This window comes from Nocardia sp. NPDC047654, assembly GCF_043205035.1.
Classification (GTDB): domain Bacteria; phylum Actinomycetota; class Actinomycetes; order Mycobacteriales; family Mycobacteriaceae; genus Nocardia.
This window is the reverse complement of the sequence record NZ_JBIDDF010000024.1, coordinates 1-57,671: the sequence shown is the minus strand read 5'-3', so window position 1 is coordinate 57,671 and position 57,671 is coordinate 1. Positions and strand designations below refer to the sequence as shown.

The 57,671-nt window shown below is 70.3% G+C and carries 50 protein-coding genes, 1 pseudogene and 1 riboswitch (1 of these 52 running past the window's edge); of the genes and pseudogenes, 23 read left to right on the top strand and 28 right to left on the bottom strand.

The genetic code is table 11. The features are described 5' to 3' along the window. From ileS to ACGF7Y_RS34135, 22 genes are all read right to left on the bottom strand, one after another. On the bottom strand, positions 1 to 1,880 hold the 5' portion of the coding sequence (ileS, locus tag ACGF7Y_RS34240) for an isoleucine--tRNA ligase (RefSeq protein ID WP_393241400.1). It extends 1,255 nt beyond the left edge of the window; only the first 1,880 of its 3,135 coding nucleotides appear in the window; the start codon lies at positions 1,878 to 1,880; its stop codon lies off the left edge, out of view. A gap of 273 nt (positions 1,881 to 2,153) precedes the next feature. Beyond that, entirely contained in the window at positions 2,154 to 2,354 is a 201-nt protein-coding gene (locus ACGF7Y_RS34235; protein WP_393241397.1) for a hypothetical protein, read from the bottom strand. Positions 2,355 to 2,431: 77 nt separating this feature from the next. Next, the gene (locus ACGF7Y_RS34230) at positions 2,432 to 3,289 is read right to left on the bottom strand and encodes a DivIVA domain-containing protein (RefSeq protein ID WP_063053722.1); all 858 of its coding nucleotides are present in this window, start codon (positions 3,287 to 3,289) and stop codon (positions 2,432 to 2,434) included. Positions 3,290 to 3,358: 69 nt separating this feature from the next. After that, positions 3,359 to 3,661, bottom strand: a complete 303-nt coding sequence (locus ACGF7Y_RS34225; protein WP_039797136.1) for a YggT family protein — start codon at positions 3,659 to 3,661, stop codon at positions 3,359 to 3,361. 90 nt (positions 3,662 to 3,751) lie between these two features. Then, positions 3,752 to 4,534 carry a cell division protein SepF gene (locus tag ACGF7Y_RS34220; RefSeq protein WP_040865945.1) on the bottom strand — a complete coding sequence of 261 codons (783 nt, stop codon included), beginning with the start codon at positions 4,532 to 4,534 and terminating at the stop codon, positions 3,752 to 3,754. 105 nt (positions 4,535 to 4,639) lie between these two features. Further along, positions 4,640 to 5,401: a YggS family pyridoxal phosphate-dependent enzyme gene (locus ACGF7Y_RS34215; RefSeq protein WP_393241393.1), complete on the bottom strand. Its 762-nt coding sequence runs from the start codon at positions 5,399 to 5,401 to the stop codon at positions 4,640 to 4,642. A gap of 52 nt (positions 5,402 to 5,453) precedes the next feature. Continuing rightward, on the bottom strand, positions 5,454 to 6,182 hold the full coding sequence (gene pgeF, locus ACGF7Y_RS34210) for a peptidoglycan editing factor PgeF (RefSeq protein ID WP_393241390.1): 729 nt from the start codon (positions 6,180 to 6,182) through the stop codon (positions 5,454 to 5,456). Between the two features lie 270 nt (positions 6,183 to 6,452). Further along, on the bottom strand, positions 6,453 to 7,697 hold the full coding sequence (ftsZ, locus tag ACGF7Y_RS34205) for a cell division protein FtsZ (protein WP_062977380.1): 1,245 nt from the start codon (positions 7,695 to 7,697) through the stop codon (positions 6,453 to 6,455). A 352-nt stretch (positions 7,698 to 8,049) separates the two neighbouring features. Beyond that, positions 8,050 to 8,772, bottom strand: a complete 723-nt coding sequence (locus ACGF7Y_RS34200; protein ID WP_393241387.1) for a cell division protein FtsQ/DivIB — start codon at positions 8,770 to 8,772, stop codon at positions 8,050 to 8,052. A gap of 6 nt (positions 8,773 to 8,778) precedes the next feature. After that, positions 8,779 to 10,302: a UDP-N-acetylmuramate--L-alanine ligase gene (gene murC / locus ACGF7Y_RS34195; protein WP_393241384.1), complete on the bottom strand. Its 1,524-nt coding sequence runs from the start codon at positions 10,300 to 10,302 to the stop codon at positions 8,779 to 8,781. Then, positions 10,299 to 11,405 (bottom strand): undecaprenyldiphospho-muramoylpentapeptide beta-N-acetylglucosaminyltransferase, encoded by a 1,107-nt coding sequence (murG, locus tag ACGF7Y_RS34190; protein ID WP_357041448.1) that lies wholly within the window; start codon positions 11,403 to 11,405, stop codon positions 10,299 to 10,301. Before murG ends, murC begins: the two co-directional genes overlap by 4 nt. Beyond that, positions 11,402 to 12,808, bottom strand: a complete 1,407-nt coding sequence (gene ftsW / locus ACGF7Y_RS34185) for a putative lipid II flippase FtsW (protein WP_393241436.1) — start codon at positions 12,806 to 12,808, stop codon at positions 11,402 to 11,404. The genes murG and ftsW overlap by 4 nt, the downstream gene beginning before the upstream one ends. A gap of 237 nt (positions 12,809 to 13,045) precedes the next feature. Continuing rightward, entirely contained in the window at positions 13,046 to 14,503 is a 1,458-nt protein-coding gene (murD, locus tag ACGF7Y_RS34180) for a UDP-N-acetylmuramoyl-L-alanine--D-glutamate ligase (RefSeq protein ID WP_393241433.1), read from the bottom strand. 47 nt (positions 14,504 to 14,550) lie between these two features. Next, positions 14,551 to 15,627: a phospho-N-acetylmuramoyl-pentapeptide-transferase gene (gene mraY, locus ACGF7Y_RS34175; protein ID WP_062977371.1), complete on the bottom strand. Its 1,077-nt coding sequence runs from the start codon at positions 15,625 to 15,627 to the stop codon at positions 14,551 to 14,553. Then, the gene (gene murF, locus ACGF7Y_RS34170; protein ID WP_393241380.1) at positions 15,624 to 17,162 is read right to left on the bottom strand and encodes a UDP-N-acetylmuramoyl-tripeptide--D-alanyl-D-alanine ligase; all 1,539 of its coding nucleotides are present in this window, start codon (positions 17,160 to 17,162) and stop codon (positions 15,624 to 15,626) included. The genes mraY and murF overlap by 4 nt, the downstream gene beginning before the upstream one ends. After that, positions 17,159 to 18,742: a UDP-N-acetylmuramoyl-L-alanyl-D-glutamate--2,6-diaminopimelate ligase gene (locus ACGF7Y_RS34165; RefSeq protein WP_393241378.1), complete on the bottom strand. Its 1,584-nt coding sequence runs from the start codon at positions 18,740 to 18,742 to the stop codon at positions 17,159 to 17,161. The genes murF and ACGF7Y_RS34165 overlap by 4 nt, the downstream gene beginning before the upstream one ends. 304 nt (positions 18,743 to 19,046) lie before the next feature. After that, a complete protein-coding gene (locus tag ACGF7Y_RS34160) occupies positions 19,047 to 20,945 on the bottom strand; it encodes a peptidoglycan D,D-transpeptidase FtsI family protein (protein ID WP_393241375.1) in 1,899 nt (632 codons plus the stop codon). Next, positions 20,942 to 21,733 (bottom strand): hypothetical protein, encoded by a 792-nt coding sequence (locus ACGF7Y_RS34155; protein ID WP_168434103.1) that lies wholly within the window; start codon positions 21,731 to 21,733, stop codon positions 20,942 to 20,944. Before ACGF7Y_RS34155 ends, ACGF7Y_RS34160 begins: the two co-directional genes overlap by 4 nt. A 127-nt stretch (positions 21,734 to 21,860) precedes the next feature. After that, positions 21,861 to 22,835, bottom strand: a complete 975-nt coding sequence (rsmH, locus tag ACGF7Y_RS34150) for a 16S rRNA (cytosine(1402)-N(4))-methyltransferase RsmH (protein WP_393241372.1) — start codon at positions 22,833 to 22,835, stop codon at positions 21,861 to 21,863. Positions 22,836 to 23,021: 186 nt separating this feature from the next. Then, positions 23,022 to 23,453: a division/cell wall cluster transcriptional repressor MraZ gene (gene mraZ / locus ACGF7Y_RS34145; protein WP_039797118.1), complete on the bottom strand. Its 432-nt coding sequence runs from the start codon at positions 23,451 to 23,453 to the stop codon at positions 23,022 to 23,024. Between the two features lie 402 nt (positions 23,454 to 23,855). Then, positions 23,856 to 24,266, bottom strand: coding sequence for a DUF3040 domain-containing protein (locus tag ACGF7Y_RS34140; RefSeq protein ID WP_393241431.1), 411 nt, complete (start codon positions 24,264 to 24,266; stop codon positions 23,856 to 23,858). Positions 24,267 to 24,487: 221 nt separating this feature from the next. Beyond that, on the bottom strand, positions 24,488 to 24,928 hold the full coding sequence (locus ACGF7Y_RS34135) for an SAV_6107 family HEPN domain-containing protein (RefSeq protein WP_039797092.1): 441 nt from the start codon (positions 24,926 to 24,928) through the stop codon (positions 24,488 to 24,490). 170 nt (positions 24,929 to 25,098) lie between these two features. On the opposite strand from ACGF7Y_RS34135, the gene ACGF7Y_RS34130 reads away from it, so the two are divergent. From ACGF7Y_RS34130 to ACGF7Y_RS34110, 5 genes are all read left to right on the top strand, one after another. Then, positions 25,099 to 25,710, top strand: coding sequence for an N-acetyltransferase (locus tag ACGF7Y_RS34130; protein ID WP_062977533.1), 612 nt, complete (start codon positions 25,099 to 25,101; stop codon positions 25,708 to 25,710). Positions 25,711 to 25,717: 7 nt separating this feature from the next. Beyond that, entirely contained in the window at positions 25,718 to 27,283 is a 1,566-nt protein-coding gene (locus ACGF7Y_RS34125; protein ID WP_393241367.1) for a phytoene desaturase family protein, read from the top strand. Further along, positions 27,280 to 28,149: a carotenoid biosynthesis protein gene (locus ACGF7Y_RS34120; RefSeq protein ID WP_393241364.1), complete on the top strand. Its 870-nt coding sequence runs from the start codon at positions 27,280 to 27,282 to the stop codon at positions 28,147 to 28,149. Before ACGF7Y_RS34125 ends, ACGF7Y_RS34120 begins: the two co-directional genes overlap by 4 nt. Before the next feature lie 80 nt (positions 28,150 to 28,229). Further along, complete coding sequence (locus ACGF7Y_RS34115) at positions 28,230 to 29,012, top strand: LppM family (lipo)protein (RefSeq protein ID WP_393241361.1); 783 nt, start codon at positions 28,230 to 28,232, stop codon at positions 29,010 to 29,012. A 35-nt stretch (positions 29,013 to 29,047) separates the two neighbouring features. Beyond that, the gene (locus tag ACGF7Y_RS34110; protein ID WP_393241358.1) at positions 29,048 to 30,238 is read left to right on the top strand and encodes a glycosyltransferase; all 1,191 of its coding nucleotides are present in this window, start codon (positions 29,048 to 29,050) and stop codon (positions 30,236 to 30,238) included. Positions 30,239 to 30,241: 3 nt separating this feature from the next. Here ACGF7Y_RS34110 and ACGF7Y_RS34105 read toward each other — a convergent pair whose 3' ends face one another. Next, positions 30,242 to 30,949, bottom strand: a complete 708-nt coding sequence (locus ACGF7Y_RS34105; RefSeq protein WP_393241356.1) for a hypothetical protein — start codon at positions 30,947 to 30,949, stop codon at positions 30,242 to 30,244. 385 nt (positions 30,950 to 31,334) lie between these two features. Next, positions 31,335 to 31,428, top strand: a riboswitch (SAM riboswitch). A gap of 27 nt (positions 31,429 to 31,455) precedes the next feature. Here ACGF7Y_RS34105 and ACGF7Y_RS34100 point away from each other — a divergent pair. The 12 genes from ACGF7Y_RS34100 (at position 31,456) to ACGF7Y_RS34045 (ending at position 44,474) form a co-directional block, all read left to right on the top strand. Then, positions 31,456 to 32,463 carry an amino acid ABC transporter permease gene (locus ACGF7Y_RS34100; protein ID WP_393241354.1) on the top strand — a complete coding sequence of 336 codons (1,008 nt, stop codon included), beginning with the start codon at positions 31,456 to 31,458 and terminating at the stop codon, positions 32,461 to 32,463. Beyond that, positions 32,460 to 33,227, top strand: a complete 768-nt coding sequence (locus tag ACGF7Y_RS34095; RefSeq protein ID WP_393241352.1) for an amino acid ABC transporter ATP-binding protein — start codon at positions 32,460 to 32,462, stop codon at positions 33,225 to 33,227. Before ACGF7Y_RS34100 ends, ACGF7Y_RS34095 begins: the two co-directional genes overlap by 4 nt. Further along, positions 33,227 to 34,201, top strand: coding sequence for an ABC transporter substrate-binding protein (locus ACGF7Y_RS34090; protein ID WP_393241349.1), 975 nt, complete (start codon positions 33,227 to 33,229; stop codon positions 34,199 to 34,201). The genes ACGF7Y_RS34095 and ACGF7Y_RS34090 overlap by 1 nt, the downstream gene beginning before the upstream one ends. Positions 34,202 to 34,315: 114 nt before the next feature. Continuing rightward, the gene (locus ACGF7Y_RS34085; protein WP_393241347.1) at positions 34,316 to 35,935 is read left to right on the top strand and encodes an ABC transporter substrate-binding protein; all 1,620 of its coding nucleotides are present in this window, start codon (positions 34,316 to 34,318) and stop codon (positions 35,933 to 35,935) included. Positions 35,936 to 35,937: 2 nt separating this feature from the next. Beyond that, the gene (locus ACGF7Y_RS34080) at positions 35,938 to 36,942 is read left to right on the top strand and encodes an ABC transporter permease (RefSeq protein WP_393241344.1); all 1,005 of its coding nucleotides are present in this window, start codon (positions 35,938 to 35,940) and stop codon (positions 36,940 to 36,942) included. A gap of 71 nt (positions 36,943 to 37,013) precedes the next feature. Then, complete coding sequence (locus ACGF7Y_RS34075) at positions 37,014 to 37,886, top strand: ABC transporter permease (protein WP_393241341.1); 873 nt, start codon at positions 37,014 to 37,016, stop codon at positions 37,884 to 37,886. Continuing rightward, complete coding sequence (locus ACGF7Y_RS34070; RefSeq protein ID WP_393241338.1) at positions 37,883 to 39,505, top strand: dipeptide ABC transporter ATP-binding protein; 1,623 nt, start codon at positions 37,883 to 37,885, stop codon at positions 39,503 to 39,505. The genes ACGF7Y_RS34075 and ACGF7Y_RS34070 overlap by 4 nt, the downstream gene beginning before the upstream one ends. Beyond that, positions 39,505 to 40,014 carry a hypothetical protein gene (locus tag ACGF7Y_RS34065; RefSeq protein ID WP_393241335.1) on the top strand — a complete coding sequence of 170 codons (510 nt, stop codon included), beginning with the start codon at positions 39,505 to 39,507 and terminating at the stop codon, positions 40,012 to 40,014. Before ACGF7Y_RS34070 ends, ACGF7Y_RS34065 begins: the two co-directional genes overlap by 1 nt. Beyond that, the gene (locus ACGF7Y_RS34060) at positions 40,014 to 41,147 is read left to right on the top strand and encodes an LLM class flavin-dependent oxidoreductase (protein WP_393241333.1); all 1,134 of its coding nucleotides are present in this window, start codon (positions 40,014 to 40,016) and stop codon (positions 41,145 to 41,147) included. Before ACGF7Y_RS34065 ends, ACGF7Y_RS34060 begins: the two co-directional genes overlap by 1 nt. After that, positions 41,144 to 42,514: an NtaA/DmoA family FMN-dependent monooxygenase gene (locus tag ACGF7Y_RS34055; RefSeq protein WP_393241330.1), complete on the top strand. Its 1,371-nt coding sequence runs from the start codon at positions 41,144 to 41,146 to the stop codon at positions 42,512 to 42,514. Before ACGF7Y_RS34060 ends, ACGF7Y_RS34055 begins: the two co-directional genes overlap by 4 nt. After that, positions 42,511 to 43,317 (top strand): DUF1684 domain-containing protein, encoded by an 807-nt coding sequence (locus tag ACGF7Y_RS34050; RefSeq protein ID WP_393241327.1) that lies wholly within the window; start codon positions 42,511 to 42,513, stop codon positions 43,315 to 43,317. Before ACGF7Y_RS34055 ends, ACGF7Y_RS34050 begins: the two co-directional genes overlap by 4 nt. Next, entirely contained in the window at positions 43,314 to 44,474 is a 1,161-nt protein-coding gene (locus ACGF7Y_RS34045) for an LLM class flavin-dependent oxidoreductase (protein ID WP_393241324.1), read from the top strand. The genes ACGF7Y_RS34050 and ACGF7Y_RS34045 overlap by 4 nt, the downstream gene beginning before the upstream one ends. A 164-nt stretch (positions 44,475 to 44,638) precedes the next feature. Here ACGF7Y_RS34045 and ACGF7Y_RS34040 read toward each other — a convergent pair whose 3' ends face one another. Further along, entirely contained in the window at positions 44,639 to 45,640 is a 1,002-nt protein-coding gene (locus tag ACGF7Y_RS34040; protein WP_393241321.1) for a methylenetetrahydrofolate reductase, read from the bottom strand. A 184-nt stretch (positions 45,641 to 45,824) separates the two neighbouring features. On the opposite strand from ACGF7Y_RS34040, the gene ACGF7Y_RS34035 reads away from it, so the two are divergent. The 4 genes from ACGF7Y_RS34035 (at position 45,825) to ACGF7Y_RS34020 (ending at position 51,381) form a co-directional block, all read left to right on the top strand. Then, on the top strand, positions 45,825 to 46,958 hold the full coding sequence (locus ACGF7Y_RS34035; RefSeq protein WP_393241319.1) for a polyprenyl synthetase family protein: 1,134 nt from the start codon (positions 45,825 to 45,827) through the stop codon (positions 46,956 to 46,958). A gap of 38 nt (positions 46,959 to 46,996) precedes the next feature. After that, the gene (crtI, locus tag ACGF7Y_RS34030; RefSeq protein ID WP_393241316.1) at positions 46,997 to 48,580 is read left to right on the top strand and encodes a phytoene desaturase family protein; all 1,584 of its coding nucleotides are present in this window, start codon (positions 46,997 to 46,999) and stop codon (positions 48,578 to 48,580) included. A gap of 63 nt (positions 48,581 to 48,643) precedes the next feature. Beyond that, complete coding sequence (locus ACGF7Y_RS34025) at positions 48,644 to 50,362, top strand: alpha-(1->6)-mannopyranosyltransferase A (RefSeq protein ID WP_393241313.1); 1,719 nt, start codon at positions 48,644 to 48,646, stop codon at positions 50,360 to 50,362. Beyond that, entirely contained in the window at positions 50,359 to 51,381 is a 1,023-nt protein-coding gene (locus tag ACGF7Y_RS34020; RefSeq protein ID WP_393241310.1) for a phytoene/squalene synthase family protein, read from the top strand. The genes ACGF7Y_RS34025 and ACGF7Y_RS34020 overlap by 4 nt, the downstream gene beginning before the upstream one ends. Positions 51,382 to 51,932: 551 nt before the next feature. On the opposite strand, the gene ACGF7Y_RS34015 is transcribed toward ACGF7Y_RS34020, so the two are convergent. Further along, entirely contained in the window at positions 51,933 to 52,301 is a 369-nt protein-coding gene (locus tag ACGF7Y_RS34015) for an Rv2175c family DNA-binding protein (RefSeq protein WP_063054019.1), read from the bottom strand. Positions 52,302 to 52,431: 130 nt separating this feature from the next. Here ACGF7Y_RS34015 and pknB point away from each other — a divergent pair, with 130 nt between their 5' ends. After that, entirely contained in the window at positions 52,432 to 54,393 is a 1,962-nt protein-coding gene (gene pknB / locus ACGF7Y_RS34010; RefSeq protein WP_393241428.1) for a Stk1 family PASTA domain-containing Ser/Thr kinase, read from the top strand. Between the two features lie 45 nt (positions 54,394 to 54,438). On the opposite strand, the gene ACGF7Y_RS34005 is transcribed toward pknB, so the two are convergent. Next, on the bottom strand, positions 54,439 to 55,824 hold the full coding sequence (locus ACGF7Y_RS34005; RefSeq protein ID WP_040865895.1) for a class II 3-deoxy-7-phosphoheptulonate synthase: 1,386 nt from the start codon (positions 55,822 to 55,824) through the stop codon (positions 54,439 to 54,441). 155 nt (positions 55,825 to 55,979) lie between these two features. Beyond that, the gene (locus tag ACGF7Y_RS34000; protein WP_393241307.1) at positions 55,980 to 56,234 is read right to left on the bottom strand and encodes an HNH endonuclease; all 255 of its coding nucleotides are present in this window, start codon (positions 56,232 to 56,234) and stop codon (positions 55,980 to 55,982) included. A gap of 335 nt (positions 56,235 to 56,569) precedes the next feature. On the opposite strand from ACGF7Y_RS34000, the gene ACGF7Y_RS33995 reads away from it, so the two are divergent. After that, entirely contained in the window at positions 56,570 to 57,070 is a 501-nt protein-coding gene (locus tag ACGF7Y_RS33995; protein ID WP_393241304.1) for a polyadenylate-specific 3'-exoribonuclease AS, read from the top strand. Between the two features lie 69 nt (positions 57,071 to 57,139). Here the strand turns inward: ACGF7Y_RS33995 and ACGF7Y_RS33990 are convergent. Continuing rightward, positions 57,140 to 57,671, bottom strand: a pseudogene (locus ACGF7Y_RS33990) (cytochrome b); the annotation flags it as partial.

Here is a 57,671-nt window from a genome sequence, read left to right as displayed (position 1 = left end):
CCCTTGGACTTGCTCATCTTCAGGCCGTCGTCACCGAGCACGATGCCGTGCGCGGCAACGGTCTTGAACGCCGGGGAATCGAACAGAGCCGTCGCCAGCACGTGCAACGTGTAGAACCAGCCGCGGGTCTGCCCGTTGTACTCGACGATGAAATCGCCCGGGAAGTGGCTGTCGAACCACTCCTTGTTCTCGAACGGGTAGTGCACTTGGGCATACGGCATCGAGCCGGACTCGAACCAGCAGTCCAGCACCTCCGGCACCCGGCGCATGGTCGACTCGCCGGTCGGGTCGTCGGGATTCGGCCGGGTGAGTTCGTCGATCATCGGGCGGTGCAGATCGGCCGGGCGCACGCCGAAGTCACGCTCCAGCTCGTCCAGCGATCCGTACACGTCGACGCGCGGGTAGGCCGGATCGTCGGACACCCACACCGGGATCGGGCTGCCCCAGTAGCGGTTGCGGCTGATGTTCCAGTCGCGCGCGCCTTCCAGCCACTTGCCGAACTGGCCGTCGCGGATGTGCTCGGGCACCCAGGTGATCTGCTTGTTGAGCTCGACCATCCGTTCGCGGAACTTGGTGACCGCGACGAACCAGGACGGCACGGCCATGTAGATCAGCGGCTGCCCGGAGCGCCAGCTGTGCGGGTAGGAGTGCTCGATCGTCTCGTGCCGCAACAGCTTTCCCGCGGACTTGAGGTCCTTGATGATCACCGGGTTGGCGTCGAACACCATGAGGCCCTCGTACGGCGGGACCATCGAGGTGAACTTGCCGCCCGCGTCCAGCGGCTGCACCAGCTCGATGCCGTGCGCGGTGGCGACGTCCATGTCCTCCTCACCGAAGGCGGGCGCCAGATGCACGATGCCGGTGCCGGAGTCGGTGGTCACGTAGTCGGCGGTGAGCACCCGGTGGGCGTTGGGGTGGCCGACGAAGAAGTCGAACGGCGGCGCGTAGGAAAGCTCGGCCAGCGCGGCGCCGTCGTACTCGGCGAGCACCTCCGGGTTCTCGCCGAACTCCCGCGCGTAGTGCGAAACCCGTTCGGCCGCGAGCACATAGCGTTTGCCGTCGGCGCCGCGCAGGTGCACGTAGCGGACATCGGGGTGCACCGCGATCGCCAGGTTGGACGGCAGCGTCCACGGCGTCGTGGTCCAGATCAGCGCGTTGGCGCCGTCGAGTTCGTGCAGCGGATGCTCCGCGGGCACGCGCAACGCCATGTCGACGGTGACCGCCGGGTCCTGGCGCATTTTGTAGGCGTCGTCGAGGCGGGTTTCCTGATTCGACAGCGGCGTCTGCTCGTACCAGCTGTAGGGCAGCACCCGGAAGCCCTGATAGATCAAACCTTTGTCGTACAGCGACTTGAACGCCCACATCACCGACTCCATGAAGTCGGTGTCCAACGTCTTGTAGTCGTTGTCGAAGTCGACCCAGCGGGCCTGGCGGGTCACGTAGTCGCGCCATTCACCGGTGTAGCGCAGTACCGACGTTTTGCAGGCCGCGTTGAATTCCGCGAGCCCCATCGCATCGATCTGTGATTTGTCCGTGATACCGAGCTGCTTTTCGGCTTCGATTTCGGCGGGCAGTCCGTGGCAGTCCCATCCGAATCGCCGATCGACCCGCTTGCCGCGCATGGTCTGGAAACGCGGGACGAGGTCTTTGACGTATCCGGTAAGCAAATGTCCGTAATGCGGCAGACCGTTGGCAAAGGGGGGGCCGTCGTAGAAGACGAATTCGGCTGCGCCGGAACGGTTTTCAATGCTCGCGCGGAAGGTTTCGGCGGCCGCCCACGCGTCGAGCACGCGGCGCTCCATCTCGGGGAACGACGCCCCGTTGCCGACGCCGAGGTCGACGCGCGGGTACGCGCTGTTGCTGGAAGTGTGGTCCGCCATGGCGGATACGTCTCCTCGTGCCGTGTGTCATGGGCACGGGGACGATGACGGCGCCCGGTGCGCCGAAACCGCGGTACCACCCCGCTTGTCCGGCGTGACGAACTCCGGACCTCTCATTCGCGAGCTGTGACGGGCTCACCCGTTCGGTTCTACTGAGCGCCCGGCCCGCGGGCCGCGCCACCGTTCTTCCGAAGGCTCCCCGGTGATAGCCGGATCGACGCCGTATTCATGTTTGATTCTAGCCGCAGCGGTCAACTCATATCGGAGAGCAGGTCAGCGTTTGGCATGTCGGCCAGGAGGCGGTGGGGAATCACCTTCCGGACTCCGCATGGACAAAGCGCTCACCAGCAGGAGCATCGCACCGATGACGCACACCACGATGCAACCCCACGCCCAGATCACCGATCCGGTGGTGAGCGCGGCCACGAGCAGGGCGAAGCCGATCGCGGCAAGGACGAGTGTCAAGACGAGCATGGTGACCCCCAAGGCATGCCGGGCGGCTCGACAGTTCCTCTAACGGTATGCGAACTGCTGTGCTCGTGCGCGGCGTGCTACTTGCCGCCCTTGGCGAAGGACGCCGGCGCGAGGTTGTTCGCTGTGTTGGCGTCCGCGAACGCTTCGCCGCCATCGACCGGAACCGCCGAGCCACGGTTCTCCAGCTCCTCGAGCTGCGACTCCAGGTACGACTTCAACCGCACCCGGTACTCCCGCTCGAAGGTCTTGAGCTGCTCGATCCGGCTCTCCAGCACGCTGCGCTGCTGGGTGATGGTCGCCATGATCTCGGTGTGCTTGCGCTCCGCGTCCGCCTGCAATGCGTCGGCCTTCTCCTTGGCCTGGCGCAGCTGGCTGTCCGAGCGGGTCTGCGCGTCCGACAGCATCGCGTCCGACTTCTGGCGGGCGTCGGCGATCATCGCCTCCGACCGCGTCCTGGCGTCTCCGACCAATCGCTCGGAATTCGCCCGGGCATTCGACAGCAAGCTCTCCGCCTCGGCCTTGGCATCGCTGGTCAGCCGATCCGCCATCTCCTGGGCGAGGCTGAGCACCTTGGCGGCCTGCAGGTTCGCGTCCGCGCCCGGAGCGTCCTTGGCCACCGGCGCGGCGGGCATCGGAGCGGGCGGCGCGGCGGGAACCGGAGGCTTGATCGGTTCCGGCGGGGGCGGCGGGGCCTGCGGAATCGGCGCTTTCACGGTGTTCGCGACGGCCGGGCCGCGGTTCTTCTTCGCGTCGGCCAGTTCCGCGTCCAGTTCGGCGACCCGCTGGCGCAGATCCGCGTTCTCCTCGATCAGGCGCGAGAGCTCCTGCTCAACGAGATCCAGGAACGCGTCGACTTCATCCTCGTTGTAGCCGCGCTTCCCGATCGGCGGTTTGCTGAACGCGACGTTGTGCACATCGGCTGGGGTCAGCGGCATGGAAGGATCCCTTCACGCGTCTTTTGGAGATCTAGCAGATCTAGCAAGCTGTCTTCTCGGCCCATTCTGTCACACCGGAGCTACCGGTTGCCCGAGCCTGCCCACGATCGACATCAGGATGAAGACGATGAAAAGCAGGACCATAATCGACAGATCCAGGCGAATTCCGCCCAGCGACACCGGGGGTATCAACCGCCTCAGCAGTTTCACCGGCGGGTCGGTGATCGTGAAGATCACCTCGAGGACGACGACCACGACACCGGTAGGACGCCAGTCTCGGGCAAAGCTACGGATGAACTCGACGATCACCCGGCTGATCAGCAACAGCCAGAAGATGAACAGTACGAAGTACAGCACCGCGAACAAGGCCACGGAGTTCACTCTGCCGTAAAAATCGCTTCGCGCAAAATGACCGCGCCGCACAACGGGCGGCCGGTCCGCTTCACCCCCCAGATCACAACCTTATTTCTGGTTGTAGAAGCCGGTTTCCGCGATGCGCCTGCGTTCTTCCGCTGATACGTCGACATCGGCCGGTGAGAGCAGGAACACTTTCGTCGCCACCTTGTCGAACGACCCGCGCAGCGCGAAGGCCAGACCCGCGGCGAAGTCGACCAGCCGCTTGGCGTCGGCATTGCTCAGATCGACCAGATCCATGATCACCGGATTGCCCTCACGGAAGCGCTCGCCGATGATCCGTGCCTCGCTGTAGTCGCGCGGGCGCAGCGTGGTGATCTTGGACAAGGGGCCTCCGTCCTCGAAGATCCCGGGCCGCCGCACGGGGGCGGGCTCGGGACGCACGCGCTCCTCCAGCCTGCGCTCCTCGGCGTCGGGATCGACGGCGAGCGCGCCACGGGTGGTGCCACGCAGCGGTGGCGCGCTCCCACCCGCCCGGAAGCGGCCGGACGGTGCGGCATCGATCCGGGTGGGACGCCTGGGCGCGTCGTAGCGGTCGTCACCGTAGGGCTCGTCGGCGTAGTCGTCGCGCCGCGACACCGAGTAACCCGCCTTGTAGGGCGACTTGTAGGCGGGCTCGGGGTAGTCGACGTCGTCGAAACGACCCGCGCCGTAGCGGTCGTCGCCGTAGCGGTCGACGTAGCCGTCGCGGTCGGAGTAGTCACGGGGCCGGGGCCGGCGAGCACCGCGCTCGTCCACGCCTCGGGGAGCGCGATCGTCGACGTAGTCGTCTTCGTAATCCTCGAGCGGAACCATGCCGAAGTACGCCTTGAACTTGTGCAGCGTGCTCATTGGTCGACCTTCCTTCGGCCCCGGTGGCGGCCGGGTGTTGAAGTCTTGCTCAGCCCTCGTCAGATCCCAGCATATGTGTCGAATGTGACTGATGAGGTTTCTTTGCTAGCCCGAGGTTATCGGTCGCATACCCATCAAGGCGGTACCGACACGCACAACCGTCGAACCGTGTTCGATCGCGCATTCCAGATCGCCGGACATTCCCGCGGAAAGCTCTGTCGCCTCCGGATGATCGGCGAGCAACAACGTGTGCAACATCGCAAGTCGCGCAAATGCGGCATCAGACTCCGCCCCCAAGGGCGGAATGGCCATCAGACCCGACAAACGTAATCCCGGCGCGTTCGCAATCCGTTCGGCGAGCACGGGGAGATCCGCGGCCGCGACACCCCCTCGAGTGGGGTCGTCATCCAGGCTCACCTGGAGCAACACCCGGAGCGGTTCGGTGCGCTCTCCGGCCTCCAACGCAGCTTGGGCACCGGCGTCGAGAGCGGTTGCCAGACGTTCGCTGTCGACCGAGTGGACGGTGTGCGCCCAGCGGGCGACAGCCCGGGCTTTGTTCCGCTGCAACCGTCCGATCATGTGCCAGCGAATGCCGGAGAGGTCTTCCTCACGTAGCGCCGCCACCTTCGCCGCGGCCTCCTGCTCCCGGGACTCGCCGAACTCGCGCCTGCCGAGCCGGTGCAGGATCGCCACGTCGGCGGCCGGGAAGAATTTCGTCACCGGCAGCAGCCGCACCGAATCCGGCGCCCGGCCCGCCACGCGGCAGGCGGAGTCGATGCGGGCGAGCAGACCGGCCAGTTTGGCCGACAGCTCGCCGGTCCGGGTCGTGAGCGCGCCGTCCACCGCGGCCTTCGCCTCGGCGTTCATGCCCGCACCCCACCGACGCTCGGGTCCGGCACCGCGCGGGCATCACGCGCGCTCATGCGCCGGTCTCCATCCAGATCACACCCGCGATCCGGCCGGTCGGCGCGCCACGACGATGACTGAACAAGGTGCGGTCCTCGATGGTGCAGCGCGGGTCGACCGCGATCGCGCCCACGCCCGCCTCGGTGAGCTGCCGGGAGATACCCGCGCGCAGATCCAGGCCGGGGGTACCGCGGACCGTGCTGGTCGCGCTGCCGGGCAGATGCGCTTCGACGTCGGCGCGCATGGCGGCGGGAACCTCGTACTGACGGCCGGAGGCGGCGGGCCCGAGAAAGGCTCCCACCCGGTCCAGGCGCGCACCGGCCGACACCATCGCCTCGAGCACGCGCGGCACGATGCCGATGCGAGCGCCGATCCGTCCCGCGTGCACCGCGGCGATCACGCCCGCCTCGTCGTCGGACAACAGAACGGGCACGCAGTCGGCGGTGAGCACGACCAGCGCGAGTCCCGGCACGGTGGTCACGAGCGCGTCGGTGGCCGGGACCGGTTCGGGGCGGGGACCGTCGACGATCTCCACGGTGCGGCCGTGGATCTGTTCCATCCAGACCAGGCGCTCCGGCGGCAGGCCGATGCCATCGGCCAGCCGATCGCGATTGCGCCGCACGGCCGCCGGATCGTCGCCGACGTGGTCGCCCAGATTGAACGAGTCGTAAGGTGGCGCCGAGAAGCCTCCGGCCCTGGTCGTGGTGACCCGTCGGACAGTGATGGTCGGCGCGATAGTCATGGCGACGAGCGTAGTTGCGCTCGGCGACGGGCGTCGAAATGACCAGGTAGAGAGCGAATATTCCCCGCGGGCGGTGGCGATCGCGTCGCATCGGGCGCCCCGGCGCCCGGTCCCGCCCGGCCGGCCCCCACGCCGGCCTTCCCCCGAAAGCACTGATCGATAGTCGAACTCCGGGACACCACTCCCCGTGTCCCGCCGAGACGTCCCGGCTCGGGCCGGGATCGCTCTGCGCGGTCGGTCCCGGCCTGCGCCGGAACCACACTCCAGCGCTCAGCCCCTCCGCATGAACGACGGCACGTCCACGTCGTCGTCATCGTCGCCGGCATCCGGCGGCGTGATGTGCGAGCGCGTGTTGCTCGTCACCGTCGGCTCACCCAGCGTGCGCTGGCGTTCGGTGTCCCGGTAGCTCGGCAGCGTGCCGCGGCCCGCGGCGGTCGCGCCGGAGGTAGTCGGTGTGCTGTCGCTGCCGCGCGCCGCGACCTCACTGGTGCGGCTCTGCCCGATCTCACCCGAGCGCGCCGTGCCGATCGTGCTGCGGCCGGGATTCTCGAAGGTGCGCCGGGCCGGTCCGCCCCCGTCGAAGCCCGCCGCGATCACGGTGACTCGCACCTCGTCTCCGAGCGAATCGTCGATCACCGTGCCGAAGATGATATTTGCCTCGATGTGCGCGGCCTCCTGCACGAGCGACGCGGCCTCGTTGATCTCGAACAGGCCGAGGTCCGATCCGCCCGCGATCGACAGCAGCACGCCGTGCGCACCGTCCATGGACGCTTCCAGCAGCGGCGAATTGATCGCCGATTCGGCCGCTTTCACCGAGCGGCCCTCGCCACGCGCCGAACCGATTCCCATCAGCGCGCTGCCCGCGCCGGACATCACGCTCTTGACGTCGGCGAAGTCGACGTTGATCAGACCGGGGGTGGTGATCAGGTCGGTGATGCCCTGCACACCATTGAGCAGCACCTCGTCCGCGGAACGGAACGCGTCCATCAGGCTCACCGCCGCGTCGCCGAGCTGGAGCAGCCGGTCGTTCGGGATGACGATCAACGTGTCGCACGACTCGCGCAGCAGGTTGATGCCGACCTCGGCCTGGTTCCCGCGCCGCTTGCCCTCGAAGGAGAACGGGCGGGTGACCACGCCGATGGTGAGCGCGCCGAGCTTACGGGCGATCTGCGCGACGACCGGGGCGCCACCGGTGCCGGTGCCACCGCCCTCGCCCGCGGTCACGAAGACCATGTCGGCGCCCTTGAGCACCTCTTCGATCTCGTCCTTGTGGTCCTCGGCGGCCTTGCGCCCGACCTCGGGGTCCGCGCCCGCGCCGAGGCCGCGGGTCAGTTCACGGCCGACGTCGAGTTTGACGTCGGCATCACTCATCAGCAGGGCCTGGGCGTCGGTGTTGACCGCGATGAACTCGACACCTTTGAGTCCTTGCTCGATCATCCGGTTGACGGCATTCACACCGCCGCCGCCGATACCGACGACCTTGATCACCGCAAGGTAGTTGTGCGGGGGCGTCATGGGCTCTCGCCTTCCTTCGATCTAAAGCCTGTCGTTTCCGGATTCTCGGCACGCCGCTCCTCGGCCCGTTCCGGGGGGTCGGGTCGCTGCGAAGAGCGAACCGCGGCTCGGCAAACCCTAAAGTTCAACCATAGGGTTAGCGTTATGTCAAGTATCCGACTGGTACGGAACGCTATTCGCAGCCGACGCGATACGCGCGAAGGCGCGCCGACACGAGAGCCAGAATCCTGCGTGATCCCGCTCGTCTCGCCGCTCCACACGTCGTATGGTGAACGGTTGCCCCCCGGCCCCCTTCTCCGCGCCGGAACTACTTCCGGACCGCTGAAAATCATCTGGGCGCAATGGGTGTGGATCACTTTACCGTGACCAGATTGGGACTCGACACATCGAACACCGTTCCGGGGCGCGTCAACAACGGCAACACCACCGCCGCCTTTCGCTCGGCGTCGTTGCTCCCGCCCCAGAGTACCGTGCGGCCGTCCTTCAGATTCAGCGAAATATCCGAAATGGACCGGGCCGCAACCTCGCTCACCTGAACTGCCAGCGCAGGCGGCACGATGGCGAGTATCGCGACCGCCGCCCCGGTCACCGGGTCGGCGCCGCCGGGATGACCGGTGACCAACTTCGGCACGCCGATCGGCGCGGGCTCGACCGCGAATTCGACGCCGTCGGCGTCCAGTAGGTGCGCGCCTTGCGGGCTGTCGTAGTACAACACCGCGGCGCGCTCGACCACGGTCACGCGGACGGTGGACGGAAATATCCGTTGCACCCGTGCCGAGCGCACCTTCGGAATGCTCACCACTCGCCGGGCGACGGCATTGGTGTCGATTCGCAGCATCGAGCGGCCGGAGGGAATTTCGAGCAGATCCCGCACCTGTTGCTCGGGGACCGCCACCGCCCCCTCGATCCGCACGGTGCGTACCGAGAGCGCCGGGGTGAACCAGGCGATGACACAGAGCACTGCAAGAACGCACACGCTCAGCAATCCCCACAGGCGAATCCGGCGCCATTCGATCTCGCCGAACCGATCACCCGCGCGGCGCCCGGCCGCGCGCGCCGAGTCGACCCCGCGCACGCCGGGTCACCGTCCGTGCTGGGGACGCGCCCGTAATCCGTCGAGAATCTGGCTGCCCAGCATCGTGACGTCACCGGCGCCCATGGTGATCACCACGTCGCCCGGCAACGCCAGCCCCGCGACTTGGCGCCCGACCCGCGACATATCCGGCTGGTAGTGCACCGGCTTCGTCACCGACTGCGCGACCAGCGCACCGTTCACGCCGGGCAGCGGCTTCTCCCGCGCGCCGTAGACGTCGAGCACGACGACCTCGTCGGCCAGGCTGAGCGCGGCGCCGAAGTCCTGCGCGAACGTCGCGGTCCGGCTGTAGAGGTGCGGCTGGAAGACCACGATCACCCGGCCCTGCCTGGACCGGGCGCCGTCGCGCGCCTCCTGCTGGACCAGTTCGGCGGCGGCGCCGAGCACCGCGCGCACCTCGGTGGGGTGATGGGCGTAGTCGTCGAACACCCGCACGCCGTTCTCCCGCCCGGCGAACTGGAATCGTCGATGCACACCCCCGAACCCCTCCAGACCCTGGATGATCTCCCCCACCTCGGCGCCGGCGGCCCGGGCGGCGAGCAGGGCGCCGAGCGCGTTGAGCGCCATGTGCCTGCCCGGCACCGCCAGGCGCAGCGCGCGCGGCGCGGCCTCGTCGGCGAGCTGGAACTGCGCGATGCCGCCGACGTCGCGCGGCTCCCAGCTGTGCAGCCGGGCGCCCACCGCGACCGGCGCGTCCGCGAGGTCGCCGGAGCCGTAGCCGAGGACCTGGACGTTCCGCTCGGCCAAGCGCTCGCCGACCCGCTCGGCCAGCGCCCGCGAGCCGGGATCGTCCAGGCACACCACCAGCAGGCCGCCCGCGGCGAGCCGGTCGGCGAAGTCGTCGAAGACCTGGACGTAGGCCTCGTCGGAGCCGAAGAAGTCCAGGTGATCGGACTCGATGTTGGTGACCACGGCGACGTCCGGGTCGTATTGCAGCAGCGAGCCGTCGCTCTCGTCGGCCTCGGCCACGAAGATGTCGCCGGTGCCGTGGTGGGCGTTGGTGCCCGCCTCGTTCAGCTCACCGCCCACCGCGAACGACGGGTCGACCCCGCAGTGCTGCAACGACACGATGAGCATCGAGGTGGTGGAGGTCTTGCCGTGTGTGCCGGAGACGAGCAGGGTGCGATGCCCTCGCATCAGCGACGCCAGCACGGTCGGGCGCAGCAGCACCGGGATCTCGCGCCGGTTGGCCTCGACCAGTTCCGGATTGGTCTTGGGGATGGCCGCGTACGTGGTGACCACGGCGGTCGGGCCGCCGGGTAGCAGGTCCAAGGCGGTGGCGTCGTGCCCGATCCGCACCTGCGCGCCGCGCGCGCGCAGCGCGAGCACGCCACGGCTCTCCTTGGCGTCCGATCCCGACACCGCACCGCCGCGGGCGAGCAGGATCCGCGCGATGCCGGACATCCCGGCCCCGCCGATGCCGACCATGTGCACGCGTTCCAGCTCCGGGGGCAGCCCTGTGCGTTCGGTGACGGCGTCCGGCGCGGCCTGGTCGGCGGTGGTGTCGCTCATCGGCGCGCCACCTCCATCGCGATCCGCGCCACCTCGTCGGCGGCGTCGCGGTGCCCGGCGCCCGCGGCGGCCCGGCCCATCTCGATCAGCCGTGCGGGGTCCATGAGCAGCGGAATCACCTCATCGATCACGTACTTCGGCGTCAACTCGGAATCGGGGACAATTCTGCCACCGCCCTGGCGCACCACGGGCCGGGCGTTGAGTTCCTGCTCCCCGTTGCCGTGCGGCAGCGGCACGTAGAACGCGGGCAGCCCCACCGCGGAGACCTCCGCGACGGTCATCGCGCCCGATCGGCAGACCACCGCGTCGGCGGCGGCGTAGGCGAGGTCCATCCGGGACAGGTATGGCACCGCCGCGTACCGGACACCGTCCGCACCGGCGGAATCGTCCACCTCGAGCGTGTTCTTGGGGCCGTGCGCGTGCAGCACCGAGATACCCGCGGCGGCGAGCTGGGGCGCGGCGCCGGAGACCGCCTCGTTCAGGGTCCGCGCGCCCTGCGATCCGCCGAAGACCAGCAGCACCGGTCCTTCGGCCGGCAGGCCGAAGTGCGCCCGCGCCTCGGCTCGCAATGCGGCGCGGTCCAATCCGGTGATCGATTCCCGCACGGGGATGCCTACCACGCGCGCGTTAGGCAGACCCGAGTCCGGGACCGCCGCCAGCACCCGCGCGGCGCGGCGGGCGCCGACCTTGTTCGCGATACCTGCCTTGGCGTTCGCCTCGTGCACCACCACCGGAACCGGCCGCCTGCGGCGCAGTACGCCCGCGCCCGCGGCGAGATACGCCGGCAGCGCCACGTAGCCGCCGAACCCGATGATCACGTCGGCCTCGACCGCGTCGATGACGGCACGGGTCGCGGCCACCGAGGCGCGTACCCGGCCCGGCAACCGCAGCAGATCGGCGGTGGGCTTACGCGGCAGCGGGACCGGAGGGATGAGCTCGAGCGGATAGCCGCGCTCGGGGACCAAGCGGGTCTCCAAACCGCGTTCGGTGCCCAGTGCCGTCACCCGGATCGAATCGTCGAGCCGCCGCAACGCGTCCGCCACCGCCAGCGCCGGTTCGATGTGGCCCGCCGTGCCGCCGCCCGCGACGATTACCGAGATCACCTAGATCTTCCCCGTTCTCTTGCGTGATTGACCGGATAACTGGGTTCCCAAGCCCTGGTGGCGCGCGCCGAGCTGGTGCCGCGGCTCTCCGGCGAGCGGCGCCGCGGCGGTTCCGCGCTGTACCGCCCGCCCCGCCCCCGCGGAAGCGCGGACGGTCCGCGGTCGGCCTGCCTGGGCGCCCGGCCGCGGCGGGCCGAACTCCCCCGGGCCGGTGCGTACACCTCGGGTTTGGGCAACCGCAACAGCCTACTGAAACGACCGTCCTGTCCGGCGTGCAGCGCCGCGACGGCCTCCGGTTCGTGGCGAGCGGCGTTGGCGATGAGCCCGAACATGAGCAGGGTGATCGCGAGCGATGAGCCACCGGCCGACACCAGCGGCAGCTGCAGTCCGGTGACCGGCAGCAAACCCACCACGTACCCGATGTTGATCATGGCTTGCCCGGCGATCCACGTCGTCGCGGCGGCGGTCAGCAGTTGCAGGAACGGATCCGCCGACCGGCTGGCGATGCGCAGGCCCGTGTAGACGAACAAGGCGAACAGTCCGAGCACCAGCGCGCAGCCGAGGAAGCCCAGTTCTTCGCCGATGATCGCGAAGATGAAGTCGTTGTGCGCGTTCGGCAAGTAGCTCCACTTGGCCCGGCTCTGCCCCAGCCCTCTGCCCCAGATCCCCCCGTCGGCCAGGGAATACAGCGCTTGCCGCGCTTGGTAATTGTCGCCTTGCGGATCGGAACCCGGGTTGAAGAAGGACCGGACCCGATTCGACCGGTATCCGGCGGACATCGCGAGCACGCCCGCGGCCACGACGCCGGAGACCGCGATCGTCACGAACAACCGGATCGGTAGGCCGCCGAACCACAGCAGGGCGCCGAGGATGATCCCGACCGCGACCGTGGTACTGAGGTTCGGCTGGACCACGATCAGCAGACACACCAGCACACCCGCCGGGACGAGCGGAACCAGGATGTCGCGCAGACCCGAACCGATCGCGCGCCGGGAAACCAGCAGGTGAGCGCCCCAGACGATCAACGTCACCTTCACGACTTCGGACGGCTGCACCGAGACCGGGCCGAGGATCAGCCACCGGCGGGCGCCCTGCACGCGGGTGCCGATACCGGGAACGAGGACGAGCACCAGCGCCAGTACCGACATCGCGAACAGCGGGAACGACGCTTGGCGTAACAGGCGCAGCGGAACCCGCAGGGCCAGATAGAACAGGACGGCGCCGATCGCCGCGAACAGGGTCTGCTGGATGAACAGCGAGTACGCCGACCCGCCTTCCGCGTATTCCACGACTCCGGACGCCGACAGGACCATGACGAGTCCCAGGGCCGTCAGCAGTGTCGCGATGGTAACGACGAGGTGGAACGACGCGAGCGGGCGTGCCAGCCACGCCGCGGGCCCCATACCCGACGCCCGGCTCCGCTGTGGCTGCGCGCCGGTCTTCTGGGTACCCGCTTTCGCTGTCGACCGCGTGCCGTTACCTTTACGCACCATGCGCCCCCCGGTTCACTCTCGGCCGTAACCGGAGCGGCGTCGGGATATCTCGGCGCCGAAAGCGATGCGGCGGTGGGCCCGCTGCTCCGCGAAGGTGGTTCGACCGACCGGAGTGGGCGTCCGGATCACACCCGCCCCGGTCGGCGGTCACCGCAAACCTCCGATGTCGGTGGTTCCCAGGTCGCGTTCTTCCAGGGTGTGCACCGCCGCGGCGAAGCTGCGACCCCGGTGGGTGTAATCGGCGAACATGTCCAGCGACGCCGCGGCCGGGGCCAGCAGCACGGTGTCGCCGCGGCGGGCGTACCCGGCGGCCGCTCGCACGGCGCGCGCCATGACGGCGTCGGCCGCGGCGGTTCTCGACGCTTCGTCACCCATCCCTGCATCGTCTCCCGCGATCAGCTCGACCACCGGGACCTCGGGCGCGTGTCGCGCCAACGCGGCCGCGATCACCGGCGCGTCGGCGCCGATCAGCACGGCCGCGACCAGGCGGTCGGCGACCTCCTCGACGAGGTCCTCGACGTGCGCGCCCTTCAGCTGGCCGCCGGCCACCCAGACCACCTGCGGATGCGCCAGGATCGAGCAGCGCGCGGCATGCGGATTGGTGGCCTTCGAGTCGTCGACGAACTCGACGCCGGCCAGCTCGCGCACGAACGCGGCACGGTGCGGGCCGACCTTGTGCTCGATCAAGCCCTCCCGGACGAACTGCGGCGCGATGTCGATCGCCCTGGTCAGCGCGGAGGCGGCGAGTGCGTCGGCGACGCCGGCGGGACCGGGCGGGCTGATGTCACCCACCTCGGCCAGGATCGCGGCCTTGGTGAACGCGCGGTCGAGCAACTTGCCGTCCACCACGCCGAGTTCGCCGTCGGCGGGCACCCCGACCCGGAAACCGACGGTCCGGCGCGCCTTGGACTTGCGAGCCAGCGAGGCCGCGACCGGATCGTCCAGGCCGACCACACCGACCCGGCCGACCAGCGCCCTGGCCTTGGCGGCGGCGTAGGCGTCCAGGCCGCCGTGCCAATCCAGGTGATCCTCGGCCACGTTGAGCACCACGCCGGCCTCCGGGCGCACCGAAGGCGCCCAGTGCAGCTGGAACGATGAGAGCTCGACCGCCAGCACCTGCGGACCGGGGTTGCGCCGCAACGCGTCCAGGATGGGAAGGCCGATGTTGCCGCAGGCGACGCTGGCGATACCGGCGGCGCGCAGGATGGCGTGGGTCATCTGGGTCGTGGTGGTCTTGCCGTTGGTGCCGGTGACGACCAGCCATTTGCGCACCGGGCCGTAGATCCTGGCCTGGTCGACCCACCAGGCGAACTCCACGTCACCCCACACCGGCGTGCCCTCGGACACGGCGGAGGCCAGCACCGGCGAGTCCGGCCGCCAGCCCGGGCTGGTGATCACCAGCGCGAACCGGCTCCAGTCGGTGTTCTCCAGCTCCGCTGCGGTGGCCACGTCCAGCCCGAGCCCGGCCGCCTCGGCCAGGGCGGCGGCACCGCCGTCGGTGACCACCGGGCGTGCGCCGATGTCGCGCAGCGGTTCGACCAGCGAGCGTCCCGAGACCCCCCAGCCCGCGACCAGGACGTCACGGCCGCGCAGGAATTCCAGCATGGGCCCGGGCGAGCGCAGGGCCCGCGGAGAATGTTCGACCATCTCGTTCACCCGACCGCGGAGAGGTATTCGCTGTAGAACAGCCCGAGCCCGACGGCGGAGGCCATCGCGGCCAGAAGCCAGAACCTGATGATCACCGTCGTCTCGGCCCATTTGCTGAGCTCGAAGTGATGGTGGAACGGCGCCATCTTGAACAACCGGTTGCGCGTCGTGCGGAAGACCGCGACCTGCAGCACCACCGAGGCGGTCTCGGCGACGAACAGCGCGCCGATCACGATCATCAGCAGCTCGGTGCGGGTGGTGATGGACAGGCCCGCCAGCAGGCCGCCGAGCGCGAGCGAACCGGTGTCGCCCATGAAGATCTTGGCGGGGGCGGCGTTCCACCACAGGAAGCCGACGCACGCCGCCGCGCCCGCGGCGCAGACCAGGGCGAGGTCCAGCGGATCGCGCACGTTGTAGCAGCCGGTCTCGGGCTTGGTCTCGCAGGCGTGGTAGTACTGCCAGAACGTGATGATCACGTAGCCGCCCAGCACCAGGCTCATCGATCCGGCGGCCAGCCCGTCGAGTCCGTCGGTGAGGTTCACCGCGTTCGACCAGGCGACGACCACGAAGCAGACGAAGACCAGGAACACGACCACGCCCATGGTCACCGTGCTGATGTCGCGCACGTAGGACAGGTGCCTGCTGGCGGGGGTCAGCCCGCTTCCGCCGCGGAACTGCAAGGCGAGTATGCCGAAGATCACGGCTGCGGACAGCTGGCCGAGATACTTGCCCGCCGCGGTCAGACCCAGGTTGCGTTGCTTGCGGATCTTGATGAAGTCGTCGACGAAACCCACCGCGCCGAGCGCCGTGGCCAGGCCGAGCACCAGCAACGCCGACGCCGACGGCCCATCGGCGTCGTAGCCGATGCCGATCAGATGGGAGCCGAGGTAACCGGCCCACATGCCGACCAGGATGGCGACGCCGCCCATCGTCGGGGTGCCGCGCTTGGCCTGGTGGCTGGCGGGACCGTCGACCCGGATCTCCTGCCCGAAGCCCTGCTTGGCGAACAAGCGGATGAGCAGCGGCGTCAGCAGGATCGAGACCGTCAGCGCGATCGCCGCGGCGAAGAGAATCTGTCTCATCCTGCTGCCTCCGTGTCCTGTCCCGCCCCGTTGTTCGCCGTGCCGCCGCGTGCGGTCACAGCGCCCGGGTCGGTCAGATGCTCGGCGACCTCCCAGAGGCCGACCGACTTCGATGCCTTGACCAGCACCACGTCGCCGGGGGCGACTTCCTTGTCCAGCAGTGCGATCGCCGCCTCGATGTCGGGTACGAGGATCGATTCCTCACCCCAGGACCCTTCCATCACCGCGCCCTGGTGCAGCGCGCGGGCGGGCCTTCCGGTGCCGACGACGACCACCCGGCTGACGTCCAGCCGCACCGCGAGCCGTCCGATGGCGTCGTGCTCGATGACGGATTCCTCGCCGAGCTCGGCCATCTCGCCGAGTACCGCCCAGCTGCGCCGCGGCGTGCCTGCCGCGCGGGCCATGCTCACCAGCGCTTTGAGCGCGGCGCGGACCGAATCCGGATTGGCGTTGTAGGAGTCGTTGACCACCGTGATCCCGTCCTCGGTGGTCCGCACGTCCATCCGGCGGGCCGACGCCGCGCGCGCACCGGACAGCGCCGCGGTGACGGTGTCGAGATCCGCGCCGCATTCCAGCGCGACCGCGATGGCCGACAGCGCGTTGCCCACCTGGTGCTCGCCGTGCACGGCCAGGCGCACCGGGGCGCTGCCCACGGGCGTGTGCACGGTGAACTCGGCTCTGGCCTGGTCGTCGAGCCGGATGTCGGTGGCCCGCACCTCGGCGTTCGTGGCCTGGCCGACGGTCACCACCCGCGCCGACGTGCGCGAGGCCATCGCGGCGACCTGCGGATCGTCGGCGTTGAGCACAGCCAGCCCGGTCGGCGGCAACGCCTCGACCAGCTCGCCCTTGGTCTTCGCGATCGCCTCGCGGCTGCCGAACTCGCCCAGATGCGCGGTGCCGACGTTGAGCACCACCCCGATGCTCGGTGGCGCCACCTCGGCCAGCGCGGCGATGTGCCCCGGCCCGCGCGCGGACAGCTCGAGCACCAGGAAACGGGTGCCCGCGTCGGCACGCAACGCGGTCCACGGGTGGCCGAGTTCGTTGTTGAACGAACCCGGCGGTGCCACCACCGTGCCCAGCGGCGCCAGGACGGCGGCCAGCAGGTCCTTGGTGGAGGTCTTGCCGGACGAGCCGGTGACGCCCACGACGGTGAGTCCGCCCTCGGCGGCCAGACGCGACACGCTGGCGCGGGCCAGCGCGGCGAGGGCGGTCAGCACGGCGGCACCGGATCCGTCCGAATCATGGCTGAGCGCAACCGAACTCGACGGCACGGCGCCGCGGGCGGGAGTGACGACGATGGCCGGCACGCCCACCGGCCGCGCCGCAAGCACCGCCACCGCGCCCGCGGCGATCGCCGCCTCCGCGTAGTCGTGGCCGTCGGAGCGCTCGCCCGGCAGCGCCAGGAACAGATCGCCGGAACCGATTCGACGCGAATCGAATTCGACCGCACCGGTCACTCGCACCTCCGGGTCTGCGACGTCGTGCAGCGTGCCGCCGACGACGTCCGCGATGTCCCGCAGTGTCATCTCGATCATGAAACCGTCAAGTCCTCCGCGTGGTTTCCTTGCGGACTGCGTCTTTCCAAGACGGCCGCGAGTACATCGCGGTCGTCGAACGGGTGCTTCACGCCCTGGATCTCCTGCCCTGCCTCATGTCCCTTGCCCGCGATCAGCACCGCGTCACCGGGGCGCGCCCATGCCACCGCGGCCGCGATCGCTTCCGCCCGGTCACCGATCTCCCGCACCTCGCCGCGTTCGGCCGCCGGGACCTCCAGCGCACCGGAGCGCACGGCGGCGCGGATGGCCGCCGGATCCTCGGTGCGCGGGTTGTCGTCGGTGACGATCAGCAGGTCGGCGCCGCGCGCGCCCGCGGCGCCCATCAGCGGCCGCTTCGCCGCGTCCCGATCGCCGCCCGCGCCGACCACCACCGCGAGCCGTCCCGCGGTATCCGCCGCGAGATGCCCGCGCAGCGTGGCGATCACGGACTCCAGCGCCGCGGGCTTGTGCGCGTAGTCGACGATCGCCAGGAAGTCCTGCCCGCGCTCCACCCGCTGCATCCGGCCGGGCACGTCCACGGTCGCCAACGCGGGCGCCGCGACCGACGGCTCGACGCCCGCCGCGGCGCACACCGCCACCGCGAGCAGGCCGTTGGCGACGTTGTAGTGGCCGGGAAGCCGCAGGCGCACGGGGATTTCCCCCTGCGGACCCGCCGCGGTGAAGTCTTGTTCGCCGCCGTGCGCCGACACCGCCCCGGTGACGCTCCAGGCGGCGGTGCGGGTGGTCGACACGGTGACGGGGTTCGCCAGACCAGCGGCCAGCCGCCGCCCCCACTCGTCGTCCACGCAGACCACGGCGGTGCGCGCCGCGACCGGCGAATCCGGTTCGAACAGCTTGCGTTTGGCGGCGAAGTAGTCCTCGAAGTCCGTGTGGAAGTCGAGGTGGTCCTGGGACAGGTTGGTGAACGCGCCCACCGCGAAACGCACCCCGTCCACCCGGCCCAGCGTCAGCGCGTGGCTGGACACCTCCATCACCACCGCGTCCACGCCCTGCTCGACCATCAGTGCGAACATCGCGTGCAACTGCGGCGCCTCGGGGGTGGTCAGCGCGCTGGGCACCCGCCTGCCGCCGATCCTGGTCTCGATGGTGCCGATCAGCGCGGTGGACAGCCCCGCGGCGGCCAGACCCGCCTCCACCAGATAGGAGGTGGTGGTCTTGCCCGAGGTCCCGGTGATCCCGACGATGCGCAACCGCTCGGACGGATTGCCGTAGATCGTCGCCGACAGCTCGCCGAGTACGGCCCTGGGGTTCTCCCGCACCAGCACCGGCACCCCGAGCGGCCCGGCCAGCTCCGCGCCCGCCGCGTCGGTCAGCACCGCGACCGCGCCCTGGGCGACCGCATCCCGTGCGAAACGCGCGCCGTGCGCGCGGGCGCCGGGCAGCGCGGCGAACAGGTCACCGGGGAGCACCGCATCCGAGCGCTGCTCGATGCCGGTGACCGATACGCCGTGTACAGCCGATTCGGGGCTCGTCGCGGCCCCGATGACGGCGGCCAGCGACGCCAGCGGCGTTGACGGCGAATGCTCTGGCCGCAATGCGCGCGGTTGACCGGACTGCACAGAAACCAGGCTCCTTTCGGGGGCGGTGATCGACGTGTCAGGTTACCGGCGACCGGTCACGGCGGGACCATGCGCCCCATCGCAAACCCGGGGAGGTCGCCAACCGCACCCTACGGGCTCGTCCACCCGGTCCGGACCGCGCCACGCGGCGCCCGGACGCCACCGGGTGAGGACGCGGCGCGCACGGCGGTCCGCCGCGTGCCCTCGCACCTCGAACACCGCACTCACCTGCTGTTTCCTCCGCACAGATCCGATGTCTTCGCTACCGCTCGCACATCCGTTCACACCGGGCCGGAAAGCTCGATCACCCCGCCTGCAGGACGAATTGCCTGGACGGCTGCGCGGACGGCGGAATACGGTCGCGCTGCAGCGCCCAGGAGGCGATGTTGTGGAACAGCGGAGCGACCGAACCGCCGCCGGAGCCGTCGGAACTGCGGACGGGCGCGTCGAGCATGAGCCCGATCACGTACCGCGGATTGTCCGCGGGGACCATGCCCGCGAACGTGATCCAGAACGACGACGTGGAGTAGCACCGGCAATTCCGGTCCACCTTCTGCGCGGTCCCGGTCTTGCCCGCCACCTGGTAGCCGGTGATGGCCGCGGGCCATCCGGTGCCGTTCTGGTTGGCGTTCATCGGGTCACGCTGCACCACCGCCTGGAACATCGTCCGCAACGTGGCGGCGGTCTGCTTGCTCACCACCCGCACGCCGTCCGGCTGGGTCTCCTCGGTCCGGGTGCCGTCCGGCGCGATCTTCGCGCGCACGATCCGGGGCGGGATGCGGACGCCGTCGTTGGCGATCGCCTGGTACATGCCGGCCATCTGCAGCGTCGTCATCGAAAGGCCCTGCCCGATCGGGAGATTCGCGAAGGTCCCGCCGGACCACTGATCGCGGTCGGGCATCAGCCCCGCGCTCTCGCCCGGCAGGCCGATGCCGGTGCGCTGGCCGAGCCCGAACCGATGCGCCATGTCGGCGAAGTGGTCCTCGCCCACGCGCTGCGCGAGCATCAGCGTGCCCACATTGGAGGACCTGCCGAAAATGCCCGTGGTCGTATAGGGCTCGACGCCGTGCGCCCAGGCGTCGTGCACGGTGACGCCCGCCATCTGGATGGCGCCGGGCACCTGATGCACCTCGTCCGGATCGGTCAAGCCGTATTCGATGGCCGCGGCGGCCGTGACGATCTTGTTCACCGAGCCCGGCTCGAACACGTCCGTCACCGACGGGTTGCTCAGCTGGGCATTGGCCCACTTCTGCGGGCCGAGGCCGGGGTTGAAGGTGTTGTCGTTGGCCATCGCAAGGACCTGCCCGGTCTTGGCGTCCAAGACGACGGCCGAAGCGGAACCCGCACCGGACACGTCCTTGGCCTGCTGCACCTGCTGCTGCACGTAGTACTGCAGATCCGAGTCCAGGGTGAGTTCGACGGCGGACCCGTTGACCGCGGGCTGTTCGTCACGCCAGCTGCCGGGGATGACCGCACCGTCGGAACCGCGATCGTAGGTGTGCGATCCGTCCGTGCCGGCCAGCGCCGAGTCCAGCGAGGACTCGAGGCCGACCTGCCCGTGGCCGTCCCAGCCGACGGCGCCGACGACGTTCGCCGCCAGCGACCCGCCGGGATACACCCGGGGGCTCTGCTGGTCGGAGCCTACTTGCGGGAACTTCTCGGTGATCTCGTCCGCGATCCGGGGATCCACGTTCTGGGCGAGGAATACGAATTGCTCGTCGCTGTTCAGCTTCGCGAGCAGGTCCGCTTCCGCGGGCGCGTCTTTGCCGAGTTTCTCGTGGATGGTGCGCGCGATGTCGCGCAACCGCTGGTCCGGATCGGGCGCCTTGTCGCTTTTGGCCTTGGCGTCCGCCAACTCCTTGCGGACGGCGACCGGCCGGAAGTGCAGGGCTTTGGCCGAGACGGTGAAGGCCAGCGCCTTGCCGTTGCGGTCGTTGATCGGCCCGCGGATCGCCGGGTCGGGCTGATGGGTGGTGCGCTGGCTGGCCGCCTGGGCGGACAGTCCGGGCGCGGCGACACTCTGCACCCACAGCAATTGCATCGTGACCACCGCGAGCGCGACGAGCATGACCACCCGGCCGACGCCGAGACGCAACCGGAGCGGACCGTCCGGGACAGCTTTGGTCGAGGACCGCTGCCTGCCCGCGGCGCGCGGCGCCGCAGGCCCACGTCGCCGGCGCGGCGCGGGCCTGGGATGCGTCACTGCGGCACTCCGTCGGGCGCCGGTTCCGGCGCGGGCGCTGCTTCCGGCTGCGGCGAAGCCGCTTCCGCGGGCGGCTGGGGCGCGGCGGCCTGCGGCGCCGCGGGCGGTTCGGGCTGCGGCGGGACAGCCGCCGCGGGCGACGTCGGGACCGGGCCGGCCGGCGCGGGCGCCGCGTTCACCTGAGCGTTGTTCTGCGGCCCGCTGTTCGGACGGCCCGGCACCGGGGCACCGGGCGTGGTGGTGACCGGAACCACCCGCTCCCCCTGTGGCGAGCGCGCCGAAGGCCCGGCGTTCAGCGGCGGCACGGGAGTGCCCTGGGCCGGGGTGGGCTTGCCGATCACCGTGACCGAGCCGTCCGGCCCGATCAACAGGCGGGCCGGGTCCTTGGCGGGGATCATTCCCAGCTCCCGCGCGCGCAGCGCCAGTTCCGGGGCCGAATCGGCGACCTCGACCTCGCGCTGCAGCGCCGCGCGCTCGTCGGCCAGCCGCCGATTCGTCGCGCGCGCGTCACCGAGCTGATAGCTGTCCTCGGCGGCACGGGTGGTCAGCAGCAAGGTGAGCGCGAGGCCGCAGCCGAGCAGAACCAGGATGGCCGTGACGAACGGAATGCGCGCGGCCATCGCCGACCGCCGCACGGTGGGCAGAAACGTGGTGTCCGAACCGGTTTCGGCGCGCATGCGCCGCTTCGCGTAGGCGCGCTGCGCCGCGCCGGATTTCACCCGCTCGGCATCCTGAACCCGCCGGGCGACCCGGCTCGGCGCTTCGACGGTCCGCGTCCGCACGCTCATCGATTCCCCTCCTGTGTCCTCCCGGGACGCCGGATCAGCACAGCGCGCCGCTGTCTCATCCGGCCTCCGACATCGCTGCGGGACATCCGCACCCGACCGGCGCGACGCGGCGCCGGGCACTGCTCGATCACCGCGCCTCCTGGATCCGCTCGGCGGCGCGCATGCGTACCGGCGCCGCCCGCGGGTTGTCTTCGATCTCCTGCTCGGTCGCCTTCTCCGCTCCGCGGGTCAGCATCCGGAACTCCGGTCCCATGCCGGGGAGCTCGACCGGCAGGTCCACCGGTGTCCTCGACGCGGTGTGCGCGACGAACTCGTGCTTGACCACCTTGTCCTCCAGTGACTGGTAGGACATGACGACGATGCGGCCGCCCACGCGCAGTGCGGCGAGCGCGGCGGGCAGCGCGGCTCGCAACGAGTCGAGTTCCCCGTTGACCTCCACCCGCAGCGCTTGGAAGGTGCGCTTGGCGGGATGCCCGCCGGTGCGGCGTGTCGCGGCGGGGATCGTGGCGTACAGCAGCTCCACCAGCTCCGCGCTTGTGCTGAACGGTTTGATCCGGCGGCGGCGGATCACCTCGGAGGCGATCCGGCCGGCGAAGCGTTCCTCGCCGTAGGTCTTCAGCACCCGGGCCAGGTCGCCGTGGCTGTAGGTGTTCAGCACGTCGGCGGCGGTGAGTCCGCTGGTCGGGTCCATCCGCATGTCCAGCGGGGCGTCCACGGAATAGGCGAAGCCGCGATCGGCCTCGTCCAGCTGCATCGAGGAGACGCCGAGGTCCATCAGGATCGCCGAGACCGAACCGATGGCAGACAGGCCTGCCTCGGACAGCGCGTCCGAGATACCGTCATAGCGGGTGTGCACCAGCGTGATTCGATCCGCGAACGGCGCGAGCCGCTCACCGGCCAGCTTCAAGGCGGTGGTGTCGCGGTCGAGACCGACCAGGTGGATGTCCGGGTAGGTGCTCAGGAAGTGCTCGGCGTGACCACCGAGACCGAGCGTCGCGTCGACGTAGACCGCGCCGGGCTCGGCCAAGGCCGGACCGAGCAGCGCGTCGGCTCGCTCGAGCAGAACCGGAACATGGCGGGGACCGCGCTGTTCACGGTTCACCTCGACCTCCCGGAGTCCTGCCTCACGTCGTCGCGCACCGCCACACGGGTCGCCTTGATACAGAGTGCTTTCGATACGGATTACGAATGCCCCGGGGTCTCTGACCGAACTCCGGCACCTGGCGTCGGGGAAGTACGTCAGGGTCCGCGTCCGGGCAGAGACCGCGTGGCACTCGTGCGCCCGCGGCTAGAAGATTCCGCCCAGCGACTCGTCTCTGGCTTGCGAAAAGTCCTCCTCGTGCTCGGCGAGGTAGGACTCCCACGCCTGCTTGTCCCAAATCTCCAGGAAGTCGACCGAACCGATCACCACGCAGTCCCTTTGCAGGTTGGCGTAGCGACGATGGTCGGCGGACAACACGATCCGGCCCTGCGCGTCCGGACGTTGCTCGTCCGTTCCGGCCGCGAGTGCCCGGACGAAAGCACGGGCCTGCGGGTTGCTTCGAGACGCGGCCGCGGCACGCCGAGCGAGCGCGGTGAACTCCTCTTTCGGGTACACGGCAAGGCTGTGGTCCTGCCCCTTCGTGACCATCAACCCTCCCGCCAGATCGTCTCGAAACTTCGCAGGCAACGTGAGTCGCCCTTTGTCGTCCAAGCGAGGTGTATAGGTACCGAGAAACAACTCGATACCTCCCTAACGATCACCTCGATGGTCGGCCCTTCAGTACTGCGCGCTCCACATTACCCCACTTTCCCCCACTTTCAATCGAAACAGGCGGTGATCTGGCTCCCGACCCAGACGATTACGCAGGTCACCCCAGCTATCACCGCCGTGGAGAACTTTCGCGAGTTCTGCCGACACGCGCCGCCCCCCGGGACAAACGCCCGAAAACACCCAGCAAACGCTCTGATGCCCCCCGGATAGGGGGCGTGGTGGGGGAAGTCTGTGGGGAGGTGTGGGGGAAGGGGGAAGTCCGGTTCGAAGATCATCGTGTGGCGATCGGACACACACGCGAACCGGCGACGCCGCACCATCGCGGTGCGGCGTCGCCGGTTCTGCTGAAGTTGTCAGGCTACGGGCGAGCTATTCCTGCTCGAACCGCCGCCGGAAGCGATCCTCCATGCGCTCGGAGAAACCGCCCGATTTCCGCTGCCGGCCTCGCCCGCCCGAACCGGAGGTCGCCTGACCGCCGGACCGTTCGTCCTTGGCGATGTTCTTCGAGGTGCCGAGCAACAGGATTACACCGGCGCCGAACATCACGATGAATCCGATCAGGCTGATGATCGGGAAGCCGCCGGGCTTCACGGGCGCGGCGATGCCCGCGACGAGGAGAAAGAGGCCGAGGACGAACAACGCCGCGGCCTGGAGTCTGCGACGACTCGAGGTCGAACGTAGCCGTCCGCCGCGGACGGATGAGGCGAACTTGGGATCCTCAGCATAGAGAGCGCTCTCGATCTGTTCGAGCATGCGCTGCTCGTGCTCGGAGAGTGGCACGGTACCTCCCCCGGCACTAGGACGTGGCTGTCGCCTCCGGGTAGGCGACAGATAGCCGACCTTGGCGGCCATCTGCCACCAATGATACGAGTTCGATCAGGGCCAGACCACCTTATGGGCGCAGTCGGACGTAGTCCGTCTTCAGAACGCGCACGGCCGCAGCGAAGGCGAAGGTACGCCTTATGGGCGCAGTCGGACGTAGTCCGTCTTCAGAACGACAACTAAGCGGTCATGCCGCCGGTCACTCCCGGGGCGGGCCGCAACCGAGCCGACGCCGCGAGGAGGTCTTCCACGTCATGGAGGAATGCCGCCACCCGCGAAGAGAACTCGTCCGCCTCGTGTTCGTCGACATTCCGGTCCAGCCCAGCCTCCAGCGCCGCCCGGATCTCCGAGCGGGCGCTGAAGTAGTCGGCCCACATCACGAATTCCGGCGCGGCGCGCTGCATCAGCACCCACGCGTTGCGCGAGCGCGCCCGGGGGGCGGCATCGGCGCCCGTGAGCGCGATCACCGCACCCGCGCCGCGCAGCGCGGCGAGGTAGGCGGTGCGGAACCGCTCCCGCGGATCCCGCTCCCCCGCCGCCTGCATGAGCAACCCGTCCGCGCGCTCCAGCAACTTGCCGGCCCGGCCGGGCCGGCCCGGATGTTCCACTCGACCAGACATCGCCGTCCCTCCACCATCGCGTACCTTGGCCCGTATCCCGTACTGGAGGCGGGGTCCCCCACCGCTTTCCAGCACCACCCGGACCGAACAGGTATTCGAACGTTTGAATTGAGCTTCAATATAGAGACGCCCACCGACAAACTTCCGCGTCCGCGCGACCGACGAGAGCCATGACCGCCGTCAAGCCCAATCACACTCCCGCACCCGCCGTCATCGATCTCTCGGTGGCGGCTCTGCGCTCCCGGCTGCACGACGCGCTGGCGGTATACGTGGCCGCCATGGACTATCCGCGCGGGACCGAGAACCATCGCGCGCCGATGTGGACCGAGCACACCACCCGGCCCGGCTGGCAGGCGGTCGCCGCGGTGCTGCCCGACGACTCCGGCCGGATCGATCTGCGCCACGCGCCGATCGTGGCGATCGCCTACGGCTATCGCGGCGCCGCCCACCAGTGGTGGCACCAGCAGGTGCACAGCGGGATGCGGCGCTCGGGCTGGCCGGAACACTCCGCGCGCGAATTGCTGTCGGACTACTTCGAGCTCACCGAGCTGCATGTGCATCCCGCCGCGCAGGGTCGCGGCATCGGCGGCACACTGCTGGAACGGCTGCTGCGCGACCGCACCGAGCGCGCCGTGCTGCTGTCTACGCCCGAGGTCACCGGCGAGGACAATCGCGCATGGCGGCTGTACCGCAGGCAGGGATTCACCGACGTGGTCCGGAATTTCGTGTTCGCGGGCGACAACCGTCCGTTCGCGATCCTCGGCAGGCGGCTGCCGCTGTGAGGGTCACGTGACGGTGGTCGTCGTCGGCTCGGGCCACAACGCCTTGGTCGCCGCGTGCTATCTCGCCCGCGCCGGACACGAGGTGGAGGTGCTCGAACGCGACGACGTCCTCGGCGGCGCGGTGTCGACGGTCGAGCGGTTCCCCGGCCATCGGGTCGATCGCGGCTCGTCGGCGCACATCATGATCCGCCACACCGGCATCGTCGAGGAACTCGAACTCGACCGCTTCGGTCTGCGATACATCGACTGTGACCCATGGGGTTTCACGCCCGCGCACGCGGGCCGCTCCGCGATCGTGTTCCATCGCGACCTGGAAGCGACCTGCGCGTCGATCGCGGCGGCTTGCGGCACGCGGGACGCGGCCGCCTACCGCCGGTTCGTGCGGACGTGGGGTCCGCGCAGCGCCCGGGTGATGCGGGCCTTCGGCGGCGGACCGACGCCGGGACGGCTGGTGCGGTCGTTCTGGGGACTGGACGCGAAGGACGGCGGCAGCGCTCTGTCGCGGGAATTCCTGCAATCCGGTGACGCGCTGCTGGACGCCTGCTTCGAGGACGAACGGTTGAAGGCGTCGCTGGCGTGGTTCGGCGCCCAGTCCGGGCCGCCGATGTCCGAGCCGGGCACCGCGCCGATGGTGGGCTTCGCCGCGCTCATGCACACCCTGCCGCCGGGACGCGCGGTCGGCGGCAGCGGGGCGCTGACCACGGCCCTGGTGGCACGGCTGCGCTCCGACGGCGGGGTGGTGACCGCGGGCGACGCGGCGTCCGCGCTGCGCCGCGACGGAGACCGCTGGCGGGTGCGCACCGCCTCGGGCCGAGACCTGCGCGCGGACATCGTGATCGCGGGCTGCCATGTGCTGACGACGCTGGGGCTGCTGCGCGACGGTGGCTTCGACGGCGCGGTGCTCGACGACTGGCGCAGGCGCATCCGCGTCGGTCCCGGCATCGGCATGGTGGTGCGCGCCGCCACGTCGGCGCTGCCCCGCTACCCCGGCAGCCCGATCGAGCATTCCGCCCACGGCCTGCAATTCCTGGTGTCCGACCGCGCGCAGTTGCGCCGTGCGCACGGTGCGGCGCTGGCCGGGGACCTGCCGCCGCGACCGGTCGTCCTGGCGATGAGCTTCAGCGCACTGGACCCGTCCATCGCGCCGCCCGGTGAGCATCAGTTGTCGCTGTGGGCGCAGTGGCACCCGTACCGCCTGGCCTCCGGCGCCGACTGGTCCGATCTCGCGCGGCAGGAAGGCGACCGGATCATCGCCGAAGTGGAGTCGTACGCACCCGGTTTCGCGGAGACGGTGTTGCGCGGGCATGTGCAGACGCCGGTGGATCTGGAGCGCGAACTCGGGCTCGTCGGCGGCAACGTCATGCACGTGGAGATGTCGCTGGACCAGATGATGCTGTGGCGACCGCTGCCCGAACTGGCGGGGCAGCGGGTGCCCGGCGCGCGAGGGCTGTATCTGACGGGCGCGTCCACCCATCCCGGCGGCGGTGTCTCCGGCGCGAGCGGCCGCACGGCCGCCGCCCTCGCACTACGCGACCTGCACCGGCGCGGGCTGTCCCGGTGGCTTCGACGATGACGGACTCGGGCGACCCGCCGCCTGCTCCGGCGGAACCCACGGCGCCCGAGCACTCCACAGGCCCGCTGTCCGGCTATCGCTCGGCGAGCTTTCTGCTGCCCCTCGTCCTCGTGGCGCTGACGATCGTCGCGCAGATCGGATATCCGCTGACCACGGGCGGTGGGCGCGACCGCATCACCGTCGCGGTCGTACTGCTGTGCACCGGCGCCGCGCTGGCGCACGCGACGGCGACCAGGGGATTTCGCTATGCCGTCGGCTTTCTGACCATCGTCTCCGGCATCGGGCTCGCGGCGGAGGTGATCGGCACCGCGACCGGCATCCCGTTCGGCTGCTACGAGTACGCGACCGACCGGCTCGGACCGGCCTTGCTCGAGGTGCCGTTGATCGTCCCGCTGGCCTGGACCGGCGGGATGTATCCGGTGTGGGTGGTGGCCGGGCAGCTGTCCCGGCGCACGATCACCCGGCTCGGGTGGACGGCGGTCGGCGCGGTGGGCTGGGATCTGTTCCTCGATCCACAGATGGTGGCCGACGGGCAGTGGACCTGGTGTGACATCCATTCCGGACTACCCGGCCTCGACTGGATTCCGCTGACGAATTACCTGGGCTGGTTCGGCGTGGCGCTCGTGATGGCCGCGGTGCTCGCGGTCTGGGAGCGGGCGGCGCCGGATCCCGTGCGGACGCCGCGATCGCACCGCCGCGCGATCGCGCTCACCGTTCCGGTGGCCTTGTTCCTGTGGACCTGGCTCGGATCGGCGCTGGCCCACGCGGTGTTCCTCGACCTTCCCTCCTCGGCGGGATACGGCTTCGCCGGTATGGGTCTGCTGGGCGTTCCCCTGCTGGTCGCCCTGGCTCGCGCGCGCCGCTGACCCGCCGCCGCGTCCCGCGCCCGGCGCGCCGACGCGCGCTGCGACTGGCGCGTTTCATTCCGGACGGCAGGCCTGGCACGATGTCACCCGTGCAGCCGAGTCCCGTCATCACGAAGCCCGATGCCCCGGACCTCCCGCAGCGGCGGGCCCCACGCCGCGGCGTGCGTGTCGCGTCGGTGGTCCTGCTCGCGGCGATGCTGGTGCCGATGCTCGCGGGCTGCCTGCGGGTGCAGGTCTCGATGGGGGTCTCGTCCAACGACCGGGTGTCCGGCCGGATCGTCGCCGCCGTGGTGCCCGCCGACGCCGGAGACAAGGGCCCGCAGCTGAAGGCGCCCGAGACGCTGGCGGCCAAGTTGCGAGTGGAGCCGTACGCCCAGGACGGCTACACCGGCAGCCAGGTGTTCTTCGAGGACCTGTCCTTCGGTGATGTGCAGCAGCTCGGCCAGCTGTCCGAGCAGACCCAGGGCATGTTCCAGTTGCAGTTCCAGCGCACCGGCGACCTGGTCAGCCTGAGCGGGCGGGTCGATCTGAAATCTCTGCCGCCGCACGGCTCGGACGTGCAGTTGACCATCGCATTCCCGGCCCGCGTCGCCAAGACCAACGGCAGCCGCGAGGGCGACAACGTCGTCTCCTGGAAACTGCCGCCCGGCGAAGTCTCCAGGCCGCAGGCCGAGGTCAGCTACGCCGACCCGAACACCCGCTCTTTCGCGGGCTGGGCGGGTATCGCGGGCGGCATCACGCTCGCGGTGGCCGCCATCGTCGCGGCGATGGCGTACATGGACCGCAACCCCGCCGCGCCCGGCGCGCCGGAAGTCGGCTTCTCCCTGAGCCGCTGGTGGCGCTCGGTGACGCAGAATCGCTGAGCGGCAGGTCGGTGCGCCGGGATAGCGTGGCCCCCATGGTGAGTGCCGACCTGCCGAAGACGTTGCGCGCGAACTCGATCCTGCCGACCTTCGCCACCGCGGTGGCGGCGCTCGGCGCGGGCATCGCGCTATACAACCGCATCACCGTGCAGAGGTTGACGAATGCCCCGACGACGGTGATCGAACCCGTCACCGTCTGCGTTCCGGCGCGCAACGAGGCCGACCGGCTGCCCGCCCTGATCGGTGACCTGCGCGCGCAGGTGGGCGTACCGCGCCTCGCGGTGCGCATCCTCGACGACGCGTCCACCGACGACACCGGCGCCGCCGCCCGAGCGGCGATCGGCGACGACCCGCGTTTCACCCTGCTGCGCACCGAGTCCGATCCGGTCGCCGGCTGGACCGGAAAGGCCGCCGCCTGTGTCCGGCTGGCGGAGGAGGTGTCCACGCCGGTGCTGATCTTCCTGGACGCCGACGTGCGGCTGGCCCCCACGGCGCTCGCCGCGGCGGTCGGCGCGCTGCGTACGCGCGCAGCCGCGCTGGTCTCGCCCTGGCCCCTGCAAGTGGCCGATTCCGTGGCGGAAGCCGTGGTGCAGCCTCTGCTGTGCTGGTCGTGGGCCTCGACGCTGCCGATCGCCGTGGCCGACCGGAGCCTGCGACCCGCCACGGCGGTGGCCTGCGGCCAGTTCCTCGTGTTCGACAACGCCGCCTACCGCGCGGTCGGCGGCCACACGGCCGTGGCCGGGAGCGTCACCGAGGACCTCGACATCGCCCGTACGCTGCGGCGAGCCGGTCACGCCACCGCTCTGGTGGCCGCCGGAGAGTTGGCCCGCACCAGGATGTATCGCGGCGCCGCCGACCTGGACGCGGGCTACACCCGCTGGCTCTGGTCGGCCTACGACGGCACGATCGCAGGCGGAGCGGCGGTGGGACTCGTTGCGGCCCTTGCCTATTGGGTACCGCCCGCGGCCGCCGTGCTCGGCAGGGGCGCGGTCCGCCGGACGGGCGCGATCGGCTGGCTCGCCGCCGTCGCCGGGCGCCTGCTGGCCCGCTCGACCGAGACCGGCGGCCCGCTGGGACGCGCGGACGTGCCCGCCGCCCTCGCGCATCCGGTGTCGGTGGCGGCGTATCTGCTGCTGTGGGTGCGTTCGCACCTGGCCCGCCGTCGCGGCACGGCGCACTGGAAGGGGCGTTCGCTCCCAGGAGCGGCGCCGCGCCGCGACAGTTGAATCTCACGGGACCGCGGTGATTCCGACCGTCGGCAGGAAGAAGCAGGACTTGGCGCCGTTCTGCACCGTGCCGAACACCGCGGCGAGAACGGTGCCCTTGCCGGTGTCCACCGGGACCGCCCGCACCCCGCCCATGGGGAGGGCCGCGAAGAGGAAGTCCCGGATCGCCTGCTCGGCCACCGGCCGCTGGTCCGCGGGAACGGCAGCGGGGATCATCGCGCGGGCGATGTCGGCCAGCGGCCCCATGGCGGCCGTTCCGCTGCGTCCGTTGCTCAGATTGAGCCAGGCCACCTGCATTCCCGCGGTATTCGCGCCGTCCGGCCCGAGGCCGTAGGGCACGAAGGTGAACATGGCTTGCCCGGCCTTGACGGCGCTGAGGTCCAGTCCGGGAAGCTGCACGGTGTTCTTCGGCCACGGCCCGGGTATGGCTCCGGCCACCGCGGGCGCCAGCCCGGCCGTGGTGTTGTCGAGGCAGAACGCCGACGCGCTCGGGTACGCGAACGGCTGGATACCGAGCGCGCGCAGCGCGTCGAGCGCGGTTTGATAGGCGCCGAACAAGTCACCGGGGGCGGCGATCGGCGCGGAGAGATCGGAGAACGCGGGAATCGTGGCATCCGGAGCCGCGAACGCGGCACCCGGCCCGGCAAACGCGAGGGCGACCGAACAGGTCGCGACAGCGGACAATTGGGTCAGACGACGCAAAGTGATCACGAAACCTCCTCATCGGCGGAACGATCGAGGGGCACAGTACTCCGGCAAACGGCTCCAACAGCACGGATTGCGTACAGCAATTTCGCGGCGAGTCTCGTTTGCCCGAAACATGCTTCCGCGTGGCCGACCCGCGTTCCCCAGCCCTGGCGATACCCGTATGCTGCATCGGACCGCCGTCATCCGGCGCTGGATGCCCCTCCGCGAGGACGCGACCGGTTCGCACCGCCCCTCGGCGAAGCAGCGCACGTCTGGTTACTACAAAGACTCGATCAACTGGCGTGGACAAGGTCTACGCTCACGCTGATTACTTCTCTTGTCCCAGCCTTCCCTTGCTGGGCATCATGATTCGGCTCGGCCCTGACATCGGTTGACAGGGGGTCGGCGCCAACCATCCAGAGCGACCGAGAGACCTGGCTCGTCGACGTCGCAGCAACCCCCCGGTAACCGGGTGCGGGTGCTTCCGCCGGGACCGATGGAGGAACCGAAGTGATCATCGAGGACCCCTCGTGAGTGCGTCCACCGCACCCGCCCCCGCCCCGGCGCGCGAACCGGACCCGACCGGCACACCCCTCCGCGCGCCGGACGCCGCCGAGTACGGCACGCCGCCGACCGTGGCCAAGACCTGGCATCCCTGGCGCTGGGTGGTCAGTGCCGTCGCGCTGATCCTGCTCGCCCAGTTCGTGCACGGGCTGGCCACCAACCCCGGGTGGGACTGGCCGACGTTCGCGCAGTACATCACCGCGAAGTCGGTGCTGTCGGCGTTGCGGGTCACCTTGGAGCTGACCGCATGGGGTACGGCGCTGGGCTTTCTGCTCGGCACCGCGCTCGCGGTCGCCCGGCTGTCGAACAATCCGGTGCTGCGGGTGATCTCGTGGGTCTACATCTGGGCGTTCCGTTCGATCCCGCTGATCGTGCAACTGCTGTTCTGGTTCAACATCGCCTACCTGTACCGGACCGTGTCGATCGGCATCCCGTTCGGGCCCGCGCTGTTCACCTTCGAGGTGAACGGGGTGATCAGCGGTTTCACCGCCGCCGTGATCGGCTTGGCCCTGCATCAGGCGGCGTATTCGGCCGAGATCATCCGGGCCGGGTTCATCGCGGTGGACGCCGGTCAGCTGGAAGCCGCCGCCGCGCTGGGGATCCCACGGCTGCGGCAGTTCCGCACGGTGGTGGCGCCGCAGGCCATGCGCTCGATCCTGCCGAACGCGACCAACGAGGTGATCAGCCTGTTCAAGGGCACCTCGATCGTGTCGGTGATGGCGATCGCCGAGCTGTTCTACCAGGTCCAGGTCATCTACGGGCGCAACGGGCGGGTGGTGCCGCTGCTGATGGTCGCGACGGTCTGGTACATCGTGCTCACCACCGTGCTGTCGGTGGCGCAGTACTACATCGAACGCCACTACGCCAAGGGCGCGCACCGCACGCCGCCGCCGACACCGCTGCGACGCGCGTGGCAGAAGCTGCGCGAGGTCGCCGAGGCCGGTCCCGCCGCACCGCGCGGAGCGACCAGATGAGCGCGGCCCCCGCCGTGGAGGTCCGCGGCGTCCGGAAATCCTTCGGCGCGCATCCGGTGCTGCGCGGCATCGATCTCACCGTGCGCTCCGGCGAAGTGGTCACCGTGATCGGTCCGTCCGGTTCGGGCAAGTCGACCCTGCTGCGCGTGGTGAACCACCTGGAGTCGCTGGACGCGGGCACCGTGCGCATCGACGGCGAGCTGATCGGCTATCGGCTGCGCCGCGACCGCCTGCACGCGCTGCCCGACCGCGAAGTGCGCAAGCAGCGCTCGCGAATCGGCTTCGTCTTCCAGCAGTTCAATCTGTTCCCCCACCTGACCGTGCTCGAGAACGTCACGCTCGCACCGCTTTCCGCGCAGCGGCGCGACCGGACCGAGGTGGAGCGCGAGGCGCACCGGCTGCTGGAGCGGGTCGGTATCGGACAGTTGGCCGACGCGTATCCGCGCCGGTTGTCGGGCGGGCAGCAGCAACGGGTGGCCATCGCGCGGGCGCTGGCGCTGCGGCCGCGGGTGATCCTGTTCGACGAACCCACCTCCGCGCTGGACCCGGAACTGGTCGGCGAGGTGCTCGACGTGATCCGCGATCTCGCGCACGGCGGCACCGCACTGGTGATCGTCACGCACGAAATCGGTTTCGCCCGTGAGGTGGCCGACGCCGTGGTGTTCCTCGACGAGGGCGTCATCGTCGAGCAGGGCCCGCCCTCGGCCGTGCTCGACCATCCCGAACACCCGCGCACCCGCGCCTTCCTTTCCCGAGTCCGCTGATGAACAGGTATCCGATGAAGTTCTCCGCCATGGTCACCGCCGCCGCGACCGCGGTCGCGCTACTGGCCACCGGCTGCACCGAACCCGAGGCGGATACCGCCGCGCAGCCCGCCGGTTCGATCACCTTCGACCTCTCCCCCGCCCAGCCCGGCCGCGTCCGGACCGCGAAGGTCGATGCCATCGCCGCCGAGGTGCCGCAGGCGATTCGCGATCGCGGCACGCTGGCGGTGACCGGCGCGTCCGGCGCTGCGCCGCCGCTGCGGTTCTACGCCACCGATGACAAGACGGTGGTCGGCTCCGAAGTCGACTTCGCCGCGCTGATCGCCGACATCCTCGGCCTGAAACTGGACGCGCAGGTGGCGGACTGGTCGCAGAACTTCGTGCGGGTGGACTCCGGTGAGGTGGACGCGTTCATCTCCAATGTCACCGTCACCGAGGAACGCAAGGAGAAGTACGACTTCGCGACCTACCGCAAGGACAACGTCGCGCTGGAGGTGCCGATCCAGAGCAAGCTCGAATACACCGACCGCACGAGCCTGGCGGGCAAGCGGATCGGCGTCGGCACCGGCACCAACCAGGAGCAGTTGCTGGTCAAGTGGAACGAGCAGAACCGGGCCGAAGGGCTGGCGCCGATCGATATCGCTTACTTCCAGCAGGTCACCGACTACTACCTGGCGCTGGCCTCGCAGCGGCTGGACGGCTACCTCGGCCCCAACCCGACCGCGATCTACCACGCGGCCACCGCGAAGCAGACCAGGATCGTGGGCACCTTCTCCGGTGCGGGCGAGGCGCTGCAAGGCGAGATCGCGGTGCTCACCAAGAAGGACAACGGGCTGATCACCGCCGTGCAGCACGCGCTGGCCTACGCCATCGAGCACGGCACCTACCAGCAGGTGATCGACCGCTGGGGGCTGCGCAGCGAGGCAGTCACCGAATCGCGAATCAACCCACCCGGCCTGCCGAAGAAGCGCTGAGCAGATGACGCAGCGCCGCCGCATGCCCGGCCGACCGTCGGCGACCGGTGTCGCCGACGCCTTTCCCCAGCAGGGCGAGCAGCTCGCCCACACCGAAGTATCTGGAGTCGCCTCGTGATCCGAACCCGTCACCGAATCGCCGCGCTGGCCGGCGCGCTCGCCGCGGCCACCACCGTGGTCGCCTGCGGCAGTGATTCGGCCGCACCCGGCGGCGACGCGGGCCCGCCCCGGCCGGGCGGCACCCTGCGCTACGGCCTCTCCCAGGCGCCGACCTGCTCGGACCCGGCCCAGGCGGGCACCAACCAGACGCTGTACGTCACCCGGCAGATCGTGGATTCGCTGACCGACCAGGATCCGGCCACCGGCGAGCTGAAGCCGTGGCTGGCGCAGAGCTGGGAAGCGAGCCCCGACGCGAAGGTCTTCACCTTCCGCCTCACCGACGGCGTCACCTTCAGCGACGGCACGCCGCTCACCGCCGACTCGGTGCGCAACACGTTCGATTCGGTCGTGCGGCTCGGCTCGGGCAAGGCGCCGTTGGGCAGCAGCTACCTCACCGGCTACGTGGGGACCACGGCTGTCGACCGGCTCACCGCCCGGGTCGAGTTCAGCAAGCCCAACGCCCAATTCCTGCAGGCGGCCTCGACCGCCCAGCTCGGCATCCTGGCCGACGTGACCACGGCGAAGCCCGCCGAGCAGCGCTGCCTCGGCGACAACGTCGGCAGCGGGCCGTTCACCTACACGGCCTACCGCCAGGACGCCGCGGTGACGCTGGCCAAGCGCAGCGGCTATCGCTGGGGTTCGGCGGTGTTCGCCCATCGCGGGGAGGCCTATCTGGACAAGATCGAATTCACCGTGGTGCCCGAATCCGGCGTGCGCACCGGCAGTCTCGCCTCCGGGCAGCTGGACGCGATCAGCGACGCGCTGCCGCAGGACGCGCCGCAGATCGAGGCGGCGGGCGGCCGAGTGCTCAGCACCGCCAATCCGGGTGTGCCGTTCGGCCTACAGCCCAACGTCACACGCGGACCGCTGCGCGATCCGGCGGTGCGCCAGGCGCTGCTGCCCGCGATCGATCGCAAGCAATTGGTGGACACCGTGCTCGGCCCGCAGTTCAAACCCGCAACCAGCTCGCTGGGGAGCACCACACCCGGCTACACCGACCTCTCGGCACGGCTGGCCTTCGACCCGGCGAAGGCGCGCACCATCCTCGACCAGGCCGGGTGGGTGCCCGGCGCGGACGGCATCCGGGCGAAGAACGCTGAGCGGTTGACGTTCTCGGTGCTCTTCAGCCAGGTGTTCGCGGGCAACCAGGCGATCCTCGAACTGGTGCAGCAGCAACTGCGGCAGGTCGGCGTCGAACTGAAACTGGACCTGGTGTCGGTGGCGGAGACCACGGCGCGGCAGAACAGCAAGGACTTCGACACCTTCTACGGCAACACCACCCGCGCCGATGGCGACATCCTGCGCACCTCCTTCGGTCTCGACGGGCGCAACCTCAATGCGCGCGGCCCCATCCCGCCGCTGGACGACGCGCTGAACGGGCAGGTCGCCACCGTGGACACCACGGTGCGCAACGGGCTCATCCACACCGCGCAGCAGCAGGTGCTCGACGCGGGCCTGCTGATCCCGACGGTCGAGCTGTCTCAGGCGATCGGAGCGGGGGCGAACACGCAGGACCTGAAGTTCGAAGCCTCGGCGCGATTGCAGTTCTTCGACACCTGGCTGAGCGGGCGATAGTCATGGCGCGCTATCTGGCCCTGCGGGTGTTGCAGGCGATCTGGGTGCTGTGGGCGGCGTTCACGCTGTCGTTCGTGGTGTTGTACCTGCTGCCCGCCGACCCGGTCTCGATCGCGGCCGATGCAGGCGGGTCGGGCACCCCGGTGGACAAGGCGGCCATCGCCGAGTTGCAGGCCCGCTACGGGCTGGATCGGCCACTGTGGGAACAGTATTGGACCGCGCTCGGGCACGCCGTGACCGGCGATCTCGGGCATTCCATCGCCACCGGGCAGCCGGTCACCGGCGCGATCGGCGACGCGCTGCCCGCCACGCTCGCGTTGACCGGCGCCGCCCTGCTCTTCGCGGTCATCGGTGGCGTCGCGCTGGCGTTCGCGGCGACTCATAGCCGTCGGCCGTGGCTGCGCAACGCCTTGGCCGCGCTGCCGTCGCTGGGCGTCTCGGTGCCGACCTTCTGGACCGGGCTGCTCCTGCTGCAAGTGTTCTCGTTCCAGTTGCGGCTGGCGCCCGCGTTCGGCGGGCACGGGTTCGCGGGCACGGTGCTGCCCGCGCTCACCCTGGCGCTGCCGATCGGCGCGGTCATCGCGCAGGTGCTCACCGCCGGGCTGGAGACGACCTGGCGTCAGCCGTTCGTCGACGTGGCCCTGGCCAGGGGCGGGTCGCGCTGGTGGGTACAGCGCACGCACGTGCTGCGCCCGGCCAGTGTGCCCGCGTTCACCATCGCGGGGGTGCTGGTGGGCAACATGCTCGCCGGATCGGTGGTGGTGGAGACGGTCTTCGCCCGTCAGGGCGTCGGGCGGCTGACCCAGACCGCGGTGCTGGCGCAGGACATCCCCGTGGTGCAGGGCATCGTGCTGCTCACCTCGGCGGTGTTCGTGAGCGTGAATCTCGCGGTGGACCTGGTGTATCCGCTGCTCGACCCGCGCATCGCCGCCCGCTCCCGCGCCGTGGGCGGCGAGTCCGAGCGGAACGCCGTCGACGCCGCCGAGGAGGCGATCATCCGTGCCTGACGCCGCTTCCGTCATTCGTACCGCCGCCGGACGCACGCTCGGCGCGCTGCCGGCCGAGGAGGTGAGGACTCATGGTTGACGTCATCGAGGAAAGGCGCGCAGCCGTGCTACCCGGCCTGCGGCGCCCGGCGGTGCGCTGGAAGAGGCTGCGCGGCAACGCCGGACTGCTGATCGCGGGCGCTGTCGCGCTGCTCGCCGTGGGATGGGCGCTGGCGCCGTCGGTCTTCGCGGGCGGCGACCCGCTGACCGGCGTGCCCGCGCAGAAGTTCCAGGGCCCCAGCGCCGAACACTGGTTCGGCACCGACAATCTCGGACGCGACCTCTACACCCGGATGGTGCACGGCGCCGGGCTCTCGTTGACCGCCACGCTGGCTGCCGTCGGCATCGCGCTCGTCGCCGGGTCGCTGCTCGGGCTGCTGTCGGGCGCGATCGGCGGCGTGGTCGACGCCGTGGTCATGCGTTCGGTCGATGTGCTGCTGTCGGTGCCCGCGCTGCTGCTGTCGCTCGCATTGGTCACCGCGCTCGGCTTCGGCACCGGCAATGTGGCGATCGCGGTGGGCGTTTCGCTGGTGGCCAATTTCGCGCGCGTGATGCGATCGGAAGTGCTGCGGGTCCGGCAAGCGGTGTACGTGGAGGCGGCCCACGCCGCGGGGGTGCGCTGGTACACGGTGCTGGCCAGACACGTGCTGCCCAATGCCTACCAGCCCGTACTCGCCTTGGCCGCGGTCGAATTCGGCATGGCGGTGCTGGCGGTGTCGGCGCTGAGCTTCCTCGGGTACGGCGCGAAGCCGCCCACCCCCGAGTGGGGCACGCTGATCTCGGAGGGCCGCAATTACCTCGCGACCGCTTGGTGGATGACCACCCTGCCCGGGTTCGTCATCATCGCCGTCGTGCTCGCCGCACAGCGCCTCGGACGCGCGATCGGGAAGGGAGAACACCCGTGAGCGCCCCGGCATCTCCGCTGCTGCACGTCCAGGACCTGCGGGTTCGGTACCGGTCCGGAACCGGCGCGGCCACCGCGCTGAACGGGGTGTCGCTCACGGTGGCCCGCGGCGAGGTGGTGGCGCTGGTCGGCGAATCCGGCTCCGGCAAGTCCACGCTCGCCCACGCCGTGATCGGCCTGCTCGGGTCGAACGCCGAGACCACCGGGGGGACCGTGACCTTCGACGGCGCCGTGGTCGACACCGGCTCCGAACGCGCGCTGCGGCGGCTGCGCGGAGTTCGCATCGGGTTCGTCCCCCAGGACCCGGGGCTGTCGCTGAACCCCGTCCGGCGGGTGGGTGATCAGGTGGCCGAAGCACTGCTGGTGCACGGACTGGCCGACCGCAAGGCGGCGCGGGCGCGGGCGATCGAACTGCTGGCCGACGCGGGACTGGATCGGCCGGAACTGCGGGCCGGTCAGTACCCGCACGAGCTGTCCGGCGGGCAGCGCCAGCGGGTGCTGATCGCCGCGGCGCTGGCCTGCGCACCGGACCTGGTCATCGCCGACGAGCCGACCAGCGCGCTCGACGTGACCGTCGCGCGCCGGGTGCTCGACCGGCTCGCCGAGCAGATCGCGGCGCGCGGCACGGCGGTGCTGCTGATCACCCACGATCTGGCCGTCGCCGCCGAACGCGCCGATCGGCTCGTCGTGCTCAACGGCGGCGAGGTGGTGGAGAGCGGCCCGACCGCCGAATTGCTGGCCACACCGCGCCATCCGTACACCAAGCGCCTGCTCGCCGCCTCGCCCAGCCTCGCTCCCGCGGGCGGCTACCGCGAGCCCAAGCCACGCGGCGGTAAGCCGCTACTGGTCTTGCGCGAAGTGCACAAGACCTTCCGGGCGCACGGGGGCGACAGCGTGACCGCGGTGGCCGGGGTCGGCTTCGAACTGGGCCGCGGCGAGACCCTCTCGCTGGTCGGCGAATCCGGGTCGGGCAAATCCACCACCGCGCGGATCGCGTTGCGGCTCACCGAACCCGATCGCGGCGAGGTCACCTTCGACGGGCAACCGCTGTCGAAGGCCCGTGGGTCGCGGCTGCGCGCGCTGCGCAAACGCTTCCAGGTGGTGTACCAGAACCCCTACGCCTCGTTGGATCCGCGCTGGCGGGTGGGCGCGATCATCGAAGAACCGTTGCGCGCCTATGGAGTCGGCAGTCGTGCGCAGCGGCGCGACCGGGTGGCGGAGTTGCTGGCGCAAGTCGCGCTGCCGTCCGGGTTCGCCCGGCGCAAGCCCGCCGAGCTGTCGGGCGGGCAGCGTCAGCGCGTCGCCATCGCCAGGGCGCTGGCGCTGCATCCCGAGCTGCTGGTGCTCGACGAACCGGTCTCCGCGCTGGACGCCTCGGTGCAGGCGCAGATCCTCGAACTGCTGGACGGCCTGCAGGCCGAACTGGCGCTGAGCTACCTGTTCATCTCGCATGATCTGGCGGTGGTGCGCCGCATCAGCGACCACGTCGCGGTGTTGCGGCGCGGCCGCATCGTCGAATCCGGCCGCACCGCCGAGATCTTCGGCAACCCGCGGCACGAGTACACCCGCGAGCTCTTGTCGGCCATCCCGGCGCCCGCAGTCCCGAAAGGCGTGTCGTAATGCCCCGTCCGACCTACCGCCACAGCCGGGTGCTGAACCGACAGCAGCGCTGGGCCCCGTGCCGCAGCCGCCCGGAACCCGCCGTCGCGTCCTGCGCGATCACCCCTCCCTCCGCACCGGAGCCCACCACCGGCCACGAGCCGTGGTGGCACCGACCGAAAAGGATCGCCCTGATGGTGTACTCCGCCTTCAACCGGAAACCGGCCGCCACCGACGCCGAACCGTCTCCCACGCCGGACATCCCGGCTGCCCCCGCCGTCTTCGCACCCGATCCCGCGCGCTGGTGGCGCACCCGTCTGCGCGCCCCGCGTGCCGCCGACACCTCCGGCAACCCGCGCGTGCACGCCGTCGCCCCGGTCCGCGCCGAGCGCGACCGCCGCGCGGTGCGGTCCGCGCGCGGCATGCGCGCCGCGCTGTGGCAGCAGGCGCTGCTGCTGGGACCCGACGTCGCCGGATCCGGGACCCATCCGGCGCTGCGTCAGCAGATCGAGGCGGAGGGCACGGCCTGATGGCGCACTCCGGCTTCTTCCTCGCCGTCGAAGCGGCGGGCACCGGCGCGCACCCCGCGTCCTGGCGGCGTACCGACTCGCGCGCGGAGGACCTGTTCACCGGACGGTACTGGACCGAGGTGATCGTCGCGGCCGAGCAAGCGGGCATCGACGCGGTGTTCCTGCCCGACTCGTTCGGCGTGCAGCCCGGCGGCCCCGGCGCCACTCGCGGCAGGCTCGACGCGATCGCGATCGCCGCCCGCGTCGCCGCCGCCACCCACCGCGTCGGTCTGATCCCCCAGGCGCCGGTCACCCACACCGAACCGTTCCATCTGGCGAAGGCGATCCAGAGCTTGGACTTCGCCACGCTCGGCCGGGCGGGCTGGGAGGTCACCGTCTCCGAAGGAGACGAGCAGGCGCGGGCGTTCGGGCGCAAACCGGCGCGGGACGCGGCCGCGCTGTGGCACGAGGCCGACGAGGCGATCGAGGTCGCCACCCGGCTGTGGGACAGCTGGGAGGACGACGCGGAGATCCGCAACGCCTCGACCGGCCGCTTCGTCGACCGGGACAAGCTGCACTACATCGACTTCACCGGCGACAACTTCGCCGTGAAGGGGCCCTCCATCACACCGCGCTCGCCACAGGGCCAACCGATCGTCGCGGTGCGCGCCGACGGCGCGGCCGCCACCGCGGTCGCGCTGCGCCGCGCCGACCTGATCCGGATCGGCACGGACGATCTCGACGCGGCGCGGGCACGGCGCACCGCGTTGCGCACTGCGCTCGCGGACGCGGGACGCGACCCCGACAGCGTGCACGTGCTACTGGATCTCGACATCCACCTGGCCGGCTCCGCGGACGCGGCACGGGCGGAAGCGCATACCTTGGACGGCTGGGCCGGCCCGGTTCGCACCGCCGCGCCCAGCGCCCTGCGCCACCTCGGGACCGCAGAGACACTGCGCGAAGTGCTCGCGGCCGTGGACAGCGCCGAGGCCGCCGACGGCGTCGTCCTGCGCCCGCTCGCGCTTCCAGCCGCCGTGCGCCTGCTGCCCGGGATCGACCGGAAGCCGCTGTCGAACAGCACATTACGTGCCCGCCTCGGGCTGCCCCGTCCGGAGAGCCGCTACGCCATCAGCACGAAAGGCACCCCGTCGTGACCGACAAGCCTCGCAAGCCGGTCCACCTCGCCGCCCACTTCCCCGGCGTGAACAACACCACCGTCTGGAGCGACCCCGAGTCGGGCAGCCAGATCGATTTCGCGTCGTTCGAGCATCTGGCGCGTACCGCCGAGCGCGGCCTGTTCGACTTCTTCTTCCTCGCCGAAGGGCTGCGGCTGCGCGAACATCGCGGCCGTATCCACGACCTCGACGTCGTGGGCAGGCCGGACACCTTCACCGTGCTCAACGCGCTGGCCGGGGTCACCGACAAGCTGGGATTGGCCGGCACCATCAACAGCACGTACAACGAGCCGTTCGAGCTGGCCAAGCAATTCGCCTCGCTAGACCATCTCTCCGGCGGCCGCGCGGCCTGGAACGTCGTGACCTCCTCCGACGCGTTCACCGGCGAGAACTTCCGGCGCGGCGGCTATCTCGAGCACGGCGAGCGCTACCACCGCGCGGCCGAGACCGTCGAGGTGACCCGCGCGCTGTGGGACAGCTGGGCCGCGGACGCACTGGTCGTCGACCGGCGGGCCGGGGTGTTCGCCCGGGAGATTCCCGAAACCCGCCATCGCGGCATACAGTTCGACATCACCGCCCGATTCGTGCTGCCGCCGAGCCCGCAGGGCCACCCGGTGCTGTTGCAGGCGGGCGACTCCGAGGACGGCCGGGAATTCGGCGCGGCCACGGCCGACGCGATCTTCACCGGCCACGGCACCCTGGAGGACGGGCAGCGCTTCTACGCCGACCTGAAAGGCCGCCTGGCCAAGTACGGGCGCACCCCCGACGAGCTGAAGATCTTCCCCGCCGCTACTTTCGTCCTCGGTGACACCGAGGCCGAGGCGCAGGAACGCGCCAGGCACATCCGCCTCCAACAGGTCGGCCCGCAGACCGCGATCGCCTTCCTCGAACAGGTTTGGGGCCGGGATCTGTCCGGATACGACCCGGACGGACCGCTGCCCGACGTCGAGCCCGTCGACGACGTGAACATCACCCGCGGCCGCGTCCGGCACGCCAAAGATCCCCGCGCGGTCGCCGAATCCTGGCGGGCCAGAGCCGAAGCCGAAGGGCTCAGCATCCGGGAGCTGATCATCGAGGTCACCGCGCGCCAGCAGTTCATCGGCACGCCCGCGGCGGTCGCCGAGCGGATCGACGCGTACGTGCAGTCCGACGCCGCGGACGGTTTCATCCTCGTCCCGCACCTCACCCCGCACGGGCTGGACGAATTCGTCGACCGGGTCGTCCCGGAACTACAGGAGCGCGGCAGCTTCCGCACCGAGTACGCCGGAACCACCTTGCGCGACCACCTCGGCCTGCGCCATCCCCACCGTCGAACCACCGCCCACGAAGGAGCCGAAGCGTCATGACCACGAGCATCACCACCGTTTTCGAGACCGAGTGGGCGCGCTGGCACCACACGCGGGAAGACCAACTGCGCGACCCGCTCGGCTTCCTCGGCCTGACCGCGCTGCACTGGCTCACCGACCGCCCCGAACGGCTGCCGGACCTGCCCGGCACCTGGTGGGTCACCGACGAGAAGGTGTTCATCACCGCCCAGCCCGCCGACCGGCTGGAATACGACGGGCTCGGTATCGCGGGCGTACAGATCGTCACCCCTGCCGAAGGGGCGCCCGGCCTGCACGTCCGGCAGGAGCGCCGGATACTCGAGGTGATCCGCCGCACGGGCCGCTACGCCGTCCGGGTGCACGACCCCGCTTCGCCCGCCCTGCTGACCTTCGACGGCATCCCGGCCTACCGGCCCGACCCGCGCTGGGTGGTCCCGGGGCGCTTCACGCCGTTCGCGCAGCAGCGGACCGTGGTCACCGGCGCCGTGGTCGAGGGGCTCGAGCACCGCCACAGCGCCGCGGGCACCATCGAATTCCGCATCGGCGAGGTGACCGAACGCGTCGTCGCGTTCGGCGACCAGGACAACCTGCGGGTGCTGTTCACCGACGCCACCAGCGGTGTGACGACCTACCCGACGGCGCGATCGCTGACCGTGGGCACGCCGGAGGCGGACGGCACGGTGCTGCTGGACTTCAACCGAGCCGCGAATCTGCCGTGCGCCTTCACCGATTTCGCGACCTGCCCGGTGGCGCCCGCGCAGAACCGGCTGCGCGTGGCCATCGAAGCGGGCGAGCAGGACCCACGTCGGGGACGTGCCGCATGAGCGGCCGGTTCGTTCCCCTCTCGATCCTGGACCTGTCCCCGATCAGCGCGGGCTCGACCGCGCAGCAGGCCCTGCGCAACACCGTCGATCTGGCCAAGCACGCCGAACAGTGGGGCTACCACCGGTACTGGCTGGCCGAACACCACTTCGTCTCGGTGGCCAGCTCCTCCTCGATCACCCTGATCGGGTTGGTCGCGGCGGCCACCGAGCGCATCCGGGTGGGTTCGGCGGCGGTGCAGGTGGGTCATCACACCTCGGCCTCGATCGTGGAGGCGTTCGGCACGATCGACGCGCTGTACCCGGGCCGGCTCGACCTGGGCCTCGGCCGGTCGGGTCATCGACGCGGCCAGTTCGGCGCGGAGGCCGCGCGGCCCGCGCGCGGCAAGCCCGTGGTCGGCACGGTGACCGGACGCACCGAGATCCGTGACGGCGTTGTCGTTCCGCCGCCGTTCGACCCGGGCCGCATCCTGGACCGGTCCAAGTTCATCGCCTCGGTGGGTGCCCTCCAGCAGCGCGGCGCGCAGCCGCTGGAGTTCGCCGAGCAGGTCGGCGAGGTGCGCGCTCTGCTGGCGGGCACCTTCGTCAGCCCGGAAGGCGTTGCGTTGCACGCGGTTCCCGGTGAGGGCGCGCAAGTGCGGCTGTGGCTGTTCGGCAGCACCGCGGGCGAGAGCGCGGAGCTGGCCGGGCGGCTGGGGCTGCCGTTCGCCGCGGCCTATCACGTCTCGCCGGGCACCGCGCTGGACGCGATCGAGGCGTATCGCGCGGCGTTCCGGCCGTCTGCCGAGCTGGCCGAGCCGTACGTGGTGATCTCCGCGGACGTGGTCGTGGCCGAGGACGACGCCACCGCGCGGCGGCTGGCCGCTAGCTACGGCCACTGGGTGCACAGCATCCGCAGCGGCGCGGGCGCGGCCGACTATCCCGATCCGGCGACCATCGCCCCGCTCACCGCGGAGCAGCGGCGCCTGGTCGACGATCGCCTCGCCACCCAGTTCGTGGGGTCACCGGGCACCGTCGTGGAACGGCTGTCCGCGCTGCAACGCGTCAGCGGAGCGGACGAACTGCTGGTGACCACGATCACCCACCGGCACGCCGATCGGCTGCAATCGCATCGGCTGCTCGCCGAGGCGTGGGGGCTGCGCGCGGCCCGCGCGGCCTGACGCTGCGCCGGCCGGTGCGCCCTCGAGTACACCGGCCGGTCACCGAGGCCGCCATAGTGCTCGCCGGAGCGGCTCGAATGCGCCGTCCGGGGACGAGCGGCCGCCGGGCACGGCGTCGAAAGCGGCCGGTGACGCACAGGTAGCGCCCACCCGAGACGGGAGTCTCAGACGCTGACCGGGGCGGCCGTGACGCCGTAACCGAGGTTGGTCAGCACCTCGCTGGTCGCCTTGGCGAAATTGAGCGTGATGAAGTGCAGGCACGGCGCGCCCTCGTCGATCAGCCGCTGGGCGATCTCGGTGGCGATCTCGATGCCCGCCGCGCGCACCGCCGCGGCGTTCTCGTCCCCGCCGTCGCCCGCCGCCGTGCGCAGCCGCCGCATGACCGAGTCCGGCAGCGGCCTGCCGCACAGCTCCTCGGCGCGCTGCACCGTGCGCAGCGACGTGATCGGCATCAGCTCCGGAATGATCGGCTTGGCGCCCTCGATCGGGTCCAGCGCCACCAGCCGATCGCGCAAGCGCAGGTAGTGCTCGACGTCGAAGAACATCTGGGTGATCGAGTACTCCGCTCCCGCACGCAGTTTCGCGGCCAGGAACGCGGTATCGGTCGCCAGGTCCGGCGAGCGGTGGTGGCCCTGCGGGAACGAGGCCACACCGACGTGGAAGTCACCGAGGTCGCGCACGATACGCACCAACTCCTCGGCGTAGGAGACGCCCTGCGGATGCTTGTGCCACTCGCCCAGCGGGTCGCCCGGCGGGTCGCCGCGCAGCACCAGGATGTTGCGGATACCGGAGTCGGCGTACGCGCCGACCAGCGAGCGCAGCTCCGCGACGCTGTGCTCCACCGCGGTCAGGTGCGCGACCGGCAGCAGCGTCGTCTGCTGCGCCAGTTCCCCGGTCACCCGGACGGTGCGGTCGCGAGTGGAACCACCCGCGCCGTAGGTCATCGACACGAACGCGGGATGCATGCACTCGAACTGCCGCACGGCGCGCCACAGCCGCGCCTCGGCGGCGGCGTCGCGGGGCGGATTGAACTCCACGGAGAACGGCACCGCATGCCCCGCGTGAGCCCGCAGACTCTGTACGACCGAAGGTGTTCCAGAGACGTTCGGGTGCGTCCGGGACTGCCGGCCAGGGGTCGAGCTTCCCCGCACGTTGTCGAAAGTCACCGGTTCAGTGTAGAGGTGGCCGGTGGCGGCCCCGTCGGGTCGCTCGGACGTCCCGCGTATTCTTCGCTTCGAGCGACATGTTCGCCACGCCGAGCGACACGCGCGACCACCCCCGCTCGGCCCCGAATCACCCGCAGCGCCCGGGCACCCTCCGCGACCCCGTGCGTCCACCATCCGCACGACCTTGGAGGCTCCTCTGTCCGCCGCAACCGGTACTCAGACGCCGCGTCCCGCGGTGCCGCAGCCGGGCACCCCCGCCTTCGTCACCGCCGTGGAAGACGCCCTGACCAGTTTCTTCGCCACCCGCCGCCCGACGACCGAGCGCCTCGGCCCGGTCTTCGTCGAGGCCACCGACGCGCTCGAGCAGTTCGTGCTGCGCGGCGGGAAACGCACCAGGCCCGCGTTCGCGTGGACCGGGTGGCTCGGAGCGGGCGGCGATCCGCACGCCCCCGAGGCCACCGCGGTGCTCACCGCCTGCTCCGCACTCGAACTCGTCCAGGCCTGCGCGCTGATCCACGACGACATCATCGATTCCTCCCGCACCCGCCGCCGCTTCCCCACCGTGCACGTCGACTTCGAGCAGCGCCACCGCGACCGCGGCTGGGCGGGCGACTCGGCGCACTTCGGCGCCAGCGTGGCCATCCTGGTCGGCGACCTGGCGCTGTCCTGGGCCGACGACATGGTGCACGCGTCCGGACTGGCGCCCGCGGCCATCGCCCGGTTCGCCCCCGTGTGGGCCGACATGCGCACCGAGGTGCTCGGCGGTCAACTGCTCGACATCAACGGCGAAGCGGGCGGCGACGAATCGGTCGAGGCCGCGCTGCGGATCAACCGTTACAAGACCGCCGCCTACACCGTCGAACGCCCGCTGCACCTCGGCGCCGCCATCGCCGCCGCCGATCAGCAGCTGATCGAGGCCTACCGCCGGTTCGGCACCGCCATCGGGATCGCCTTCCAGCTGCGCGACGACCTGCTCGGCGTATTCGGCGATCCGGCCGTCACCGGCAAGCCCTCCGGCGATGACCTGCGCGAGGGCAAGCGCACCGTGCTGCTGGCCGAGGCGCTGCGCCGCGCGGACGAGACCGACGCCGCCGCGGCCGCGCTGCTGCGTTCGAGTATCGGCACCGACCTGAGCGCCGAGCAGGTGCAGCGGCTGCGCGCGCTGCTCGCCGAACTGGGCGCGGTCGACGAGGTGGAACGCCGGATCGCCGAACTCACCGACAGCGGTCTGGCCGCGATCGAGGCCAGCTCGGCGACGCCGGTGGCCAAGGAACGGCTGCGCGCGATGGCGCTGGCCGCGACCGAGCGCGCGGCGTGAGCCGGGTATCGGGCGCCACGGCGAGGAGACGAACCGGAATGAGAACCGTTGCGGGACCGACCGATCGCGTCGTGGTGGTCGGCGCGGGCCTGGCCGGCCTGTCGGCCGCCCTCCACCTGACCGGCGCGGGTCACACGGTCACGCTGCTCGAGCGGGCCGACCACCCCGGCGGCCGGGTGGGCCGGTACCAGGGCGCCGATTACGAGATCGATTCCGGCGCCACCGTTCTCACCCTGCCCGAACTGATCACCGACGCGCTCGCCGCCGTCGGCCGCGCCCCGGAGACCTGCGAGCCCCCGCTGCGCATCCACCGGCTGGCGCCGGGCTATCACGCCCGGTTCGCCGACGGCGCGCAGATCAGGGTCTTCGCCGACCCGGACGCCATGGCCGCGGAGGTCGAGCGGACCTGCGGCCCGGCCGAGGCACGCGGATACCGGCGCCTGCGCGCATGGCTGGCGCGGGTCTACGCGGCGGAGTTCACCGAGTTCATGGACACCAACTTCGACTCGCCGCTGGATCTGGTGCGCCTGCCCGAAAAGCGCCGCGCGCTGGTCGAATTGGCACGTCTCGGCGGGTTCGGCAGGCTCGGCCCGCAGGTGCGCCGGTTCTTGCGGGATCAGCGCCTGGCGCGCCTGTTCACCTTCCAAGCCCTCTACGCGGGCATGCCGCCCGCGCAGGCGCTCGCCGTCTACGGCGCGATCCCGCATATGGACACCTCGCTGGGCGTCTACTTCCCCGAGGGCGGTATGCGCGCGATCGCCGCGGCGCTGGCGCACGCGTTCGCCGAGGCAGGCGGCACGCTGGAACTGAATGCCGAGGTGGTCGGCATCGACTACGCGGGCAGGCGAGCCCGGCGCGCCCGCACCGCCGACGGGCGCTCGTTCGACTGCGACGCGCTCGTGCTCACCGCCGACCTCGGCTCGCTGGACCGTTTCGGTGTGCGACCACGGCGCGGGCTGCGCGCCTCGCCGTCGGCGCTCGTCGCGCACGGCACCGTCCCCGCCGCGGTCGCGGCGCGATGGCCGGTGCAGGCGCACCACACCATCGAGTTCGGGGAGGCCTGGGACCGCACGTTCACCGAGATCACCGCTCGCCGCGGCCGCGGCAAGCTGATGAGCGACCCCTCGCTGCTGCTGACCCGGCCCGCGCTGACCGATCCGAGTCTGTTCGTCGAACGCGGCGACGGACGCCACGAGCCGTTCTCCTTGCTCGCGCCGTGCCCGAATCTCGCGGCGGCGCCGCTGGACTGGCCACGCCTCGGCCCCGCCTACCTCCGCGAGTTGCTCACCGTGCTGGAAGCGCGCGGCTACCGGGACATCGCCGAGCACTTCACCGTCGACCGGCTCGACACACCTCGGACGTGGCTCGACTACGGCATGCTTGCGGGCACGCCGTTCTCCGCCGCACACCTCTTCCGGCAGACCGGCCCCTTCAGGCCGCGCAATTTCCCGCGCTCTAGCGACAATGTGGTTATCGCCGGTTGCGGCACCACTCCGGGCGTGGGCGTGCCGACCGCCCTGTTATCCGGAAAACTGGCGGCAAACCGCATCGCGGACGAGGTCGGGCGCACTTCGCGTGCGACCCCGCGCACCAGCCGGATAGTGTTCGAGACGACGCCGTAAACTAAACGCCGACCTATTCGCTCGCGGTTGCGACCGCCGACCACTCGGGGGGACCGACACCAGATGGCATCCCCCGAAACGCGCACCGCAGAGGCCGCCTCCGCCGGTGACACTCGTCCCTCGTCGCCCGCCTCCGCACGTCGCGAATCGGCCACCGACCGCGGTTTCCTGTGGTGGATGCGCACCTGCGCCGACTTCGCCAGAAGCCCGGAGGGCCATGCCGCCCTGCTCGGTTTCTTCGGCGCGCTCATGATCATGTTCGGCGGTTTCGGCGCGGGCAGCGTGCGCAAGCGCGACCCGCTGCTCGAGGCCATGCACCTGTCCTGGCTGCGGTTCGGGCACGGTTACGCGCTGTCGACCATCTGCATCTGGATCGGCGTGCTGCTCATGATCACCGCCTGGGTCCGCCTCGGGCGCGCCACGATCGGCACCGGCGACCGGACCGGCGCCGAGGTGACGCTCAACGAGCTTCGCGCCATCGTCGGCATCTGGATCGCGCCACTGCTGTTCGCCGTGCCGATGTTCAGCCGCGACGCCTACTCCTACCTGGCCCAGGGCGCGCTGCTGCGCGACGGCTTCGACCCCTACCAGGTCGGCCCGGTCGCGAATCCCGGTGTGCTGCTGGACAACGTCAGTCCGGTGTGGACCACCACCACCGCGCCCTACGGTCCGGTCTTCCTGCTGCTCGGTCGCGCGATCACCGCCGTGACCGGCGACAACGTGGTGGCGGGCACCATCGCGATGCGGCTGGTCATGCTGCCCGGCCTGGTGCTGATGATGTGGGCGGTGCCGTATCTGACCAAGCACCTCGGCGGCAAGCCGACCGTCGCGCTGTGGCTGGCTGTGCTCAACCCGCTGGTGCTGATCCACCTGATCGGCGGCGTGCACAACGAGATGCTGATGGTCGGGCTGATGTGCGCGGGCATCGCGCTGGTGCTGGAGCGCCACCACGTGGCGGGCATCGTGGTCGTCGCGATCGGCGTGGCCATCAAGGCGACCGCGGGCGTCGCGCTGCCGTTCCTGGTCTGGATCTGGATGCTGCACGAACGCGAACGCCGCGCCGCCCAGCGGGTCGGGCGCGATCCGGCGCACCTGCCCGCCAGCGAGCAGCCCGGCGACGCCGCGGAGCCGACGGAGGACATGCCGCATCCCGCGCTGATGTTCGGCAAGATCGCCGGGCTCGGTCTGAGCGTGTTCGCGGTGGTGTTCGTCGCCGCCTCGGCCATCGCGGGCGTCGGCATCGGCTGGCTGACCGCGTTGTCCGGGTCGAAGAAGATCATCAACTGGCTCTCGCTGCCGACCGTGATGGCGCACGCGATCACCTGGATAACCCCGCTGCGGCTGGAATCGGTGCTCGAGGTGACCCGCGCGATGTGCGCGCTGGCCTTGGTCGCCGTACTCGCCCTGACCTGGTGGCGCTTCCGGCACAGCGAGCGCGAGGCGGTGCTGGGCATCTTGATCGCGTTCGTCGCGATCGTCATCCTCTCGCCGGCCGCGCTGCCCTGGTACTACTCGTGGCCGCTGGCGCTGGCCGCCGGGTTCGCGCTGTCCACCACGACGCTGATGGCGCTGGTCGGCGTATGCACCTGGTTGATGCTGGTCTTCCAGCCGGACGGTTCGATCGGCCTGTACAACTTCTGGCACGTCGTCGCCGCCACCTTCGCCGCGAGCGTCGCGGCGCTGTCGCTGCGCACGGTGGACCCGCTGCGCCTGCGCACCACGCCGCCGAGCACTGTCACGGCCACGCCCGGCGAGGCCACCGCTTCGCCCGTCGCCCGATGACCGAAGGCCGGCTACCCAGTTCCGCCCTGCTCCCGCTCGCCTACCGCGAGTGCAGGCAGATAGCCGCCACGCACGGCCGCACCTACTTCCTGGCCACCCGGCTGCTCTCGGCCGAGCGACGGCCCGCCGTGCACGCGCTGTACGCGTTCGCGCGCATGGTGGACGACGTCGTCGACCGCACGGGCCGTCCCACCGCCGCGCCCGACAGCGACCCGGTCACCGAACTCGACCGAATCGAGCGGGACCTGCGGGCCGCGCTGGGATCGCACACCGGCGAGGCCCGCGGCGACGCGCTGCTGCCTTCCGGCCCGAAGCCGGAGCACGAACGAAGCCGGGAAGCGAGACTACGGCCGCGTGCCCTCGTGCTCGCCGCCGTCACCCACACCATCCACCGCTACGGCATCGCGGCACAGCACTTCTGGACGTTCCTGGACTCCATGCGCATGGACGCGCCCGGCGCCCCGTCCTTCCGTAACCGCTACGCCACCATGGCCGAGTTGCGCGACTACATGCGCGGCTCCGCGGCCGCGATCGGACTGCAACTGCTCCCCGTGCTCGGCACGGTTGTCCCGGTGCCGGAGGCCGAACCCGCCGCCGCCGCTCTGGGCGAGGCTTTCCAGCTCACCAACTTTCTGCGTGACGTCGCGGAGGATCTCGACCGCGACCGGGTCTACCTGCCCGCCGATGCCCTCACCGCGTTCGGCGTCGACGACGATCTGCTGTTCGAATGCCGGCGCACCGGCCGCACCGATCCGCGGGTCCGCCGTGCCCTCGCCCATCTCATCGCGGTCAACCGGGATCTCTACCGCCGCGCCGAATCCGGCATCGACATGCTCGAACCCCGGGTACGCCCCGCCATCCGCACCGCGGCCACCCTCTACTCCGACATCCTGCACCACATCGAACGCAGCGACTACGCCGTCTTCGACCACCGCGCCGCGGTGCCCCGCCACCACCGCCTGCGCGTCGCCGCCACCGAATTCACCACCGCCACGCTCCGCAACCGCCTGGACCGCTGACGACCGACCAGCCCACCTCCGCGTCGCAGACGAATCGACGGCGAGTGCTGGGCCACGGTAGCGGCAAGCTCCCCCGCATGGTGAGCAGCGCGCGGAAGTAAGCCGAGCCGGGCCCCAACGCGGTCAGTGCGGCGGCGCAGATTCGGGCAAGGCGCGAGCGGGGAGAACGGCTCGTGCCCTCCGCCGCCGCATTCGACAAACAGGCTCGGATAGGCCGAGCGGGCCGCATCAGAACTCCAGGCCCGCCATCGCCGACGGCGAACTCGAATCGGCGCCACTACGGCCGACGCAACGAGCCCGCGCGAAGCGACACCGAGCGTGGCCCGATAGCCCAAGGCACCAGCATCCACTTGATCCCGCGTTGACCACACGCGACCACACCAGCTCAACCACCGGTTTCGAGCGAAGCGAGACCGAGCATCCGCCGTTCGCGGCCCGGCTCGCGTCCGAGTGGCCGCCGCGTACGCGACGAAGGAGCAAGCGGCGGTCACTCGGACGCGAGCCATGAAGGGGCCGCGAACACCCAGCGCCGCAGGCGCTGGAAAAACAACTCAGAACGGGTCCGCGGCCGCCCGGCGCAGGACTTCGCGGGCCAGGGGGCCGTGCAGGGCGTCGATCGGTTTGCCGGGCAGGCTCTCGTCTTCGGTGAAGATCCACTCCAGGATCTCCTCGTCGGTGTACTTGGCGTCGCGCATCACGGTGATCAGGCCGGGCAGCGGCTTCACGACCGCGCCGGTGTCGTCGAAGAACCGCTCGGGGACGCCCGCGACGCCGTTTCTGCGGAGGGCGAGCAACTGGTGATCGCGCAGCATCTGGTGCACCCGGGTCACCACCAGCCCGAGTCGGTCGGCCACCTCCGGCAGCGGCACGAGGGCCACCGACTGCGGAAGGACGTCGTCACTGCAGGGAAATGCACTCACCCGGACAACGGTAGACGGTGACCTGCCGCACGTCGTGAGACACCCGGGGTGGTGGGAGTCGATACCATCGTGGGGGCCGCACGGAGCGGCAAACTTTGTGAAAGCCGGAGGACTTCTCTTGATCGGCCAGATGCTGGAAGGGCGCTATCGGATCGATGCGCCGATCGCCCGCGGCGGAATGTCGATGGTCTTCCGCGGGGTCGACACCCGCCTGGACCGGCCGGTCGCCATCAAGGTGATGGACCCGAAGTTCGCGGGCGACCCGCAGTTCCTGTCCCGATTCGAGTTCGAGGCGCGCGCGGTCGCCAAGCTCAAGCATCCTTCGCTGGTCGCGGTGTACGACCAGGGCATCGACGGCGACCATCCCTTCTTGATCATGGAGCTGGTCGAGGGCGGCACGCTGCGCGAGCTGCTGCGCGAACGCGGCCCGATGCCACCGCACGCGGTGCGCGCCGTCGCCGAACCGGTACTGGCGGCGATCGGCGTCGCGCATTCCGCTGGGCTGGTGCACCGCGACATCAAGCCGGAGAACGTGCTGATCTCCGACGCGGGCGAGGTGAAGATCGCCGACTTCGGCTTGGTGCGCGCGGTGGCCGCGGCGAACACCACGTCGGCCAGCGTCATCCTCGGCACCGCCGCTTACCTGTCGCCCGAGCAGGTCACCAGCGGCTCCGCCGACTCCCGCAGCGACGTCTACTCCTTCGGCGTGCTGATCTTCGAAATGCTCACCGGCCGTGTCCCGTTCACCGGCGACACCTCGATCTCGGTGGCCTATCAGCGCATCGAGAACGATGTGCCGAGCCCGAGCGGATTCATCTCCGGGGTGCCGCCGGAGTTCGACGAGCTGGTGGCCAAGGCCACCGCGCGCGATCCCGCGCACCGGTTCGCCGACGCGAACGAGATGGCGGCAGCGCTGCGGCAGATCGGCACCGCGCTGCGCCTGCCTCCCTATCGGGTGCCCGCGCCCCAGGAGTCCGCCGAGCATCTCAGTGCCGGCTACCGCGTCGTCGCGCCGGATCACGACGACCGGCCGGATTTCGCGGGCGCGTCGGCCCACGACCCCCATGCGCCGCAACCGGTGCAGCACACCAAAGTGGTCACCGCCCAGCGGCCCCGCGTCGACTACAGCCCCCCGGCGGACTACGACCGGCCCCAACCGGCGCGTCAAGCCCACCCCGCGCCGCCGTACGCGCCGCCCTACGCCGACGAGCTCAACCGCTCCCGGCGCACCGTGTGGATATGGGTGGCCATCGTCGCGGCGCTCACGCTGCTGGTCGGCATCGGGGGCTGGTGGGTGGGTGTCGGCCGGTATTCGGCGGTGCCGCCGATCGCCGGGCTGGACACCGACAAGGCGGTCGCCACGCTGCAGAGCGCCGGGTTCGAGACCGAGATCCGGCAGAAGGCGTCGGACACGATCCCGGTCGGCGGCGTGGTCGGCAGTGACCCGTCGGCCGGGTCCAAGATCACCAAGGGTTCCACGGTCGCCGTCCTGGTCTCCAATGGCAAGCCCAAGGTGCCCGACGTCAAAGCGGGTGACCAGGTGTCGAAGGTCAATCAGTTGATCCGGGACTACGGGCTGCAACCGGTCGACGCGGGCGAAGAGTCCAACGCCGCCCCCAAGGGAACGGTCGCCCGGGTGGAACCGCGGCCCGGCACCGTGCTACCCCTGGGCGGGCAGGTGAAGGTCTACCGCAGCAAGGGATCGCAGCCGGTCAAGGTTCCCGACGTCCGCGGCAAGTCGACCGACGAGGCCACCAAGATCCTCAGTGCCGCCGGAATCGCGATCCGCGAGACCAAACCCCAGTTCGACCGCAGCATCGAGGCGGACAAGGCCATCGGCACCCAGCCGGGCGCAGGCGCCACCATTCAATCCGGCGACGGCGTCGTCCTGCTGATCTCCAATGCCCTGAAGATGCCCGACGTCCGCGGATGGACCGTGGCCAACGCCCGGGCCAAGCTGGAAAGCCTCGGCTTGCAGGTCGAGGTCAAACAATTGGCCCGAGCCGATAGCTCTCTGGTGGTCTCGCAAACTCCGGCCATCGGAGTCAACCTCGAGGCGGGCGACACCGTCACCATCGTGGCGCTTCCCTGACCGGAAGCGAGCGTGCGAAGTCCGGCCGCTGACGCGGCTCGGATCTCAGCGCAGCATCTCGGCGACGAGGAACGCCAGCTCCAGTGACTGCTGGGTGTTCAGGCGGGGGTCGCAGGCGGTCTCGTAGCGGCCGGACAGATCGAGGTCGGAGATGTCCTGGGCGCCGCCGAGGCATTCGGTGACGTCCTCGCCGGTGAGTTCGATATGCATGCCGCCGGGGTGCGTACCGAGCGCGTGGTGCACTTCGAAGAAGCCCTGCACCTCGTCGACGATGCGGTCGAAGTGACGGGTCTTGAAGCCGGTGGACGCCTCGTGCGTGTTGCCGTGCATCGGGTCGCACTGCCAGATCACCTGGTGGCCGGTGGCCTGGACCTTTTCGATGATGGGCGGCAGCACGTCGCGGACCTTGCTGTGGCCCATGCGCGAGACGATGGTCAGGCGGCCCGGCTCGTTGTTCGGGTCCAGTCGCTCCACGTATTCCACGGCCTGCTCGGGCGTGGTGGACGGGCCGATCTTCAGGCCGATCGGGTTGGCCACCAGTTCCGCGAACGCGATGTGCGCGCCGTCGAGCTGGCGGGTGCGCTCACCGATCCAGAGGAAGTGCGCCGACAGGTCGTAGAGCACCGGCTCGCCGATCGCGTTGTGACTCAGGCGCAGCATGGCGCGCTCGTAGTCCAGCACGAGGGCCTCGTGGCTGGCGTAGATGCGCGCCGCTTTCAGGCTCGGATCGTTGACCCGGCACGCGGTCATGAACGCCAAGCCGCGATCGATCTCCTCGGCCAGTGCCTCGTAGCGCGCACCGGCGGGCGATTTGGCCACGAAGTCGCGGTTCCAGTCGTGCACCTTGTGCAGATCGGCCATGCCCGCGCCGGTGAGCGCGCGCACGAGGTTCATCGCCGCGCTGGCGTTGGCGTAGGCCCGGACCAGGCGGGAGGGGTCGTGCTCGCGCAGCGCCGCGTCGGCGGCCAGCGCGTTCACCATGTCGCCACGGTAGGACTTCAGGCCGAGCGCATCGGTGTCCGACGAGCGCGGTTTGGCGTATTGGCCCGCGATCCGCGCGACCTTCACCACCGGCAGGCTCGCACCGTAGGTGAGCACGACCGCCATCTGCAGCAGGGTGCGGATGTTGCCGCGAATATGCGGCTCGGTGTTGTCGGCGAACGTCTCCGCGCAGTCGCCGCCCTGCATGAGGAACGCCTCGCCGCGGGCGACTTCGGCCAGCTGAGCGCGCAGCTCCTCCACCTCGGCGGGCACGCAGATCGGCGGCACGCTCTCGAGCACGGTGCGCATCTCGGCCGCCTGCTCCGGATCCCAGGACGGCTGCTGCAGCGCAGGTCGCGCCAGCGCGTCGTCCAGCCGCCTGCGCAGCTCGGCGGGCAGCGGCGGCAGTTCCGGCAGGCGATCGATGGGTACGTCGACGGTCCAGTTCACCAGTCCAGAATACGGACCGCCACCCCCTCGCAGGAACCCAGTCCCAGGGCTGGAATCGCCCCACCTGAGGTGAATGGCTTATACCCCGGTGGGTACCGGCCACCAGGGGATCCCCCTGGATGCGGCGCGAATTCACTACCGATCGGATGCCGCGTCTACGACCTCGTCGCATTATCGTCTTCGGCAGCACCGTAGAGTTCGAGGATTTCTTTCGCCCAGGCGACCAGATCTCGCACTCTCTGCCCTGTCGACTGACGCCTGAGCCACAACTCCAGGTTCTCCGGCCGGTTGTCCGACTTATCGCCGTTGATATGGTGAACATTCTCTCCCGGACGGAGCTTCCTGCCCGGTTCGGCCTCCATGACAACCCGGTGCTCTAATTCCAAGCCCCCTTCCGGAAGACGGATCATCAAATAACCGTACGAAGATATCCGCCGCCCATCGTGCGAGCTTTTGCGACGCCGTCCGGGCGACCCCCGCCCCGGGGCGCCATCGACGCTCCCCCATCGCCGAACCTCATGGATGTGCGATCGACAGATTTCACGCTTCATAACTACTGGCCTAGAACAGCTTTCGATGGCACAGCGCGGAAGCCCGCTACGGGTCCTGCGCATAATGGTTGCCACACACGCCTCGTGCTCGTACCTGACGCGCGCAACCTTCTACACTGCATACGAGAACACTGGCCATTCCACCCCCGTGTTGCCGAATTACTGCCAGCGAAGATATCAGAGAGGCTTGGTGCTTGAAGTATTTTTATGACTGCGAATTCATCGAGGACGGTGTGACCATCGATTTGGTCTCCATCGGCGTCGTCTGCGAAGACGGCAGGGAGTACTACGCGGTGTCCACCGAATTCGATGCCGGACGTGCGGGTCCCTGGGTGCGCAAATTCGTTTTGCCCCAGCTGCCGTCGCCTTCCTCTCCGTTGTGGCGCAGCCGCGCCCGGATCCGGGACGAGCTGTACGCGTTCTTGGTGCCGCGGCCGACCGTGCAACCGGAGCTGTGGGCCTGGGTGTCCGCCTACGACCACGTCGCCCTGTGCCAGCTGTGGGGCTCCATGGTCGACCTGCCCAACACCCTGCCGCGCTACACCAACGAATTGCGCCAGCACTGGGAGGCGCACGGCCGTCCCGACCTCCCGCCGATCCCGCCGGACGCGCACGACGCGCTGGCCGACGCCCGGCACAACCTCGCCAAGTTCGAAGCCATCGAGGCCGCACGCCGCGCGGCGCCACGCCTGTGACACCCGCGGTATGACGCAGAACGGCCCCCGAGTCGCATTCGACTCGGGGGCCGTCCGGTGGGGCGGGCGTCAGTGGCCGTGCTTGCCGTTCGCCGCCTCCTGAGCGCGCTGCAGCACCTTCAGCTGCCTGTGCTCTTCTTCGTGCTCGATCTCGAAGTTCCGATCGCTCTCCTCCTGCGGATCGGGCCGCAGGAAGCTGCCGGTGCCCGGCTTGCCGGCCGAACCCAGCTTGCTCATCTTCTTCGGGACCGGTGCGCCCTGGTACTCCAGCGGAATCGGGTGGCCGTGCGCGTCGACCGGGCCGAGCGGCTGATGCACCTCGATGTACTCGCCGTGCGGCAGACGCTTGATCACACCGGTCTCGATGCCGTGCTCGAGCACCGCGCGGTCGCTGCGCTGCAAGCCGAGGCAGAACCGGTAGGCGATGTAGTACGCCGCAGGCGGGGCGACGAGCAGGCCGATGCGGCCGATCCACGTGGTCGCGTTCAGCGAGATGTCGAACTTCAAGGCGATGATGTCGTTGACGCACGACAGCGTCAGCACCACGTAGAACGCGATCGCCATCGCGCCGATCGCCGTGCGAACGGGCACGTCGCGGGGG

What these genes read in the sequence shown, in the direction of transcription:
- mraY (WP_062977371.1), bottom strand. Translation starts at nt 15,627, where the DNA reads ATGAGACAGATTCTCTTCGCCGCGGCGATCGCGCTGACGGTCTCGATC.
- ACGF7Y_RS34045 (WP_393241324.1), top strand. Translation starts at nt 43,314, where the DNA reads ATGAGCGGCCGGTTCGTTCCCCTCTCGATCCTGGACCTGTCCCCGATC.
- ACGF7Y_RS34215 (WP_393241393.1), bottom strand. Translation starts at nt 5,401, where the DNA reads ATGAACGCCGAGGCGAAGGCCGCGGTGGACGGCGCGCTCACGACCCGG.
- ACGF7Y_RS34090 (WP_393241349.1), top strand. Translation starts at nt 33,227, where the DNA reads ATGAACAGGTATCCGATGAAGTTCTCCGCCATGGTCACCGCCGCCGCG.
- murD (WP_393241433.1), bottom strand. Translation starts at nt 14,503, where the DNA reads ATGCTGGAATTCCTGCGCGGCCGTGACGTCCTGGTCGCGGGCTGGGGG.
- murC (WP_393241384.1), bottom strand. Translation starts at nt 10,302, where the DNA reads ATGAGCGACACCACCGCCGACCAGGCCGCGCCGGACGCCGTCACCGAA.
- ACGF7Y_RS34220 (WP_040865945.1), bottom strand. Translation starts at nt 4,534, where the DNA reads ATGAGCACGCTGCACAAGTTCAAGGCGTACTTCGGCATGGTTCCGCTC.
- ACGF7Y_RS34155 (WP_168434103.1), bottom strand. Translation starts at nt 21,733, where the DNA reads ATGAGCGTGCGGACGCGGACCGTCGAAGCGCCGAGCCGGGTCGCCCGG.
- ACGF7Y_RS34095 (WP_393241352.1), top strand. Translation starts at nt 32,460, where the DNA reads ATGAGCGCGGCCCCCGCCGTGGAGGTCCGCGGCGTCCGGAAATCCTTC.
- ACGF7Y_RS34060 (WP_393241333.1), top strand. Translation starts at nt 40,014, where the DNA reads ATGGCGCACTCCGGCTTCTTCCTCGCCGTCGAAGCGGCGGGCACCGGC.
- ACGF7Y_RS34000 (WP_393241307.1), bottom strand. Translation starts at nt 56,234, where the DNA reads ATGATCCGTCTTCCGGAAGGGGGCTTGGAATTAGAGCACCGGGTTGTC.
- murF (WP_393241380.1), bottom strand. Translation starts at nt 17,162, where the DNA reads ATGATCGAGATGACACTGCGGGACATCGCGGACGTCGTCGGCGGCACG.
- crtI (WP_393241316.1), top strand. Translation starts at nt 46,997, where the DNA reads ATGAGAACCGTTGCGGGACCGACCGATCGCGTCGTGGTGGTCGGCGCG.
- ACGF7Y_RS34075 (WP_393241341.1), top strand. Translation starts at nt 37,014, where the DNA reads ATGGTTGACGTCATCGAGGAAAGGCGCGCAGCCGTGCTACCCGGCCTG.
- ACGF7Y_RS34110 (WP_393241358.1), top strand. Translation starts at nt 29,048, where the DNA reads ATGGTGAGTGCCGACCTGCCGAAGACGTTGCGCGCGAACTCGATCCTG.
- ACGF7Y_RS34020 (WP_393241310.1), top strand. Translation starts at nt 50,359, where the DNA reads ATGACCGAAGGCCGGCTACCCAGTTCCGCCCTGCTCCCGCTCGCCTAC.
- ACGF7Y_RS34135 (WP_039797092.1), bottom strand. Translation starts at nt 24,928, where the DNA reads ATGTCTGGTCGAGTGGAACATCCGGGCCGGCCCGGCCGGGCCGGCAAG.
- ACGF7Y_RS34120 (WP_393241364.1), top strand. Translation starts at nt 27,280, where the DNA reads ATGACGGACTCGGGCGACCCGCCGCCTGCTCCGGCGGAACCCACGGCG.
- pknB (WP_393241428.1), top strand. Translation starts at nt 52,432, where the DNA reads ATGCTGGAAGGGCGCTATCGGATCGATGCGCCGATCGCCCGCGGCGGA.
- ACGF7Y_RS34235 (WP_393241397.1), bottom strand. Translation starts at nt 2,354, where the DNA reads ATGCTCGTCTTGACACTCGTCCTTGCCGCGATCGGCTTCGCCCTGCTC.
- ACGF7Y_RS34130 (WP_062977533.1), top strand. Translation starts at nt 25,099, where the DNA reads ATGACCGCCGTCAAGCCCAATCACACTCCCGCACCCGCCGTCATCGAT.
- ftsW (WP_393241436.1), bottom strand. Translation starts at nt 12,808, where the DNA reads ATGGGGCCCGCGGCGTGGCTGGCACGCCCGCTCGCGTCGTTCCACCTC.
- ACGF7Y_RS34230 (WP_063053722.1), bottom strand. Translation starts at nt 3,289, where the DNA reads ATGCCGCTGACCCCAGCCGATGTGCACAACGTCGCGTTCAGCAAACCG.
- ftsZ (WP_062977380.1), bottom strand. Translation starts at nt 7,697, where the DNA reads ATGACGCCCCCGCACAACTACCTTGCGGTGATCAAGGTCGTCGGTATC.
- ACGF7Y_RS34065 (WP_393241335.1), top strand. Translation starts at nt 39,505, where the DNA reads ATGCCCCGTCCGACCTACCGCCACAGCCGGGTGCTGAACCGACAGCAG.
- ACGF7Y_RS34080 (WP_393241344.1), top strand. Translation starts at nt 35,938, where the DNA reads ATGGCGCGCTATCTGGCCCTGCGGGTGTTGCAGGCGATCTGGGTGCTG.
- ACGF7Y_RS34025 (WP_393241313.1), top strand. Translation starts at nt 48,644, where the DNA reads ATGGCATCCCCCGAAACGCGCACCGCAGAGGCCGCCTCCGCCGGTGAC.
- pgeF (WP_393241390.1), bottom strand. Translation starts at nt 6,182, where the DNA reads ATGACTATCGCGCCGACCATCACTGTCCGACGGGTCACCACGACCAGG.
- ACGF7Y_RS34050 (WP_393241327.1), top strand. Translation starts at nt 42,511, where the DNA reads ATGACCACGAGCATCACCACCGTTTTCGAGACCGAGTGGGCGCGCTGG.
- ACGF7Y_RS34115 (WP_393241361.1), top strand. Translation starts at nt 28,230, where the DNA reads ATGTCACCCGTGCAGCCGAGTCCCGTCATCACGAAGCCCGATGCCCCG.